The following is a 57,671-nucleotide window of genomic DNA, read 5'->3' as shown; positions in this document are numbered from 1 at the left end:
CAAACAAGCCGACGTTGCTTTAGCGAAAGTGCGTTCATGGTACAAGCTAAAGAATCTAGATAATGCTCTTGCTCAAGCGAAACGTGCGAACAATATTGAGCCATCTTCTGAGGCGAAAGGTTGGATTAAATATCTGACTCAGCTTAGAACGGTAAGTGATAACGGAAACGTCTAACCACTCATAGCAAACAGAAGACAAGAAACAGTACATTAGAAACAAGAAAAGCAAAAGGGTGTCATTTGATCGTTCAAATGACACCCTTTTTTATATATTGAATAAAATTGAGCCTTAGTGTTTCATTAGGCCTTGGTGTTTGATCGAGGTATGAGCAAAGGCAAAGTTAAGGGCTACACATCTCGCCACTGTGCGATCCCGCGATGATCATTCCGTTTTGGTCAGCAACCCAGTTGATAGTGCAGTCACGATAGGGGTTTTTGAAAGCATGTTGTGTTTCGCCATTCTCGAGTGGGGTTTGAGTTTCTACCCAAGCAAACGTGCGCGACTCCCAAAATGAAACAGCTTGGGAGTGAGGCGTTAAATACAACTTTTGGGCGTCGGCAATATTGGAGCCGATATAACTCTCGATATGTTCGTCAGTGCCGATAATCTGGCTAGTACAAGCCGTTACCAACAGGTAAAAGCTAAAATAATAATACGCATTTCAAAATCCTTTTAAACATGTATCGCCATGCTCGTTTTATAGACAATAAGCTTAAACTACTCTTGAACAGATCGTGATGTTAATGATCTTGATAGTGATCTCAGTTCTAAATACTTCCAGTTTTCCTTTCTTAAATGCACGGTGTATCCACCTATTGCTTTCTATCGATGATCTTTGGGTTGAATCACATTGACGTTTGTCCCCTTGATTGACGTTTGAAACTGTTATTACCGCCAGCTCTAAACGTTAACAAGATTTACATGTTAACAGAGTAGATAAGCAGTTCGATTACTTCCCTTGTAATGTTACGTAAATTTGCTTACGCCGCTCGGCAAACGTAAACAATGTAAATTGAATGCCAATACGAATGATTATCAACTAAATTGACGCCATAAAATTTATAGGTATTGGTTTGTATGTCGTTAAAAAGTAGGGCGGTTCAATCATGGGCTCGTCGACTTCATGTTTATATTTCAATGGCGCTTCTGTTCGTTGTTCTTTTCTTCTCAGTGACAGGTATCACCCTTAATCGACCTGAGTTATTTGAATCAACCCAACCCAATATCCAACGGTCTACGTTAACGCTTCCTACAAGTTTATTTTCAATCCAAGACGGGCGATTAAAAGCCGACGAAACGGCCTTTGAAACATTTCTGTTTGAAGAAGCCAACCTATCTGGCGTTCCTTCAGGTTTAGACATCTACGCCGAGATTGAAGGCGGTGAGTTGCTGATCGGTGAAGTGTCTATGGACTTCAAAGGACCAGGCTACAACGCCTCTGTGTTCGTTGACGTGGCGTCTGAAATGGTGGAAGTCGAAACCACCAATTACGGCGTTATCGCACTTTTGAACGATCTACACAAAGGCCGTAACAGCGGTGAAGTTTGGAAGTGGTTCATCGATATCACAGCGCTACTGATGATCTTCTTTGTACTTACAGGCGTGTGCTTACTGTTACCTAAGAAAAAAACACTGAATACCTCCATTAAATGGACGGTATTTGGGTCTGCAATCTCGCTTGCTATCTATTTTGTCGCCGTACCTTAACTATTAGTTAGCGTGATAAATCAGGTTGATGAGTCTGCTTGATGAATCAGCCTGAAGAACGAACTAAAGGTTAAACGGATTTAAAAGGTTGTTAAACATGAAAAAAATGAACTGGAGCAAGGCGCTTCTTGCTTTATCTCTTTTGCCAAGCCTAGGGATGGCACAAGCGATCCCTGATACGGCAAAACTTGATGTGAACTTTAAGCTTCCAAAGATTGATACCTCTATGTACGCGCGTCCTTATGTGGCGGTGTGGGTAGAGAACAGCGAACGAAAGTCAGTGAAAACCATTGAGCTTTGGGTCGGTAAAGATGAATGGCTTAAAGACTTACGTAGCTGGTGGAGAAAAGTTGGGCGTTACGATCGTGAATTGGTTGATGCAGTGACTTCTGCAACGCGTCCTGCTGGCCAGTACCGTTTCGTTTGGGATGGTAAGAGCGATGATGGCCAAACTCTAGAGCAAGGCGAATACACGGTTCATATCGAGGTTGTGCGTGAACACGGCGGCCGTAATTACCTTCGTCAAAAAGTATCGCTAACGGATGTAAATGCTTCTTATGAGCTAAAGGCGACAGAAGAGACGGGTGAAATCACTCTGAACTACATCGCTAAATAGTAAGTGCGAATAGCAAAAGCAAACTCAACAGAATAGACAGTCGTCATCGTAGGCTCAGATAGAGCGACACGGCTAACAATTATAAATAATGGAATTGAACATGATGAAACAGACAAAAATCAAAGCACTCGCTCTAGCGGGCGTGATGGCATTCGGCCTAGCAGCGACGACAACAGCACAAGCTCACCCGCGTTGGATTTTGCCATCACACTTTACCGTATCGAAAGAAGGCGGTGATTGGCTAACGTTCGACGTGACTGCGTCTCACGGTACGTTTGTTTTTGATAAGCCTGCAGGCAGTGAAAATGCACATGTCATCATGCCTGATGGCCGTAGCGAACGTCCTAACTTTGTTGTTCGTGGCAAACGTCGTTCAATCTTCGATTTCTACTTTGAAGAAGAAGGTACACACAAAGTTGCGATCAACAACCAGCCATCTTACTACACACAGTACAAAGCGGGTCGTCGTGACACAGTGAAATGGATCAAAGCAAACAAAGCGGAACGTGATTCAGTTCTTCCTGAAAAGTCGCGTGACGTGGTAACACAAATCAGCTTCACTCGTGCAGAAAGCTACATCACAGTAGGTAAGCCATCGGATTCAGTCTTCAAAATTGAAGGCAAGCTACTTGAAATGAAGCCAGTAACGCACCCTTCGGACATCATTGAAGGCGAACCGGTGACATTCCAATTCTTCTACAACGGTGAAATCCAAAAAGACGTGAAAGCGGAGATCACTCGTGAAGGCACGCTTTACCGCAACCACCAAGAACAGATTGATGTAGTGAGTGATGAGAACGGTGAAATCACGTTCACTCCAGACGTAGCGGGTCGTTACGTAATGAAAGCGAACTACAAAGGTGAGTTGATTGACAACCCACTGGCAGACAAAGCAAGCGCGAACGTTCACCTAACGTTCGAAGCACTGCTTCAATAATTTGTGATGTCGGGGCTAGATCCCTGATTAAGCAACCAAAAACTTAAGGGCTCATTTGAGCCCTTTATCGCTCAGTTTACTTCTGAGAATTTGCACTGTGGCTAGGGTATGAACCATGACAATAAAAACAAAACTAAAATCGATAATCACTCCATGCTTGGCTCTGGGACTCGGTTTCGCTGCATTACCTGCGCAAGCACACTTTCCACTGATGAGCTGTTGGTTTGAAGGCAAAACCGTGGCGTGTGAAGCGGGTTATTCGGATGGCAGTAAAGCGATTGATTACGCAGTTGAGATGTACGACTACGAAGACAACTTGATTGCAAAACAGATGACAGATAAGCGCTCTATCGTTGAGTTTCTAAACCCTGACACTGAGTTCTACCTTGTATTCGATTCAGGCCATGAGTTTCCTGTTGAAGTCGACGTTGTTGAGATCAGCGAGAAATGATGATCCAAGGTGTACGTGCTGACACGGGCGGCAGAGAAGGCAAATGGGTAGGGCTGATCATTGTGTTCATTCTGAGCTTTGCTACGGTCGCGATCCCATTTCATCAAGCAGAAACCCACGTACAAGCGGTACTTGATCATCAAATTCTGGTGACCGATGTTGAACAAGAAAACTTGGCGATGTTATCAGAGCTGCGTTTAGCGCATGAAGAGATTCGTGACCTGCGTATGGACTCAGACGGCGAATGGCCAAGTGTCGTATCACTTAAAGATGAATGGGTCGCGCCATTTGTTGAAGATCAGAGTTGGAAGCGTAAAGGTTCTCATACTTGGGTATTGGATAAGCGTGGTTACTACTTTTCTACGCCAAGCGATCATGGCTTTGCTGATTCCTTTATTTTAAACGCCAACAGCGTTTCACCTGAAATCTGGATTTTCTTTGGTGGTGTAGCGAAACAGCCAGCTACTTTTGACCAACACACGCTTGAGTCTACTGGTTGGAAATTGGTGGTGAATGAGTCAGAAGTTGCTGATCAGCATGATGCTTCTTCTCATTAACCCCAGATTCTCGAAAAACAAAATGTTCAAAAATAATAAGAGATTTACTATGCGAATTATGACTCTGTTCATGTCGTTATTGGCGGTGTTAATGACACCCAATGCACTGGCAAAAGAATACAAGATCGATAGCGATAAGCTGACGATTGGTATCACGCTTCAACCTTACTACAGCTACGTAAAAGCGGTAGTGGGTGACAAAGTGAACATCCTTCCTTTGGTTGATGCTGGCTTTAATCCGCATAACTACTTACCACAACCGAATGATTTGAAGCGATTGAGCCAAATGGATGCAATCGTGGTAAACGGTATTGGTCACGATGACTTCGCGCTTAAAGTGATTTCAGCCGCGCAACGTGATGACTTAGTCGTGATCGAAGCAAACAAAGAAGTGCCTCTACTTCCCGCATTAGGCCAGTCTGTTGGTCAAGGTGCTGTGAACCCGCATACCTTTGTTGGGCTTTCGACAACGATTCAAAAGGTTTACACCATCGCGAGTGAAGTATCTAAGCTCGACCCAGACAACGCGGCGTTTTATCGCAAGAACGCACGTAAGTACGCCAAGCAATTTCGTTTTATGAAGCGTGATGCGATGTTGTCATTAGGTGAACTCGATACTTCAGGCATGAAAGTGGCGACCACGCACAATGCTTATGGGTACATTCTGCAAGAGTTTGGTGTTGATGTTGCGGCGGTGATTGAGCCTGCACACGGTGTTGAACCAAGTGCGAGCCAGCTGCAAGAGACGATCGAAAAGATCCGCGCATCGGGCATTGATGTTCTGTTCTACGAGCTAAACATGCCAAACCGTTTTGTTGACACGATTGAAGCGGAAACAGGTGTTCAGCTTTACCGTTTTTCTCACATGACGCATGGCGAATATCAAGACGACAAAGTTGAAGTTGAGATGAAGAAGAACCTCGAGACGTTGATCGAAGCAATGAAATTTGCGGCGGCTAACCAAGCTAAGAGCGGGAACGCATAATGCTAGGTCCATCGATTTCAATCAATCAACTCGGTCTGCAATACGACAACAACGTCATACTTGACGATATATCACTAGAACTTAAAGCGGGTCAGTGCCATGTGATCATGGGGCCAAACGGCGGTGGCAAAACCTCTTTGCTGCGCTCTGTTCTTGGTTTGACGCCTTTCTCTGGGCAAATCAATATTCATTGGCCAGAAAAGCCAAGTATTGGTTACGTTCCTCAAAAAGCGACCTTCGAATCGAGCTTACCCCTAACGGTTATGGATTTCGTGTTGCTTAACCAAACTCGAATTCCACTATTTTGGCGTCGTAAGTCTAAGCAGTTGGATCTTGCATTAGCGCAATTGGATCGTGTGGGTATGGCGACTCGTAGCGACCGCCGTATGGGCCAGTTATCGGGCGGTGAACAACAACGTGTATTGTTTGCTCAAGCCTTATTGGATAACCCAAGTTTATTAGTGTTGGATGAACCAACGACAGGCATGGATGAACAAGGCGTTCGTTATTTAGAATTGCTAGTTCGTGAATGCGTTGACGAAGGTCGCACGATTCTTGCCGTTCACCATGATGTAACCGCAGTGCGTCGCCTAGAGGCTAATGTACATGTTGTGAATCGATTCTTGGTGGATAGTGGTCCACATGAACAGGTACTGCACCCAAGTAAGATTGAAAGCTTGTTCCAGCACTACAGCAGTGGCGTAGCTATCGTTAAATCGAAGGAGGTTGCGTAATGGATTGGTTACGACAACTTGCCATAAGTGGCGTTGAAGCGGGTTGGTTATCAGACAGCTTCATGTACGCGTTCATGGTGAATGCCTTAGTTGCGGCGTTATTACTCGGCCCGTTGTTAGGTGGCCTTGGTACTTTGGTGATTGCAAAGCGTCTGGCTTTCTTCTCTGAAGCGGTAGGTCACGCCGCATTAACCGGTATTGCTATCGGTGTTTTGCTTGGTGAGCCACCAGAAAACCCAATTATTGGTCTGTTCAGTTTCTGTATGATCTTTGCTTTGCTTCTTCATTTTGTAAGAAACAGAACCAATGTGCCATATGATACTTTAGTCGGCGTTTTCCTTGCGCTCGCTTTAGCGGTCGGCGCGGCATTGCTGATGTACGTGGCACGTAAGATCAACATCCACATGCTTGAGAACGTGCTGTTTGGTTCGATTCTCACGGTAACAGATCAAGACTTAGCGATTCTCGCAGGCAGCTGCGCACTCATCATTTTGCTCTTGATACCGACGTTCAACCGTATTCTTCTCACTTGTATTAGCCCTGATATTGCCAAGGTTCGTGGCTATAACACCAGCTTTTATGACTACTTGTTTGTCATGATGATCACCTTAGTGACGATTGCAGCAGTGAAGATCGTGGGGGCGGTTCTTGTTGGGGCATTGTTGCTCATCCCTGGCGCGACGGCTCGATTGTTGACTAAACGCATGGGCAGCTTTGTTTTGCTTTCTGCGTTGCTGGCAACCATCGCGTGTTTGGTCGGAACGGTATTGCCTATGGAGCTAAAACTGCCAGTGCCATCGGGCGCTTCAATCATCATCGTTTCTGCTACCTTTTTCCTAGCGGCGACGCTATACCGAATTATAAGAAAGGCATAACCATGACTTCTTTGATGAATCGTATTTCAAGCTCAATAAAAACAGCGACTCAAGTGAGTGCACTTAGTAGTCTGTTGTTGGTTGGCTCAATGGTGTCTATCAGCGCTAATGCTGAAGATATCCTCACCAGTACGCCTGTGACTTATGCGCTAGCGACAGAGCTAACCAAAGGCACAGACATTACGACTGAATACCTACCACCAAAACGCTACGGTATTGATCGCTTGCCTAATTGGTTTGGCACTAAGGGCGCAAGTAAGGTGCTTAAGTCAGGAGAAAAAGCGACCGTTGCACTAACGCTGTCATCCATCTGGCAAGCTGATCCTACATTTGTATACGCAAGACAAGGCAACATCCGTTTGGTTGAGGTTGATGCTGCTCAAGCGATTACACCGCGTGCGCAAGGTGTCGCTGCGCTGACGTTATCAAATGGTGAAGTGTCTAAATACGCGTGGTTAAACCCAACCAATCTAACGCGTATGGCGGCAATTGTGGCTGATGACTTTAAGTTGTTGTGGCCGGCGCAAGCTGAGACCATTGATAGCAACCTACAGCGTGTAATGCTTGATGTGCGTGAACTGATTAACAAGCAACAAGCGGTGTTATTGGATAACGACGTAGATTCAGTCTTGTTGCTTTCAGAAAGCTTGGAAGATTTCGCTTCAGGTAGCCAACTGTTTGTTGAAGAGCGCATGTTCAAAGCAGAACTGGAATGGACAGAGCAAGACAAAGCGAAACTCAAAGCCATGTTTTCAGAAGACGATGCACTCTGGTTAGTCACAGCGAAAAAGCCAACGACGTTGATTAAGTCACTGGTACCTAATGAACGAATTCTTGTTGTTGATTCGGTAGACCGTTGGGGAAGAGCAGGGATTAATGCAAAAGCGCCGCTCGCACGCTGGGAAATTGAACCTTTTAGAGGTTAATTAAATAGCCGAGTCGCTAGATTAAAACGGTAGGATCAAAAAAGCAGCCCAAATAGAGGCTGCTTTTTTTGTTCATGTCCGTTGGCTTTGGTCAGAGTGCTGGGCAAGAGTACTGCGAGTTTAAAACTTACTCTGCAGCTTTTGTCTCTTTAGTTTCGATACCAGCTTCTTCCGATTCAACAGAAGCTTCAACTGTGCCTTCAGCTTGCTCTTGAGCGGCTTTCGCTTGCTCTTCAGCTTCCATTTTTGCGCGGTCAGCTTTAGAAATATAGCGAGGCTTGTTGCTACCATGCAGTTTAGACGTCGCCTGTTTCTGTCTTTTCTTTAGAATTTGATTGATTTTTTTCTTACGGTTCATTGCTGCATAGCCTTGTATTTAGTTTATGCGGTGGAGGATAATCATTTTAGATCTAGAACTCAATATTTACATGCTATCCAGCAAGGAAAATATCACTATGCAGGCAGTCGAAACCGCACGCTTACGATTAAGAATGATGGCAGCTCAAGATGCGGCGTTTATTCAGCGATTATACAGCTCAGAAGATTTCTTACGTTATATCGGAGACAAGGAAATTACAGATACTGGCAAGGCTGTTGAATACATCGAAAACAACATTCTTAAGATGTATAGAGAGAAGGGTGTGTGTTTACTGATGGTCGAGATTAAAGAGTCTTCAACGCCAATCGGTGTCTGTGGTTTGATTAAAAGAGACACACTAGAGGCGCATGATATTGGTTATGGCTTTGTACCTGCAGTATATGGGCAAGGTTTTGCAAAGGAAGCGGCACAAGCGATAATTGAACAAGCTCAACATAATGCTGATATCGATCATTTAGTTGCCATCACGACCTCTGATAATATTCGTAGCATCGCACTACTAACTAAGTTGGGTTTTGTGTTTGAGCGAGTTGAAGAGGCGATCAATGAAAGCGTCAATCTCAACCTGTACGGTCTATCACTGAGTAATTAATCATGTTTCAACATAACAACATTCTGCAAGGCGAACTCGCAACCGAGTACAAAACTGTTATTGCTATGGTGCACATCTATTGCAAAGACCATCACGGTGCTGTTCGTTTGGACAACGCGTTATGTGAAGAGTGCGAGCAACTGTTGCGTTATGCTGAAACACGACTTGATCGCTGTCCTTATGGCGAGGCGAAGCCAACCTGCAATAAGTGTCCGATTCATTGCTATAAGCCTGACCCTAAAGAGCTGATGCGTTTAGTGATGCGCTATGCAGGGCCAAGAATGCTACTTAAGCATCCGATTTTAGCAATACGACATTTGATTCATGAGAAACGTAAAGTGCCAGAGAAGCCACTGCCGAACGTGTCTAATCGCCATATTCGAATGAACAAGAAGTAACTGACGCTTTAAAGTGGTCGCAGAAGAAACGAAAAAGGTCTGATAGCTCAGACCTTTTGTGTTTCTGCTAACTGCATTATCAGAAGGCAGTCTTGTAGAAAGAATACTTTATGTATAAAGCTACACCGCTTGAGGCTCGTCGTAGGTCACTGTGAGGTTGTTGATCCAGCGTCGGCTCAAGTATCGGTGCGAGCATATAGCTAACTTCACCACTTCTTCTACCAACATCAAACCATAGATGTATTTGAAATCCCATCCAGCGACAAACGCACCGTAAACACATACTGGAATACCCACCATCCACATCGCGATGAAATCCATTCGCAGGCAAAACGCATTATCACCACCAGCACGAATAATACCGTTAATGATCACCATGTTGAGCATACGAATGACTACTGCAAAACACATAATAGTCATTGCAGGTGCAGCGAGTGGGTACAATGCATCGGTAGAAAGGTTTAGCCATGATAGAACATGTTCTTTACCCATAAACAGTAGCAACCCAACGACCGCGCCAAAACCAACGACGGCTTTAATGAATGTTAGACCCATGCTCATCGCGTCATCAAATTCATCACGGCCTAATGAATGCCCTAACAAAACAGAACACGCTACTGAGATACCAAAGAAGATCGAGTAACACAGCGATTCAAATGGTGCGAGCATCGAAAACACCGCAAGCTCAGTCGTGCCCATGTGACCGAAAATCATTTGATATGCCATGGTGCCCATTGCCCACAACACAGCATTCATCGTCAACGGCAAAGCAATGCGACGGTAAGACAACCACAATGACGGGCGATGTGGTGAGCTCGGTGTCGTTAATAGCCAATGTTTACGCATACGCATGTAGCTATACATTAAGCCCACTTGAATCAATCGCGCTAAGGTTGTCGCCAATGCCGCACCTGCTACGCCCATTGCTGGAATGCCGAAAGCACCTTTAATAAGAACGAAGTTAAGCGCAATGTTGAGTGCGATGGTAACGCCACCTAATAACAGCGGAGTTACGGTGTCACCTGACGAGCGCATGCTTGCTTCTACCACGACAACAATGTGAGTCAGAAGTAGGACAGGGAAGCCATACCATAGGTAAGTCGCGCCAAGTTCAATCACGGTTTGATCGCTGGTTTGCAACATCATTAAAAACTGAGAACCAAGAGTGATGATTGCAGTAACAGGCAACAGAACTTTTAAGCCAAATATCATCGCAATCGATGATACTGTTCGTGCGCTTTTTCGGTCATTCTTTCCCCAGTATTGAGCGACTAATGTACCGTTTGCTGAGGCCAACCCTGCCATAATCATAATAGCAACGAAGTGCCATTTTGACGCAATTCCCACAGCTGCAGCTGCTTCCATACCATAATCACTGACCATTAATACGTCAGCAAGGGCAAGAATAGCGACAAGCGCACTTTGCAAAGCAACAGGTAAACCAAGTTTAACGATACGAGGTAAGATGCTCTCTGGCTTGTTATTCATAGATGAGTTAGGGTTGATGTTAGTTGTCATAAGCTCTCCGATTTATGGCAGAACTATAGTGTTTTGAGCGAAGTAACAACATGTTTAAAAAACAACAAAACCTGTGCAAATCCGTCATTGAATCAATGAAGCCAAAATCCACTTGGCACGATGACGTTTTTCTTGCCGAACAGTGCAAAGAACGTTTTTTGACCGTTGAAGATATCCCAGAGATGAAAAGCTTTGGTGTCTATATGGGCGGTATGGCAAAGCTATACGATGGTTATTGGGTTGAGCGAGAATCCGTCAATGTTCATACGTTGATTTTTACTCAAGAAGGGGGTGGAATTCTAACCACTTCAACCTCGGTACAAGCGATTACGCCTTATACGCTGGTGGTTCTTCCTGCCGAAACCCCATTTCGTTTTGAACTCGATCCTCAATATAATTATTGGAAAATGGCGTGGATGCTGACGCCTGATACGCAGCAATGGCAGCACATAGCAAGTTTAGGTCAGGGGATAGTGCCGTTCGGAGAGTGTGAACAGATCTGGTCATTAATGAACTTGGTTTACTTTGAGATAGGAGGGCGAGCCAGTTACCGTAAGTTGCTCTTGAGTGAAATCATCCGAACGTTGACGGGGTTTGAACCCAAATCGACCAGCACCACCGCACGTGTTCAAGCGCTCTATAACGAGATTGAAAGCAGTCTGCACCAGCCATGGACAGTGGCAGGGATGGCCGAAAGGGTATTCATCAGTGAAGAGCAGTTAAATAGAGTCACCAAGACGCTATTCAACCTCTCACCACGCAGTAAATTGATTCAATTACGCATGGATAAAGCCACCAGTTTGCTGAAATATCAAGACTGGTCAGTCTCTATGATTGCTAATCGGTTGGGCTACAAAGATCCTTATAACTTTTCACATCGTTTCAAAAAACATTTTGGTTTGTCACCCAGCCAATATCGAAAAAGCCATCGACTTCTTGGTTAGCCTTGCTTATTTCCTCGATCAATTACGCAAGATCAAGCTTTGCAGTAATATTACTGTATTGAGCTATCTATCAATTTAGTATTTTTGCTCTATTCGATAGTATTGGAAATATCTCAGAGACGACTGCTTATGCAACACGAGGAATTAATGCACCAAGTTATCAGTGAGACGGATGATTTAGCTCTTCCGTCGAAGCTCATTTTAAACAATAAAGAGTTTCAATCAGGCACTAAAATCGTACGCAAGCAGGGTTGTGGTTCAATAATAGGAACGCTTGCTGAGCCTCATCGTAAAGTACTTTTCTATCTTTACCTGAACAGAGGCCAAGTGGTGAGCAAGCAAATTTTGAAGCGTGTAGGCTGGGCAGGTAAAGCGGTGACATCTGCATCTGTGTTGGTTGCTATTTACGAGATAAGGAGGATTCTTGACTGCCGTTGTATACAAACCGTTTCCAACGAAGGGTATGTCATGGAGCAATAAATAATCTTCTATTGATATCCTGTTAATATATTAATAATAAAAATTTAATCTCTTTACCGTACGAATTCCATTGATTATCGTCAAATCTAAAACGTCCACTTATAAGCGACGTTATATAAATACGACTGAATCTGACTTTGTCGCTGGCTATATAGTAAGGGAATGATATAAAAATGGACTCTTATCCTGCAATAGAAACGAACCACTCTGAAAACAACGTAGTACTTGAACTAAACGGTAAAATTGTTGAACTCAACACCAAACTCATTCGCAATGTTGAAAATGGTTACGTACTGGCTACCATGCCTTTGGCGTACCGAAAGATCATTTTATTTATGAATCGACATCGAGGTGAATTGTTCAGTGTTGGCCAATTAAAGAAGATTGGCTGGGAAAGTGAGAAAGTGACCAACTCATCTGTGATTGTTGCGATATCTGAAATAAGATCATTATTTGGAGACGGATTAATCATCACGATTACTGGTGAAGGTTACGTATTTCAACCTTAACCATTTGAAATAATAGATTTTATTGCTATTTGTTATTGCTATTTGCTATTTGTTATTGGTTTTTTGTCGCTCTTTCCTCCAGACGACATAAAACAAAAAGGGCTCTTAATTTAGACGGGAAGTCATAACTAAGAGCCCTAGTGATACCGTTCTTGTGCCTGCCTATTTGATTTACTCGCCTGCAATCTGTAGAGGAGAACGCTTTAGGCTAGCAATTAGCATGTAGATGGTTGTAGCGAGTAGAGACGCGAACAGGTAAGTGAATAATCCTGCTTGTGAATCCATAAAGCTATCCGCAACCAATGGCCCTGCTACAGAGCCGATGCTGTAACACAACAACATAACTTGAGTCACTGAAACTAAGTAGCTCGGGTCTAAATTGCGACAACCCAAGTTAATCGCAATTGGGTAAAGCGCAAAGGTCGCCATACCTAACACAAACAAGCTCATACCAAGAACGTAAAAATCATGGTTGATAGTGAGCACACCAATGCTTGCAACCCCTAGCAGGCAGAACAGAGCCATTAATAACACTTGTCCTATGTGATGAGATAACCACGTCACCATCGGTTGAACGGCCATACCACCCATAATCACTAACGCCATCAAACCGCCAATGTCTTGGTGTGCGATGTTGCGCTGAGCGAGTTCTACAGGCATCAAGCCATAAATAGACCCAAGTGTTAACCCAGATACAATACAGCCAATCAAAGCGCTGTGGCTTAGCTTGCTGATTTGTTTCAGTGATAAAGACTGCGCATCGTGAATTTGTGGTGCTGTTGCTTGTCCGTACATCAATACAATGATTGCTCCAAACAGCAAGGTGAACATTGCAATGAAAGGCACGCCGCCCGTAATACCAAGATATCCGATGCCAAGTTGACCAACGGCAGAACCGCCATACAACGAGCACATGTAAACCCCTAAACGTTTCGCACGTTGAGATTCTTCACCGCTCATTAGCCAAGATTCCACAATCACAAAGATCCCAGCGACTGAGACACCCGCGACGAAACGAGCCAACAACCAAACTGATTGATGTGGCGCCAACGGTAATACAAGAATCGTGGCGATAAATACGCTAAGTGCAATGACGAACGCGTCTTTGTGACCAACGCGAGCGATCGCACGCTCAATCAATAACGTACCCGCTAAAAGACCTGCATAAAAGGCACTCGCCAACCAACTCGATAGATTACTGTCTAAGCCATACTCAGACAGCATTAATGGTAATGAACTCATTAAGTAGCCTGAAGCGATCGCGTAAAAAGACAATGCAATAACAGGAACAGTTATGCGAGTTGTTGGTTGGATGTTGTCCAATGCAGGAGCCTCTAAATAGTAAAAGAAACGATGAATTTTCCGCGACTATGGGGGAGAAACTGAATTGGGTAAAACGAATAAAAATGGTCGTTAAGATAAAAGAAATTTATCGTGTTTGTTGGCTAAAATACCGTTGTGATTTTTCATGTTTTCGCGATATTTTCTGCGGTTAAATAGCCGATAAAGCGTTGTTCAAACGACTATTTAATTTGAAAGAGGGAGAGAGATTCGTTGTATTCATCAGATTTTAATTTAGGGCGTTTAATCGTGTTAGACCACTTCTTTTCGGTATTGTCTGGGCGAGCTTCCGCTCCACTTACGAAAGGCGTGCCGAAAGTTCGCACTGTCTGAAAATCCTACTCTATCGGAGATCTCTTCAATACTCATATGCGTCGATGAAAGATAGTGCCTAGAGAGGTGAAATCGCACGTGATCCAATATTTTCTGATAGCTCGTGTCTGCGGCTTTGAGGTGTCTACGTAGTGTTCTAGAAGACATTCCCAATTCTGTGGATAGCGCTTCAATGGAAGGGTAACAGCCAGGCCTTTCAATAAACATTTGTGAGATCTTCTCTTTAAGGCTGGTGGGCGCGCTCACTCTAGCCAACATGTCGTCACAAGATTTCAAACACATTTGTAACGTGATTGGGTTAGCCGTTGGTAAAGGTGCATATAGGCTTGTTGCATCGAACTGCCACTCAAGCTGCTCGCAATCAAACTCTACACGGCAACGGAAAATCTCCTGATAGAGATCGCCATAAGTAGGTTTAGGGTAAGGGAAGCGGATCACAAGAGAGGGAAAGGGCTGTTGTAGCACTTCTTCACATAAACTTTGAATAGCGGAAAACCAATACTCACAACAGAAAGGCAACAAAGAGTCGAGCTCGATAAGTTGCTCAGCGCGAAAGTATCCGGTTTGATGTTCAACGGACATGGTCTTCTTGAGAACAGGGCCCGCAAGACGCAAATATTTGAAGCCCATTAAAAGAGCGTCTAACAGTGTCTCACTGCTGAACACTGCATAACCCAACACACCAAAATCACTGAATCGGGCTTCCTGTCCAACTTTTAGTCCTAACCCCTCTGCGTTGGAACTCTCAAGTGCGTTACTGAACACCGCTAATTTTTGTGCGAGCGTGATGTGGGTATCTGGCGTATTGAGCTGGAACTCATCGATGTTACTGCCTTTTAATAACGTATCGACCGTCAAGGATGATGAAAAATATCGAGACAATAGTTGAAGATCAAGAATACCAAATGCCTGCATATCCGGTTCGTAAACTGCGGTGTATTCCATAATATGCCTCTTGTTGAGTGTCCTTATTCTATCTTAACCACGAACATCTTTTCGTCGGCTGTGTTGCAATTATGTCCGAATATCACCGTTTTTTGTCTTTTTGCAACCTTTGCAGAATGTTATCAAAATGTTGTAATTTAATAAGCCGTACACGGACACGTGTGCATAGGGTTGAAATAACAATAGATTAGAAACGAAAGCAAAGAGCAAATGAACATAGGTTAAACACATATTCGAAACAAAATACAACAACGTCTACGGTGACCGTGACTAACAGGTCTAAGCCGAATAAGGAGATCATGGATGCACAATCTTGCTGTTAACTTGGAGCGCAGCGCTTCGCTTTTCCCAAATAAAGTCGCTCTGCGAATGGGGACGGATGAAGTCAGCTTTTCTCAGTTGGAACAACTTTCTGGAAACGTCGCCGCTAATTTAAGAAAGCTAGGACTCAAGAAAGGAGATAAGGTCGCGTTGTCGTGTCCGAATGTCACGTATTTCCCGATTGCCTATTATGGGATTCTAAAAGCAGGCTGCGTCGTGGTGCCTTTGAACGTGTTATTTAAAGCAAGAGAGATCGCTTATCACCTTAATGACTCTGACGCGAAAGCCTATTTATGCTTTGAGGGCAGTGAAGAGCTGCCCATCGGTCGCTATGGCTTACAAGGTTTCGAACAGGCAAACCATTGTGAACACTTTGTCGAGATGCCCGTCCCAGCCGGCGTAGACACTACTTCAGAAAGAAACGAGCAGCATGAATCAATCGCTGACTGGTTAGCACAACCTTTGATTCCTTTTGAGTCTGTGGCTTGCCATGGTGATGATACCGCTGTGATTCTTTATACTTCAGGTACGACAGGTCAGCCAAAAGGAGCTGAGCTTTCCCACACCAACATGCAAACCAATGCGATGTCGTCACAGTATCTAATGCGATTGGAGTACAGCGACACCACAATGGCCACACTGCCTTTATTCCATAGCTTCGGCCAGACGGTGATGATGAACGCGAGTGTGCTAACAGGGTCGACCATGGTGTTGATTCCGCGTTTCGAACCGTCACTGGTGATCGAACAGATCATTAACCATAAAGTAAGCGTGTTTGCGGGCGTTCCAACCATGTATATCGCGCTATTAAAGGCGGGAGAAGAGTCCTCTAGTAGTTTAGAAATAAGCAAACGCTCTGAACAGGTTAAACACAGCTTAAGGCTTGGCGTATCAGGCGGGGCTTCTATGCCTCTTGAGGTTATCCGACAATTTGAATCCCGATTCGAACTTCCGGTATTGGAAGGTTATGGGTTGTCTGAAACTGCGCCGGTTGCCACGTTTAATCATATTGATGGTGACCGATTGTCTGGCAGTGTGGGTCAACCTTTGTGTGGTCACCTTATCAAGATCACTGATATACAAGGCAACTCTGTTGCAATGGGTGAATTGGGCGAAGTCTGCATCAAAAGTCCAAGTGTCATGAAAGGCTACTATCAAAGGCCAGAGGCGACAGCAGAAGCGATAAGAGACGGTTGGTTCCTAACTGGAGATATTGGACGCACCGATGAGCACGGCAACTTGTTCATTGTTGACCGCGTTAAAGACATGATCATCCGTGGGGGTTACAACGTGTATCCGCGCGAAATCGAAGAAGTATTGATGTGTCATCCTGATGTCGAAATGGTCGCGGTTGTGGGTGAACATCATGATCGCCTAGGCGAGGAGATTCACGCTCATGTGGTGCTTCACGAACATACGCAATGTGATAGTGCAGCTCTGATTACATGGTGTCGTGAGCAATTGGCCGATTACAAATATCCGCGTAAGGTCTTCATTCGCAAAGCCTTACCCATGACAGCAACCGGCAAAATATTGAAGCGCGAGTTGCACCCACTAGAAATAGCGGAGATGACTAATGGATAGTTATGATTTTATTGTTGTTGGCGGTGGCTCAGCGGGGTGTGTCATGGCTTCTCGGTTGTCGGAAGATCCTAATGTCACTGTTTGCTTGTTAGAAGCGGGCGGTAAAGACACGAGCCCATTCATTCATACACCCGTTGGCGTGGTGGCTATGATGCCAACCAAACTCAATAATTGGGCTTTCGAAACCGTTGAACAGCCGGGTTTAAATGGTCGTAGAGGCTATCAGCCGAGAGGTAAGACACTTGGCGGGTCTAGTTCTATCAATGCCATGATGTACGCTCGTGGGCACCGTTCCGACTACGATACATGGGCAAGCATGGGTAATGCGGGATGGAGCTATGATTCGTGTCTGCCTTACTTTAAGAAAGCCGAAAACAACGAAGTTCATCAAGATGAGTTTCATGGTCAAGGTGGTCCTCTTAATGTGGCAAACCTTAGATCGCCAAGCCCAATGCTTGAACGCTACTTAACGGCCTGTGAATCGATAGGCGTACCTCGCAATGAAGATATTAACGGTGCGGCTCAGTTTGGGGCGATGCCGACCCAGGTCACTCAGTTAAATGGTGAACGATGCAGCGCTGCCAAGGCTTACTTAACGCCAAACCTTTCACGATCGAATCTCACGGTCGTTACTAAAGCCACCACACATAAGGTCTTGTTTGAAGATAAGGAAGCGGTTGGCGTTGAATATGGCTCGGACGGACAGCGTTATCAGGTCAGGTCCAACAAAGAGGTGATTCTATCTGCTGGTGCATTTGGTTCTCCCCAGTTGTTATTACTGTCTGGTGTCGGTGCTAAACACGATTTGGAGGCGCATGACATCGAACAGGTTCATGAGTTGCCTGGAGTGGGCAAGAACCTGCAAGACCATATCGACTTAGTGCATTCGTACAAATGCAGCGAAAAGCGCGAAACCTTCGGCATCTCGTTGCAAATGGCCTCTGAAATGACCAAAGCTCTGCCGCTATGGCACAAAGAACGCCGTGGCAAGATGAGTAGCAACTTCGCTGAAGGGATTGGTTTTCTTTGTTCCGAAGAGCATATCGCCGTGCCGGATTTAGAGTTTGTATTTGTGGTCGCTGTGGTTGATGACCATGCAAGAAAAATCCATACCAGTCATGGGTTTACCTCTCATGTCACCTTGTTGCGACCGAAGAGCCATGGCAGCGTAACGCTCAATAGTAATGATCCTTATGATCCGCCTAAGATCGATCCTGCGTTTTTCAGTCATCCTGAAGATATGGAGATCATGATTAAGGGCTGGAAGAAGCAGTATCAAATGTTAGAGAGTTCGGCGTTTGATGACATCCGTGGCAATGCTTTCTACCCAGTGGACGCCAGTGATGACGAGGCCATCGAGCAAGATATTCGCAACCGTGCAGACACTCAGTATCACCCGGTCGGGACCTGTAAAATGGGCCCTAGTAGTGATTCATTAGCCGTGGTAGATAACGATCTTAAAGTTTATGGATTGGATAACTTAAGAGTCATTGATGCTTCTGTGATGCCGACATTGATTGGGGCAAACACCAACGCGCCAACCATTATGATTGCTGAAAAAGTTGCAGATCAAATCAAAGAGCAATATGGGTTAGGTAAGCAAGCATCTAGTATTCAAGCGAAAGGCGAAGCTGTGGTTTAATTCAAGAAGTTAAATGATAACCATAAATAAAACAGTAGGTTAGATAGTCTTGATTTGGTAAGACTCTCTAACCTATTTTTGTGTGCTTACTTAGAATAAAGCCAAAGCTAATTCAATAGCTTAACCAATAGCTTAAATAATAGTGTTACTTGGTTAGAGCTTGATTAAGCCACTGATCAAATTGACCTTTTGGTAATGCTCCGTTAATTGTATCGACACGTTTACCGTCTTTAAACACCATCACGGTCGGAATGCTTCTGATTTGATACATTGCTGCAAGCTGCTGCTGAGCTTCAGTATCAATCTTAACGAATCGAACATCTCCCGAACGCTCTTTAGCAACGTCACTGAATACTGGCGCAAAACCCACGCATGGGTTACACCATGTCGCCCAGAAATCGACAACCACAGGCTGTGAACTGTTCAAGATAGATTGGAAATTAAGTGACGTTCCCTCGATGGGAGCGCCATCGAGCAATGCTGTTTTGCATTTACCACAAGTTGGGCTTTCTGAAATTCTTTCTGAAGGAACTCGGTTTACGCCATTACAAGAAGGGCATCGTGTGTTGAATGTAGACATAACTTTCTCTTTTTATTGTAACTCCGTTGCTAACGCGATTTACGAATCACGCACGGAGCGCTTATACTGTTTAAAACTAGAATACGATACTTAAATAAAAACAAACAATAAACAGGTAAATGATGACAAAATTTTACGCCGAAATTACTGGCTGGGGAAAGTGTCTACCACCAGCCGTGCTGTCCAATGATGATCTAAGCACTTTCATTGATACGTCTGACGAGTGGATTCGAACTCGAACTGGTATCGAAAACCGTCGTATCAGTCATGTAAATACCTCTGAGCTAGCGACTGTTGCAGCGAAACATGCCATGGCGTGTGCTGGCCTAACAGCCGAAGATATCGATCTCGTGATCATCGCAACATGCAGCCCAGACTCCCTTATTCCAAATACCGCATCTAAGGTTCAACAGAACTTAGGCATTAAGAGTGCTGCGGCTTTCGACCTTAACGCAGCGTGTACTGGCTTCATCTACGGTGTTGAAACGGCAACTCGACTGATTCAGGCGGGTAATTACCGCAACGCCATCGTTGTGGGTGCTGAGCGTCTGTCATTCTTCATTGATTGGACCAAGCGTGATACCGCGGTTCTTTTCGGTGATGGAGCCGGCGCTGTGGTTTTATCTCGCACTGAAGAACAAGTCGGCTTACAAGAAGCTCAAATCGGTTGTGACGCCGAAGGCCGCGATATTCTAGCGGTACCAAAATTCGGTACATCTATGGACCGCTTTGCGGCTGATAACGGTTATTGGGACTTCGATTTCGTTGGTAAAGAGATCTTTAAGCGTGCTGTCAAAGGCATGGGCGCAGCGGCACACACAGTATTGAGTCGCACAGGTATCTCAACCGACAATATCGACGTTGTGATTCCGCACCAAGCGAACATCCGAATCATCCAAACTCTGTGTGATATGGCGGGTATCGATCGCGAAAAAGCGTTTGTTAACATCCAAAACTACGGCAACACATCGGCTGCTACTGTGCCAATTGCATTATGTGAGTCGCTAGAGCAAGGTTTCGTTAAGCCTAACGACAATATTCTTGTTGCAGCGTTTGGTGCGGGTTTAACGTGGGGTGCTGGCCATATTAAATGGGGTAGCCGTGTTGAACCGCTAGGTCAATCAGATGCTAAGCTTCCAGAAGCCGACAAATCTGCTTTAGAGCTTCTAGAAAGAGCCATTTTACACTGTAAAACGCACCCAAACTCAGCGACTGAATAACGCTAATGAGCGACGTGTTATGGATAAAGTGTTTTGAGTAAAGTGCGTCTTATGAAGAAAGCCGACCTCGATGGGGCGGCTTTGGTTCATCAAGCAGCCTTTGTTCGACAGCAACATTCGCGAGAGTGGTTACAATGTAACTTAAGCGCTTCACCACGCTTTCTTAACTTTGTTGCTGAAAGCGAAGGTGAAATTGTTTGGCTACATTATTTGGGTTCAGAAAAGTGGCTTTAGACCGGAAGCTGTTTTAGAACTAGAACAACTTGCTGTATTGCCAAGCGCTCAAGGTCAAGGATTGGGTAGAAAGCTGATTCTTGACTCTCTGCCGCAAGTGAAGCAGCAGCTAGCGCAGCAAGGTTCGGCACTAAAGCATGTTCTGGTTACCACTAGAGCAGACAATTTTGCACAAAAACTGTATCAGTCGACATTAGGCGCTGAAGTCGAAACCACGATTTCAAACCTGTATTCTGCTGATGAAGTGCTTATGATAGCTCGCAATGTAGGTGAGCGAATCTGATCGCTGAGTTCTTAGAACCCATTATAATCAGTGATATAAATCGATTAACGTTTAATTAGGGGGCTTCTATCGCCCCTTTTGTTATTTCTTAGGAAGTGTTTTGAAGAAAGTTTTAGCAATTGGCTACGTTTGGCCAGAACCGAATTCATCGGCGGCTGGCAGCCACATGATGTCTCTTTTACGTCTATTTAAGAGGCAAGGTTGGTCCGTTGAATTTGCAACGCCAGCTCAAGAAACTGAGCACATGATTGATCTCTCTGAAGAGGGCATCACGAGCCAATCTATACAGTTGAATTGCGATAGCTTTGACCAGTACATTGAAGAGCTGCAACCCGATGTCGTGATGTTCGACCGTTTTATGATGGAAGAGCAGTTTGGCTGGCGTGTGGAGAAGGTATGTCCGAGTGCATTTAAGTTATTGGATACCGAAGACTTGCAGTTTCTACGTAATGCACGCCACGAAGCCGTTAAGAAAGAGACTGAACTAACCAAAGCGCATTTGTACAGTGACTTGGCTAAACGTGAAATTGCCGCGATTCTACGCTGTGATCTTTCGTTGATCATTTCTAGCCATGAGATGGTTCTGCTTCAATCAGAGTTCAATATCGATCCAAAACTGCTTCATCACTTGCCGTTCATGGTTGATCTCAACACTCTACCTGAAAGCACGAAAAGCTTTGAAGAACGTAAGCATTTCATGACGATAGGCAACTTTAGACATGCCCCGAACTGGGATGCAGTGCTTCAGTTACAGAAGATTTGGCCGAAGATCCGCAAGCAGCTGCCTCACACTGAACTTCATATTTATGGATCGTATCCGCCACCGAAAGCCACGGCTTTGCATAACCCTAAAACCGGTTTCCATATCAAAGGTTGGGCTAAAGACGCTCAAGAAGTGATGGAGCAAGCACGTGTGTGTGTTGCACCTCTACGATTTGGCGCGGGCATTAAAGGCAAGTTGCTTGATGCGATGAAGTTACAAACTCCGAATGTGACGAGCGAAATTGGTAGTGAAGGCATGTTACCGCAAGGTGAGTTGCAATGGCCTGGCGCAGTTGCAGACGATATCGACGAGTTTGTTGAACAAGCTGTTGCTCTTTATAAAGATGAAGAGAAGTGGCTTAAGGCTCAAAGCCAATGTCATTCGATCCTTGAAGCGCACTACGAGCAGAATCAACTGGGCGACACATTGATTGAGCGATTAACGGCGTTAGAGTCTGATCTTGAATCTCATCGACTGGATAACTTCTTTGGTTCGATGCTTAAGCACCACAGCATGGCGAGCACCAAGTATATGTCGCAGTGGATAGCTGAAAAAAACAAGACTAAGTAACAGACACAATAAACTGAATCAAATAATAAGCCCTTAGGTTAACGCCTAGGGGCTTTTTTCATGTAGGACGCTTATTAATTCGAGACTTACAAACCGAAACATACTAGCAATACATTAGCATTGACTAATTTATATTTATTAGTAAACTCTAACTTAAATTTATTAGTAAAGTCTAATTTAAAGCTGCGACGAGTTAAATTTAAGCAGTAACAGTTAGATTCGAGTTGTTAGATGGGAGAGGTCAGTGATGAGTTTAATACCTTGGGATGCATTTTTCGGTGGCATGTTGTTAGGAGTGTCGGCCATTGTTTTAATGTTGGGGATCGGGCGAGTTGCGGGGATCAGCGGAATCGTTAGCCGATTATTGCCGTCTAGAAACAACAAAAGATTAGAATCAGGATCTGAATCCAGATCGGACACCAACACAGAGAAAACCGAAAAACATTGGCGACTTGCTTTTGTTGTCGGAATGGTCGCGAGCGGTTGGTTATTGATTCCAACGGGCTACCAACTTCCGCAATTAGAAGAGATCAACTTCGCAGTGGTTATCATAGCCGGACTATTGGTTGGCTTCGGTACCAAGATGGCGAACGGTTGTACTAGCGGTCATGGCATTGTCGGAATGGCTCGTTTGTCTAAACGTTCAATTGTCGCAACCTGTGTATTTATGGGTGTCGCGATGGCAACAGTGCTGGTTAAAAACCTGATTGGCTTGGGGGCATAATGAAAAACTCTTCATTGACTATCGTTATCGGCTTGCTCGCAGGTATTCTGTTTGGGTCAGGAATGATCATTTCAGGTATGGTTGATCCTAACAAGGTACTCGGCTTCTTAGACATTACCGGTAACTGGGACATTAGTTTGGCATTCGTGATGGGTGGCGCGTTATTGGTCTTCGCACCGTTTTACCACTTAGTCATAAAAAAGCGCGTTCAAGCCATCAATGGCGAGTCGTTAGACAGCTGTAACAACCCGATAATCGACAGAAAGCTGATTCTAGGTTCAACTGCCTTTGGTTTAGGCTGGGGGATTGCAGGCTTTTGCCCGGGCCCAGCAGTAACTAGCCTTAGTGGCGGTAACCCTACGGTATGGCTGTTCGTCTTAAGTATGCTGGTGGGGATGTGGCTGGCGGGTCGAACCAATAAAAGCTGCTAGCAGTGCGCCTACCATTTATTGCATAGCTGAGAGGATTCGATCTTATCTGACCAAACAGAGAGGCTGACCCGCTTTCAGTAAAAGCCAGTCAGCCTCTTTCTATATCTACTGTTTCTATTATTTGCACTTATCTACAATCTGCAGTTATTTATAACTTACTGTTTGAGCGTTGTTGAAACTGGGCAGTGGTCGCTGAGTTTGTAGTCCAGCACATCTTGCGTTTCAAACACCTTTTGCTTTGCAGGAGAGGCATCTAAGGACTTGCTCACAACAATATGATCAATCACCGAACGAAATTGATGCGTGCGATGGTTATTGCGGTTTGAGCGCACTTTACAATCTGCTCGAGTTTTTCTTGTTGCCAACTGAGCATCGGTATTTTGCGCCATATCTTTCCACATCCAATCTCGTGAATAGGAGAGGTTATGGTTAAAGTCGCCCAGAATCGCGTAGTCTTCGCCTTTACGTTCTCTTTGCTGTATCCACTTATTCAATTGCTTAGCTTGGTCTTTAAGTCTTGAACAGTCACGGTTCGACTTGTAAGCGCCGCTGCATCCGGCCTTTAAGTGCACTGACAACATGTGAATTGAATTTGAATCCGTTTCCACAACCATATAACTGGCAAATCTGAGCTTGCCGTTAGCACTCGTTTCCAGAGGAAAGTCAGCGTAGTCGGTGAGTGTGATTCCTTTACGAACCGCGAAGCCCGTATATTGGTTCACTTCTTTGAATTGTCGGTTACTGTTTTTGGGCAATGCGCGGTCAGACATCAAGATTTTGTATTGATCGCCAGCGATGCGTTGAATGGCATTGACGTCATCGACTTCTTGAAAGGCGACCACATCCGCATTTAAGGATTGGAAATACTGTTCGAGTTTATCGAAATCTGCTTGGTTTCGTTTGGAAGAAAACTTATTCACAGCCTCGTTGGTTGATAACCATTCGATATTCCAACTGGATATGGTCAAAGGTTCAGCAAATGTCTGGCTACTGAGTAAGCAAGCTAACATTATCCACTTTTGAAGTCGTTTCATCCCAAATATCCCTAATTTTGGTGTCCAATATAGTTGAGCCGTTATCCTACAACACTTACCAAAAATTCAACTCTTTTTAGCAGTTTTTTTATTGTTACATTGTTTCTTTTCGACTTGAGAACTCACGTAATAATATTGGATTTATCTTGTTCAGCGAGCGCGTTTTATTGATCCAAATCAATACTCAAAGTTGGTGGTTCTCGTTAAATACGCCACAATATCTAGTGTTAGTTAAACGATAAATCGCTCTATATAGTGTGTTTGTGGATAAGTCTGTGAATACCTCAAGAGTAAGGAGAAGTGGTGAAATCAATCGTAATCAAGCGTGATGGCTCAAGAGCTCCATTCAGTAGAGATCGTATCCAAGCTGCAGTGGAAGCAGCATCAGACAAAGCCGATAAGGAAATTGCTATTTATGCTCTGAATGTGGCATTAGCAGTTGAGTTGAAGCTCGAAGACTACGATGAAGTTCATATTTCTGAAATTCAGACTTTGGTCGAGAACGAGCTAATGCAGGGACCTTATAAGTCTCTGGCTCGTGCCTACATTGAATATCGTCATGACCGAGACATCGCACGTGAAAAGCAAAGTGCTTTAACTCGTGAGATCGAAGGCTTGATCGAAGAAAGTAATGTTGATCTGATCAATGAGAATGCCAACAAAGACGGTAAAGTTATTCCAACTCAGCGTGACTTACTGGCGGGTATCGTGGCTAAACACTATGCAAAAACTCACATTTTGCCGCGTGACATCGTACAAGCTCACGAGTGTGGTGACATTCATTACCACGATCTAGACTACGCACCGTTCTTCCCAATGTTTAACTGTATGCTTATCGACTTGAAAGGCATGTTAACGCATGGCTTCAAGATGGGTAACGCGGAAATCGACACACCTAAATCGATTTCTACAGCAACAGCGGTAACGGCACAGATCATCGCGCAAGTCGCGAGCCACATCTATGGCGGTACTACGATTAACCGTATCGACGAGGTTCTAGAACCTTACGTGATGGCGAGTTACGAAAAGCACTTATCGCTAGCGAAAGAGTGGGACATTCATAGCCCAGAAGCTTTTGCTATCTCTCGTACAGAGAAAGAGTGTTACGACGCGTTCCAATCTTTGGAATACGAAGTAAACACGCTACACACGGCTAATGGCCAAACTCCATTCGTTACGTTTGGTTTTGGTCTAGGCGAAAGCTGGGGTTCGAAACTTATCCAGCAATCTATCTTGAAAAACCGCATTGCAGGTTTGGGTAAGAACCGAAAAACAGCGGTATTCCCTAAACTGGTATTTGCAATCAAAGATGGCTTGAACCACCAGAAGCAAGATCCAAACTACGACATCAAGCAATTAGCGCTTGAGTGTGCGTCTAAGCGTATGTACCCAGACATTCTTAACTACGACAAAGTGGTAGAAGTGACAGGGTCATTCAAAACGCCTATGGGTTGCCGTAGCTTCTTGAATACTTACGAAGAAAATGGTGAGTTGATTCACGAAGGCCGTAACAACTTAGGTGTTGTTAGCTTGAACTTGCCACGTATTGCGATTAACGCAAAACAAGATATGACTAAGTTCTACGAGCTGCTTGATGAAAAACTGAAGCTAGCTCGTCGTGCTCTAGAAACTCGTATTTCTCGTCTAGAAAACGTGAAAGCGCGTGTTGCTCCAATCCTATACATGGAAGGCGCGTGTGGCGTTCGCTTGAAAGCAGACGACTCTATTGCAGATATCTTCAAGAATGGCCGTGCGTCTGTTTCTCTTGGTTACATTGGTATCCACGAAGCAATGACTGCGCTTTACGGCACTGACGTTCACTTGTACGACGATGGCGAAATGCGTGCTAAAGCGCTTGAGCTGGTGGAGTACATGAAGCGTGAAGTGGAATCTTGGACGAAAGAAACAGGTTACGCGTTCAGCCTATACGGCACACCGAGTGAAAACCTATGTAGCCGCTTCTGCAGCATCGACACCAAAGAGTTTGGTGTGATTGATGGTGTAACAGACCGTGGTTACTACACCAACAGCTTCCACTTAGACGTACAAAAGAAAGTGAACCCATACGACAAGATCGATTTCGAGATGCCTTATCCAGAAATCTCTAGCGGTGGTTTCATCTGTTACGGTGAATTCCCGAACATGCAGAAGAACATCGAAGCGCTAGAAAACGTATGGGACTACAGCTACACACGTGTTCCTTACTACGGCACTAACACGCCAATTGATGAGTGCTACGAATGTGGTTACAACGGTGAGTTCGACTGTACGAGTAAAGGCTTTACGTGTCCTAAGTGTGGCAACCATGACTCAACCAAAGTGTCGGTAACACGTCGTGTTTGTGGTTACCTAGGTAGCCCAGATGCACGCCCATTTAACTTCGGTAAGCAAGAAGAAGTTAAACGCCGCGTGAAGCATCTTTGATCTAACGAAGGATCTTAGTAAGGTCTGCGATCTTTAGCGAGTTCACTCAGAAGAGCTACGTTTCAAGAAATAAGATTGGTATCGGCGCTATGTCGATACCAGTTCTTTTGTTTCAGTTGTTACAGCATTTCGCTTCAAACTATTAAGCAATAACGAGTTTTCAATACTGCCTTATGAATTATCATCAATATCACCCTATCGACGTTGTAAACGGCCCAGGAACACGCTGCACTTTGTTTGTGTCGGGTTGTGTGCACCAGTGTCGCGGGTGTTATAACCAGTCGACGCAACGATTGGACTCTGGGCATTTGTTCACTCAAGAACTGCAAGACCAAATTATTGCTGATCTGAACGATCCGCGGATCAAGCGTCGTGGCTTATCGCTTTCTGGTGGCGATCCTCTGCATCCCGCAAACGTGTCTGAAGTGCTTAAGCTTGTTCAGCGTGTGAAAGCAGAGTGTGAAGGTAAAGACATCTGGATGTGGACTGGCTACGAACTCGACGAACTCGATGATAAACAGAAGCAAGTGCTTGAATACGTAGATACTTTGATTGATGGTCGCTTCGAGCAAGATAAAGCGGACCCAATGTTAGATTGGCGTGGTAGCTCAAACCAAATCATTCATCGGTTCCAGCTTTAGTGGACTAACGTAAATTTACGACATACTACATTAGTACAAATAGTTAGCCTCAGCCCCTCTGCTGAGGCTTTTTTATTTTATGACGTAGTTAAATTTGTAAATTGATGGAATATTGAACTATCTGGAGTAGGGATTGCTAGGATGCACTGGATTCAACTAGAGTTATCTCCTAAAAATCAAAACTTTGATGAATTTCTGTTTCTTAAATTGTAAATAAAATGATAACTTGGAGGCCATTACTTGAATTTCAAAGGGTTGTGACTTTCATGTTTTCACATCTACCAAAACCAACTTTAGATCCAATTTTATCTCTTTCTGTCGCCTACCGTGGCGATCCTCGTACTGACAAAGTCGATTTAGGCATTGGCGTTTACAAAAACGACCAAGGCGAAACACCGATCATGAAAGCCGTTTCTATGGCTCAAGACATTGTTGTCGATACTCAGAAAACCAAAGCTTACGTTGGCCTAGCAGGCTGTGAAGAGTTTAACCAGAGCATGGTTGATCTGCTGCTTAAAGGGACTTCTGCAATGGATCGCGTTGCTGCGATTCAAACACCGGGTGCAAGTGGTGCACTTCGTATGTTGGGCGACTTAATGAAAGTCTCTCAACCAGACACCACAGTTTGGATCTCAAACCCAAGCTACGTTAACCATAAACCGGTGATGGAAGCCGCGGGCTTAAAAGTTCGGTACTACAACTACTTCAGTCCTGAAACGAAGCAAGTTGATACTGCAAGAATGTTGGATGATCTTTCAAAAGCGGGTCCATCAGACGTGGTACTACTGCACGGTTGCTGTCATAACCCAACGGGTGCGGATATCAACTTTGAAGCGTGGCAGGAAATCACTAAGTTATCTCAGAAGAATGGTTTCTTACCGTTCGTTGATATTGCCTACCAAGGCTTTGGCGATGGCCTAGAAGAAGACGCGAAAGGTCTTCAACATATGGCTAACAACGTAGAAGAGATGCTGATTACAACGTCTTGCTCGAAGAACTTCGGTTTGTACCGTGAAAGAACGGGTGCAGCGATTGTGATTGGTAAGAACAGCGAACACGTTGGTAACGCGAAAGGTAAGCTTCTAACGCTTGCTCGTTCAACTTACACGATGCCGCCTGATCACGGTGCCGCTTTGGTTAAAACAATTCTTCAGAATCAAGAGCTAACATCGATTTGGAAGCAAGAATTGAGTGAAATGCAGCAACGTTTGTTAAATCTGCGCCAAAGTTTATGTGATGAATTGCGAAATACTTACAACACGTCACACTTTGACTTCATTGAAAGCCATAAAGGTATGTTTAGTGTACTAGGCTTTAAAGAAACTCAAATGAATCAATTACGTGAAGAATATGGAGTCTATGGTGTTGGTGACGGACGCATCAATATCGCAGGCCTTTCTGAATCCCATATTCCTTATGTAGCTAAAGCGATAGCTAACGTTTCGAAATAAAAGGTGACTGAATGTATAATTGGAAAGCGATTGTAGTTTTAATGCTAAGTGGTGGCCTGTTTGCTTGTTCGACGACGACTCAAGTTCCTGTCGAGCCAGAGCAAAAGCCTCAAGTAGAACAACCTGTTGTGGATGACTCTTCAAAGACTGACGCAACTGAAGGCGAGAAAGTAACGGAACCTACAGAGAAGCCTGAAGAAGTAAAACCAACTGAGCCAGAAGTTAAACCTGAGCCAGTTGAAAAGCCACCAGCAAAACCGTTAAAAACGGATGATGGAAAACTGATTCTTGGTGAAGAAGAGTGGGTGTTTGTTCCTGGTTTGAAAGAAGCATTTAAAGCTCGAATTGATACAGGCGCAACAACATCTTCGATCAGTGCTGTAGATATCGTTGATTTTGAGCGTGACGGAAAAGACTGGGTTAAGTTTAAAATTGAACATGACGGTATCACAACCAAAGAGATCAGTTTACCGGTAGAGCGTTGGGTTAAGATCAAGCAGTCGAGCGCGGAAGGCACACAACGACGTGCTGTTGTCGTAGCTTCAATTCAAATCGGCGAGCTGAAAGACAAAACTGAGTTTACGTTAGCAGACCGAACGCATCTTTCTTTCCCTATTCTATTGGGTAGAAGTTTCTTTAGAGATGTTGCGGTAGTGGATGTAAGCCAAAAGTACGTTCAAAAGAAAATTACTAAATAACGGTACATCTCTTCCTCAAGCCTTTTAGTCTTGAAGAGAGATAGCTTTAAAAGCGATCAGATTAGAACATTTTTAGTATCGATAAATTGAATCCCTGTCAGTTCAACTGGTGGGGATTTTTCTATTTACACGTTAATAACGTATGAAAAGCATCTAAATGGTCTATGTTTACGATTCGTTTACGGTTTGGCCTCGACAACGTGATCGAGATCTCTATATAATCCGCGCTTCGATTTTTGTTTAATCCATACTTTCGTACTTCTTATTTAGGTTCTTGAAATAGCCTAATAATTATCTGTCAGTACACGCTTAGGAATTAGTTCTTTGATATCTACCGCGAACATCACAATGCAATTTGGCGCAGAGCCGCTGTTTGAAAACATCTCTGCTAAATTTGGTAACGGCAACCGCTATGGTTTGATCGGCGCCAATGGTTGCGGCAAGTCAACGTTCATGAAAATCCTAAGTGGTGCATTAACGCCAAGCTCGGGCAACGTTTCTATCACTCCAGGAGAAAAACTGGGTGTGCTAAGCCAAGATCAGTTCGCTTTTGAACAATACAGCGTTATCGACGTTGTGATCATGGGTGACAGAAAACTGTGGGAAGTAAAACAAGAACGTGACCGTATTTACTCTTTGCCAGAAATGAGCGAAGACGATGGTATGAAAGTCGCTGAACTTGAAAGTGAATTCGCTGAAATGGATGGCTACACAGCTGAAAGCCGTGCAGGTGATATCCTAATTCAAGCGGGCATCGAAGAAGAGTTCCATTTCGGCCTGATGCAGCAAGTTGCACCAGGTTGGAAACTGCGTGTGCTTCTGGCGCAAGCTCTATTTGCAAACCCAGATATTCTGCTTCTTGATGAACCAACCAACAACTTGGATATTCACACGATCAATTGGCTTGCTGAAGAGCTAAACCAGCGTAAATGTACAATGATCATCATTTCGCATGATAGACACTTCCTGAACTCTGTGTGTACGCACATGGCTGATATCGACTACGGTGAGCTACGTGTTTACCCTGGTAACTACGAGTACTTCCTAGAAGCTTCTGGTTTGATTCGTGAACAACTTCTAGCAAACAATGCTAAGAAGGCGGCTGAAATTAGCGAACTTCAAGATTTCGTTAACCGTTTTGGTGCAAACGCATCTAAAGCGAAGCAAGCAAGTTCACGTGCTAAGAAAATGGACAAAATCACGCTTGATGAAGTGAAATCATCGAGCCGTATGAGCCCATCAATTGATTTTGGTGAAGGCAAGAAATTACACCGTCAAGCGCTTGAACTTAAAGAACTTAGTCACGGCTTCGATGGCGAAACACTGTTTGCTGGTGGTAACTTGCTGCTTGAAGCGGGCACACGTCTTGCTGTTATCGGTGAGAACGGTGTGGGTAAAACCACGCTGCTACGTTGCTTAGTTCAAGAACTAGAGCAAAACGAAGGTATCGTTAAATGGTCTGAAAACGCATCGGTAGGCTACTGCCCACAAGATAGCACGACTGACTTTGACAACGACCTGAGCATCTTCGATTGGATCTCTCAATGGCGCACAGTGAAGCACGATGACCTTATGGTACGTGGCATTCTAGGTCGTCTATTGTTTACTGCTGATGACGCGAACAAGAAAGCACGTAACTGTTCAGGTGGTGAGAAGAACCGTCTGTTATTCGGCAAGCTAATGATGCAAGACATCAACGTGCTTGTAATGGACGAACCAACTAACCACATGGACATGGAAGCAATTCAAGCGCTTAACGATGCGTTGAAGGTTTACACTGGCACACTTATCTTCGTAAGCCATGACCGTGAGTTCGTTTCTTCTTTGGCGACACACGTTATTGATGTAAAAGACAAGCAATTGGTTAGTTTCCAAGGTACTTATGAAGAGTACTTAGATCATCAGAAAAAGATGCTGATGGTTGCTCTATAGAGGCACAAATTGCTCGTTCACCCTCAAGATGGCTAAGAACGAGCGATAACAGCTAGCAATAAAAAGCCCCGAGCATGATTATGCTTGGGGCTTTTTAAATTCGGATCTCTATATCACTACTTATAAATGGAATTTAGCTAAGAAACAGAGTTTAACTAAGGGACCGAATCTAGTTTAGAAGCCGAATCGAGCCGACATTAAGATTTGGTGGCCGTAAGTGCCATTATTTCGCATATCAACACCAACAGATAGCTGGTCGGTTGAATGAAATCGAGCGCCGAAACCAACAATAGAATTACTACCATCGTTGTCAATTAGTTGACCAAATCGAGCGTTCACTTCAACGTTAGCAATGATCCATGCCTTTACGCCAATATTCACTTCGGTCTTGATATTATTCTCGTCATTGCGTTCGATATTGTGTAACAACATTTGACCATACATATCAGCAAACTGACTAATAGGACCGTTAAAACCTACACCTGCCGCAGCATCCCAATCATTCTCGAAGCCACTATCAAATCGACCTATTAGGTGGGCATTTTGAGTAAATAGTGTTGTGAACTCACCACCAAATGTACTAGGGCTAGCCCCCATGCGTAGCTCGAATGTGTTGTAGTTAAAGTTGTTTGCAGACGCAGAGAATGAACACAGTGCAGCTAGTCCTAAAAGGACAGTCTTATTCGTGCAACCTAGCATGGTGACTCCATATAAATTGTATTTTTCGGCAGTATAATACAAAAAAGCCTGCAATATGCAGGCCAATTATTTGAAGTCAGTATGTTTTGTATTTATCGCTTATAGAACTTGGATATGATCCACTTCGATTTCCGGTGTCTTGCCGCCTTCGTATTCGCCAAAGATACGTACTTTAGTATCAGCAGTTAGCGGTTGTGCTAGGCGGATATCATCATCCAATTCGATTTGAATTTCACTCTGTCCATCAGAGAAGACAAATGTATCATTCTTTAGCTGACGAACAATTTTGCCATCTACAATCGCTTCTTGCTCTGCGAACATGCTTGTGTCTGCAAGTAGTGTCGCAACAGAAACGGTTTCAATCGGCCCTGTGTAAGCGATAGCGCTCTCATGCTTGCTATTGCTATTGTTGCTATTGCTGCTGTGGTGGTCACTAGCCATTGCGAAAGTAGGGGCAAGGATAATAGTAGATGCGATAGCTAATACAGTTGTTTTCATGGTGAATCCCTTAATGTTGTTTTCAGTAGAAACGTTTCTCTGAATTTGAAACGTTTCTTTTCGTTAGTACGTTTTATTTGTTGATGCGCTGCTTATCGTTCATAAGCTTCGTTTCGATGGAGCTATTAAACAACACTGGGGTTGAATCCAGAGTGAGTAACACATTCATTTTCCATTCATTTTATTGAGCATCTACTCGGCAATGACGTTAAGATGGAGGCAGAGAAATATTGCCTACAGCTATAAATTGAAAATTAAGAAATTAAGAAATTAAGGATTTAAGTACAGATGCGATCACCGTTAAACGCCCTTATGGTTCAAGGGACAACGTCAGATGCCGGAAAAAGTGTTTTGGTGGCAGGTTTATGCCGTGTTTTGGCAAGGAAAGGAATCAAAGTGGCACCTTTTAAGCCACAAAACATGGCGTTAAACAGTGCGGTGACAAAAGATGGCGGCGAAATTGGTCGCGCTCAAGCCGTTCAGGCGCAAGCTTGTAACATTGAACCTACTGTTCACATGAATCCGGTATTGCTAAAACCCAATTCAGATACTGGCGCACAAGTGATTCTGCAAGGCCGAGCGATCAGTAATATGGAAGCTACGGGCTATCATGATTACAAGAAAGTGGCGATGGATACGGTTATTGATTCGTTTGACCGACTTTCTGAAGAATACGAAAGCGTGATGATTGAAGGTGCGGGTAGCCCAGCCGAAATCAATCTTCGCGAAAATGATATCGCTAACATGGGATTTGCCGAGAAAGCGGACATCCCAGTGATCATCGTTGCCGATATTGACCGTGGTGGCGTTTTTGCGCACCTCTACGGCACATTAGAGTTGTTATCTGAATCTGAACAAGCTCGCGTAAAAGGCTTTGTGATAAACCGCTTTAGAGGCGATATCGCGTTACTTCAATCTGGACTTGATTGGTTAGAAGAGAAAACCGGCAAGCCTGTGATTGGTGTATTGCCATATCTGCATGGTTTCAACCTAGAAGCGGAAGATGCCATTACCTCAGCCCAAGAGTCTGACGGAGAAGCTAAACTTAAAGTCGTGGTACCAGTGCTAACCCGAATCAGCAACCATACGGACTTCGACGCGTTAAGACTTAATCCTTCCATTGATTTACGTTATGTCGGTAAAGGTGAACGTGTAAACAGTGCAGATTTAATTATCTTGCCGGGTACAAAATCGGTAAGAGCAGATTTGGATTATCTAAAGCAACAAGGCTGGGATAAAGATATTCAACGCCACCTGCGTTTAGGCGGCAAAGTGATGGGTATCTGCGGCGGATACCAAATGTTAGGTAACATCATCCACGATCCTGATGGCGTTGAAGGTGAGCCCGGAAGCAGCGAAGGGTTAGGATATCTCGATACTGAAACGACGCTAACACAACAGAAAACCTTAACAAACGTGCGCGGCACCATGACACTTGATGGCAAAACAGCACAAGTAAAAGGGTATGAGATCCACGTAGGTAGGACTGATGTCAAAGAAATAGCATTACCGGTTCAGTTAGAATCAGGCAGCCTTGATGGCGCTGTGAATCAAGATAACTCGATTTTTGGTACTTACCTGCATGGCGTATTCGATAACAGCGATGCGTTGTCGCTTATTTGCGAATGGGCAGGAGCCAACGACGTAACAGCGATTGACCATGAACAGCTTAAAGAGCTGGGTATCAATCGAATCACTGATGCCATCGAAGAGCATTTAAATCTTGACTTGCTTTGGCCGGAATTAACCATTTAGGTCTGAATTTAAAAGCTTTAGCCTGAACTCAAAAGCTCATGTCTGACTTAATAGCTTCAGTCAGAGTTAAAAGCTTTAGCTTGCGTTAATAGCTTTAGCTTACGTTAAACCGTGAGTCTGACTTAAAAGCGATCTCAAGAACTGAAACGAACAATAGATAAGTGATCACAATGAAAAAGCGAGTCATCCTTTTAACCATCGCCTTAACTTCGGCATTGAGTTCTAGTCATCTTTTGGCTGCGGAAAAGCTACGAGTTTACGCTGCATCGTCGATGACGAATGCGGTTAACTTGTTGGTCGAAGAGTTTGAGAAAGATCATTCTGTCGATGTTATTCCAGTCTATGCGAGCACGTCATCTTTGGTACGCCAAATCGAAAGAGGCGCGCCAGCAGACATCTTTATCTCGGCAAACGAAAAATGGATGACGCATTTAGTCGATCGTCAATTGGTTTCTAGTGACAATGTCACAAATTTGTGCGAAAACGAACTGGTGCTGATTTCCCCGAAAGAGTCGCCAATATCTTTAGATCTCTCAAACGGTGACCAATGGGCTAAACTACTAACGAATGAAAGACTTGCGGTTGGCAACACCATGTCGGTTCCTGCGGGTATCTATGCGAAAGAAGCGCTAGAAACGTTAGGTGTCTGGGACGATGTGAAGACTCGATTGGCACCAAGTAACAATGTTCGTATGGCACTGGCTTTGGTAGAGCGTAGTGAAGCTAAGCTTGGCATTGTCTACAAAACAGATGCGTTGCTTTCTAAAGAAGTGAACCTCGTGTCGACGTTCCCATCAAATTTACATACGCCAATACGTTACCCTGTAGCGAAATTGAGCGATAAAGTCGTCGCAGAAGAGTTTTATACTTTCCTAAATAGCGAAAAAGCGAAGGACACCTTGAACAGTTTTGGATTTGAAGTGCGTTAAATGATGTATTTATCGGAATACGAATACCAAGCCTTAATGCTGAGCTTGAAAGTCGCTGGGTTTGCCATCTTGTGGCTTATTCCTATCGGCATCGGCTTGGCATGGTTGCTTGCTAAGAAACAATTTGTGGGCAAAAGCATTGTAGAAAGTATTGTCTATTTGCCTTTGGTGCTTCCACCTGTGGTCATCGGTTACTTGTTGCTAGTGATGATGGGCAGACAAGGCGTTATTGGCTCTTGGCTTAATGACGTGTTTGGTATCGTATTCAGTTTTAGCTGGAAGGGCGCGGCACTCGCGTGTGTTGTTGTCGCGCTGCCATTGATGGTTCGATCTATTCGTCTGAGCCTAGAAACCGTAGACAGTAAACTGGAAGAGGCCGCAGCCACATTGGGCGCTTCACCTCTTCGTGTGTTTTTCACCATCACTTTACCCTTGATGATCCCTGGGATCATTACCGGCACAATGCTTTCATTCGCAAGAAGCCTAGGTGAGTTTGGTGCGACCATCAGCTTCGTTTCAAATATTCCCGGTGAAACTCAAACCATTCCATTGGCCATGTATACCTTTATCGAAACCCCTGGCGCGGAGATGGAAGCGGCGCGTTTGTGTGTCATTTCAATTGTGATAGCGCTTGGTTCATTAATGCTATCTGAGTGGCTCAACAAAAAGTCAGCAAAACGCTTGGGAGGAAATGCATGAGTGCTTTGATCCTTCAATATCAGCAGCAGCTTGGTGAAACCTTTTTCGATATAGACTTAGAACTCCCTAGCAGCGGAATTACAGCGATTTTTGGTCGTTCTGGTGCGGGGAAAACCTCCCTCATCAATGCGATTAGTGGCCTTAAACAGCCAGACAAAGGCTTGATCAGCGTATCTGGAACCACTCTGTTTGATAGTCGTAATGGCATTAATTTGCCAACCCACAAACGCAACGTTGGTTATGTGTTCCAAGAATCGCGATTGTTCCCGCACATGAAAGTCGCGGCGAATCTTAAGTACGGCATGAAAGGTGCTGACAAAGCGCACTTTGAGCAAATAGTCTCGCTGTTGTCTTTGGACTCATTGCTTGATCGCTATCCAGCTCGCCTGTCTGGCGGTGAGAAGCAACGTGTGGCAATTGGACGTGCTTTGTTGTCTAAGCCGAGTATTTTGTTGATGGATGAGCCATTGGCCTCTCTCGACTTACCTCGTAAGCGTGAAGTGATGCCGTTTCTGGAAAACCTCTCTGAAACAGTGAATATTCCAATCATCTACGTGACGCACAGCCTTAATGAGATCCTACGCTTAGCGAATCACCTTGTGATCATAGAGCAAGGCAAAGTCATTTCGTCGGGTGTGACGGAAGAAGTGTGGGCTTCAAGAGCCATGCAGCCGTGGCAATCATTCTCAGAACAAAGTTCATTGTTTGAGGGGACGCTAGCTGAGCACAATGACGATTACGCGTTATCTCGACTGAAGCTTGGTAAATCGACATCGTTGTGGGTTCAGAAGGTGTCGAGCGACATTGGAGCTGCGGTAAGGTTACAAGTTAGGGCAAATGATGTCTCTATCACGCTAGAACAGCCACAAGGCACTTCTATACGTAATATCCTCCCTGTGACCATTAAAAGCGTAGAGACGCACCAGCAAGGCTCAAACAAGCAGAGTGTTGCAGTAGAACTGGAGCTAGAGCCTGGTTGTTACTTGTGGGCTACCATAACCTTGTGGGCTCTGGACGAGTTGAGTTTGGAAATCGGCCAGCAAGTCTACGCTCAAATTAAAGGTGTGAGTGTCGCCCAGCGAGATATTGCCGTCACGCACTGATTCAGGCACGACCTTTGAGGCAATGAGTGAGATAAGTTCGATCATTGTCTTTTCTATGTTTACTGCTTTTCAGCGATGCTTACTGTTTGTCTGCGAATTTAACGTTTGTCAGCGGTACTTACTGCTTGTCAGCGAGTGTAACGTTTGTCAGTGATGCTTGCTGCTTGCTGCTTGCTGCTTGCCAGCGAGTGTGATGCTTGTCTGCAATATGAATACTTGTCCGCGATATGAATATTGATCTTGATTCCATGAATGGATACATGCGTCATTTTTTTACGGTATAACTGCCAGTTTTGCGCCACACTGTATGAGTGTTAAGGCATATTGCTTATTTGTCGAATGTCAAAAGCGACACTGACAAGAGCTTCAGTGGCAAAAACACAAACATATTGTGAGCGAAGCTCTCAAGCAACGAACAGAAAAAGCGGCAGGTACAAAAAAGCCGCATGTTTTAAATAACATACGGCTTAATCATTAAGTTTTCGTTAAGCATTCAACCCAAATTTAGGTGTGATGAATAGCTTAGCGGATGAAAACTTCTTTGAAATCACGCTTCAAGATAGCATCACGGCGCGCTTTCTTGATTTGCTTAGCCATGTCTTTTACACAGTTATGTAAAATTTGGTCAAGCAGTTGAGCTCGGTACTCTTCTTTTTCTTCATCAGACATGCCTTCTGGAAGTTTAAGAGTAGGGAACTCCTCCATCATGTTTACACCAGCGAAAGCTTGGCTAACAGAGATTAGAGCGTGGAATTGCTCAAAGTTGTCCAAAACATTTTGTGCGCTTGCTGGAAGGCTGCTCCAAGTTTCACGCACTGCTTCTTCAGACACCTCATGAATAGAAGTAACCATGTTGTGCATCTCTTTAGGCACTTCATCAAATTCGATAACTTGGCGAAGCTCTGGTGAGATAGTGGTTAAATCGATTTCTTGTACTTCGTTGTTTGTAGCGTCTGACATAGTATTTCTCTTTAAAAAGAAACAATGCTAAAAAGATCTGTAAAAAAGTCAATATAATATAGAGATTAGGGCATGATTTAAGCCCAAATTTGAGCTACTTTGAATATTCAACACTAGATAAAGGTGATGTGATGATAGAAAAGGGATCTTCGATGCGCATATTGCTGGTTGATGACGTTCAACTAGACAGGATGCAACTCGCTATTCGACTCAAGCAATTGGGTCATGTTGTAGAAGCTGTTGGTAGCGGAAAAGAAGCCCTGAATGTTTATTCTGATTTTGACCCTGAACTCGTGTTACTTGATATTAGCATGCCAGACATGGATGGATTTGAAGTGGCTAATGAGGTTCGTGGCCAATTCCCAGAATGGGTTCCTATCATCTTTTTGAGTGGTCATGAAGAGCCGGAGATGATCGCGAAAGCGATTGATGCCGGTGGTGATGATTATCTAATCAAACCGGTAAACAAAGTTGTTTTGAACTCTAAGTTGATTGCGATGCAGCGTATTGCGCACATGAGACGAGAGTTAAAACAGAGTACCGCCAAGCTCGAAGAACTGAATATTCTCCTGCAGCAACAAGCCAATGAAGATGGCCTGACTAAATTGTATAACCGTCGATATATGGATACTAAGCTTGAAGAGAGCATTGCGTGGCACGGAAGACGTAATATCCCCATGACTGTCATACTTCTAGATGTAGACTTCTTTAAGCCTTACAACGATAATTACGGTCATATTCAAGGGGATAAGTGCTTGCAAGGGCTTGCCGGTACCTTGAAGCAGCTTTTTGTGCGTGCGGGAGAGTTTGTCGGTCGCTACGGCGGTGAAGAGTTTGTCCTTATCCTAAGTGACACAGACAGCGATGCTGCTATGTTGCAGGCGACACGTATAAAAGAAGCGTTGCATGAAATGAACTACGCTCATGAGCACTCAACGGTATCCGATAGAGTGACAGCGTCACAAGGTGTGCTCTCATTCGTGCCTGATGGGGGAGAATCTACCGCCTCTATTTACGAAAAGGTCGATCAAGCGCTTTACCAAGCGAAACAAAGTGGCAGAAATACCTTCATACAGCGCAACATTTTGGAGCTTGCTCGTTAGTTGGCGAGCTCTTTGAGATATTTGAATTTATACTTTACTGGCGTTTTAGCTAGGAAGTGCTTTAAGTGATAAGAGAAATGCCAGATTCAAAGTCATTTTATGTGACTAGCACATGTTGGACGCTTGCGGTTCCTCTATTTTTTACCGCGGCTCCTCTATTTTTAACTGTAGTGCCAACCACCGCTAATGCTAACTCCGTGTCTGATCTTTTCAGAAAGGAACTAGAGCAGCGCTTTGCCACCAGTGTATTACTTAACGATACCGATGTTTTTACTTTTGGTATTAATAACTTCGACCCGAACAAAGTGCTGAGTTTGGACAATGAAGACATTGGTTCGAACGATTCGGTGAGTCGTCGACAAAACATCACATCCCTCAGTCTTCCTTACACATTTGAACTGCCAAGTTACATTGAAGACAACCATCAAGAGGTAACGCTACGCCTGTCAGCGTTACGAATTGAGAATGATGTAGAATATGCGTCAACAATCAAAAGTGACTTTCAAAAAGAGTCAGTGATTTCTGGTTACGTGGCGTTTGCCAATGTGTCTCAACTCAACGAACACTGGAGTTTCAGCTCTGCAATTGGTAATCATATTTCTTATTACCGCAATGACTTCGAATATCGATCTCCATTACTTGAGCCTATTCAAGAACAGTTGGACGGGGTCTATTACAATACCGATGCATGGGCATACATAATTGAGCCCAAGATCAAGCTGACCTTTGAAGACAAAAATGATTGGGGAAGATACAAACTCAGTACCAGTTGGCATTACTTTAATGGCTTCGGATGGGGAGAAGCCAATAATGGCAATGTCGGCCACCCTGAAGGTTGGTATATCGCCAATGAAGCCAAGATTTTCTATGATCTGGTCCGTTGGGATAAAAACATCACATCGATGTACTCGAGTATAAGAAGAATTGATATAGGAGGTGACACCGTGGCTTCTATGGGCACAACATCTTACTACGAGGGCAGCGTAGGTTGGTTGCTTAACCCAAACCTGTTTAATGACTGGGTCGATAATGTGGGAATAGGGTTTACGATCAATTACGGAAGTAGTTTGAAAGGCGGGAGCTTAGTTATTTTCTTTAACCAAGATTAAGCTCCCTCTAGTCTAGTTATCGATACTTACGTTTAGCTATCGACACACAGCTTGTTTCGGCCGGTTTCTTTCGCTTTGTAGAGTGCCTTGTCAGCAAGCTTCAATACTTCTTCAGGATGCTTGGTGGTTGTGCTATCAGACAGCCCAATACTCACCGTCACATTCACCACTTCCGATGGTTTCCCGTTCTGACCACGATTTTTGATACCCACTTCATGGTCATCAGGACGCTCGTGGCTATTTCGAATGGTCATGTCGTAGTTTTGGATCTCTGAAATTAGAACTTGAAGGTGCTCTTTCACCTGTTCCGTGTATTTGCCTTTAAAAATAATCGTGAACTCTTCTCCACCATAGCGATACGCTTTCGCACCACCGGTGGTTTCTCTAAGAATACGAGCCACTAGTTTCAGCACATCGTCGCCAATGTCATGGCCATAGGTATCGTTAAATTTCTTGAAGTGATCGATATCAACCATCGCCATCGAATATTTACGGCCTAAGTGCTTCATATCGACTTCTAAGGCGTGTCGACCTGGAATGTTAGTCAGTTGGTCATTAAAAGCCATATCGTGGCTAGCAGACATCACATAGACGATGATCAACGTGCCTGATAAGGAAAACATAGTGCTAGAGATGTACTGCACGTCAAAGAAGATGAACGTACAAGAGGACAGCAAGATAGTGCTATAAACGACAACATCAATAGAACGGTTGTACACCAGCACTAGGATGGCTGTAAGGCCAAGCAAGCAAAGGCTATACAACACCAAAACAAAAGGCAGTTTGGAGAAGTCTCTAACAATGAACAGTAGGCCTTCACTCCATGATTCAAAACCGCCAGCGTGGAAATGAGAAACGATCAATTGTGCCCAAACCATAAACAGCACGAGAACGATGGCGTAGAGGAGCATCGACTTTGAATTGACACCGTTATCCGGGAAGGCATACACCAATAAGCAAGTGACCGGTACTAATGCCGCAAGTAACGACAGCTCTAATAAGGTGGTTCCAGTGTTCAAAGGGGTTTGCAAGCGAACTTGGATGATCAGGTAGGCTACTAGCATGGTTAATGACACCATGGCCATGCGTCCTTGTCTGAATGTATGGCATAGCAAAACAGCAACGCTCAATAAGATATATGGAAGGTTGCTAGCAAACCCTAGGTTTGAATCCGTCACGAGAATGACGTTGTTCATACCAGCGAATAAAATTGCCAATAAAAATAGAGGGAAGCAAAATCGAAACATGCTCGACGTTACAAAAGAAGATGCCATTTACGTGGTGAGCCTAATTATACTGATGATCTTGTAATTTAATTTTATACGTAGGATACGGTTAAACAAGCGAATGCCAAGCTTTTTACTTAAATCAGAGAAAAAACATAGTCATAGGTCGCTAATGGTGCAACCATTTTTATATGTATTTGAGTTGCTATTAACCATAGAACCAACTACACAGTATATATGAGAAATTAATTAGTCGTTATAGTTAGTTAACATGCAGTTAGTAAATCTGTAGTAATGAGTAGGGTATAGTAAGGTAACAATATGTAGGTCGTTGCCAATCAGGCTAGAACTCGATCTGTCGTTATAGCTACAAATGGAGGTGTGGTATGCAAATTAGTGTTGATGTTCACAACTATATGGAAACGCTGGTGGGTCAGGTCTTGGCTACCGAGGAATATGTGTCTAGTTATAACAACGAACAGTTGGCTGATCTGGCGTGTTTGGCTTTAGGTCAACTTAAGCCCATCTATATTCGTTTCGATATCGATTTTCTTTCGGCATTGCCAGAAGACAAATTGGTACTCTATAAACGAAATAGTGAGATCGCGGTCAAGAATGCTGAAAGTATGATTATTGACGATAGAAGACGCGAACGTGACGACAATGTGCCCGTTATATTTAGTCAACACAATTTTGATGATGATGTAGAATTGCAATGGTATGAAAAGCCATTGTTGAACCGTAAACAGTCGTGATAGTTTAGGGTTAATACGGTCATTTAAGGAGTAAAAAACGTGGGATTCTTTTCTAGATTATTTGGTGGCAAAGAAAAAACCGAACAAAAAGTAGAGATTGAGCCAGTGGAATATAAAGGTTTCAATATCTATCAAGATGCCATTGCAGAATCTGGTCAATACCGTGTTGCTGGGCGAATCGAGAAAGAATTCGACGGTGAAATCAAAACTCATCGTTTTATTCGTTCAGATGTTGTTTCAAACAAACAAGATGCCGATGAATTGATGCTAAAAAAATCGCAGATGTTCATCGACCAAATGGGCGACAATATATTTAGCTAACCAAATAGGGTTAGAATTGATGTTGGTCATAATTTAGAGAGCTTTCAGTGTATATGCTGAAAGCTCTTTTTAGTTTTAGGGACAAAGAACAGCTAGTAAGTTGTTATTTAAAGGATTATTTGCAAGTGGTTTGACCTCTTAGTTCGAGATGGTCGTCATTTCTTCAAATGAAGCGCTCAAATTCCATCCAAATCGTTATAAGTAATAACTTTTCCTGTTCTTTGAACAAAACGCTTGAAGTATTAGTTGTCGTTAGATACAAACGAATAAGTCATTCGTGCCAATAGTCAAGGAATAGCTATGCAAATTGGTGTACCAAGAGAAACACTCGCAGGTGAAACGCGAGTCGCTGCTTCGCCGAAATCGGTAGAACAGCTTCTAAAATTAGGGTTTGAAGTTTGTGTTGAATCACAAGCAGGTGCGTTAGCAAGTTTTGAAGATGCAGCTTATGAACAAGCTGGAGCAAAAGTTGTTACTGCAGATGAAGCTTGGAAATCCGATATTATCTTTAAAGTTAACGCTCCGATCGTTGACGAGTCTAAAAACGAAATCGATCTACTTAAAGATGGCGCAACATTGGTCAGCTTTATTTGGCCTGCTCAAAATCCAGAATTGATGGAACAATTGTCTACTCGCAACATCAACGTGATGGCGATGGATTCTGTACCACGAATTTCAAGAGCTCAGGCGTTAGATGCATTGAGTTCTATGGCAAACATCGCGGGTTATCGTGCTGTTGTTGAAGCGGCGCATGAATTTGGTCGATTCTTCACGGGTCAAATTACGGCGGCAGGTAAAGTTCCACCAGCAAAAGTACTGGTTGCAGGTGCGGGTGTTGCTGGCCTAGCGGCAATCGGCGCTGCGGGTAGCTTAGGTGCGATCGTTCGTTCATTCGATGTTCGTCCTGAAGTAAAAGAACAAGTTGAGTCGATGGGTGCTGAATTCTTGGAAGTGGATTTCAAGGAAGATACCAGCGCGGGTGATGGCTACGCAAAAGAGATGTCTGAAGCATTCAACAAGAAAGCGGAAGAGCTTTATGCAGCTCAAGCGAAAGACGTTGATATCATCATTACAACCGCTCTGATTCCAGGTCGCCCGGCTCCGAAGCTGATTACCAAAGAGATGGTAGACAGCATGAGTGCAGGTAGTGTGATTGTAGACCTTGCGGCAGCCAATGGCGGCAACTGTGAATACACGGTTGCAGACCAAGTGATCACAACCGCTAATGGCGTGAAAGTGGTAGGTTACACCGATATGGTTGGTCGACTGCCGACTCAATCATCTCAGCTATATGCGACTAACTTAGTTAACCTGCTGAAACTGCTTTGCAAAGAGAAAGATGGCAACATCAATATCGACTTTGAAGATGTCGTCTTACGTGGCGTAACGGTGGTTAAAGAGGGCGAAGTGACTTGGCCAGCTCCACCAATTCAAGTTTCTGCTCAACCACAACAACAAGCTAAGCCTAAAGCGGTTAGACCTGAACCAAAAGTTCAAGAACCTGTCTCTCCAATTAAGAAAGCGGCGGGTATGGCAGTTGCTGTAGGTGCTTTTGCTTGGATAGCTTCGGTTGCTCCTGCTGCGTTCTTATCTCACTTTACCGTTTTTGTTCTCGCTTGTGTGGTGGGTTATTACGTAGTTTGGAATGTAAGCCATTCACTGCATACACCTCTGATGTCCGTAACTAACGCGATTTCAGGGATAATTGTAGTAGGCGCACTGTTACAGATAGGACAAGGAAGTGGCGTCGTCACATTCTTATCATTTATTGCCGTATTAATTGCAAGTATCAATATCTTTGGTGGCTTTACCGTGACCAAACGTATGCTTGAAATGTTCCGTAAAGACTAAGGAGTAACAGATGTCTGAAGGATTAGTACAAGCAGCTTATATTGTTGCTGCTGTATTCTTTATAATGAGCTTGGCCGGGTTATCGAAACAGGAATCTGCACGTGCAGGTAACTATTACGGTATCACGGGTATGGCAATCGCGCTGATCGCGACGATCTTTGGCCCTCATTCTGCTGGAATTGTGTGGATCATCATTGCGATGGTGATCGGTGGTGGTATTGGTATCCACTTCGCGAAGAAAGTAGAAATGACCGAAATGCCAGAGCTGGTGGCAATTCTGCACAGCTTCGTAGGTATGGCGGCGGTACTTGTTGGTTACAACAGCTACATTGATGCACCAGAAGCGGCAACGCATGCAGAGCACGTTATCCACTTAGTGGAAGTGTTCCTAGGCGTGTTTATCGGTGCGGTAACCTTCACCGGTTCTATTGTTGCATTTGGTAAGCTTCGCGGCGTTATCTCTTCGTCGGCACTGAATATCCCTCATAAGCATAAGTGGAACCTAGCGGCTATCGTTGCTTCTACATTACTCATGATCATGTTCGTTAAAGCTGACGGCAGCATGTTCGCATTAATGGTGATGACTCTTATCGCATTCGCATTCGGTTACCACCTAGTGGCATCGATTGGCGGCGCAGATATGCCAGTGGTTGTTTCTATGCTGAACTCGTACTCTGGTTGGGCAGCAGCGGCCGCAGGTTTCATGCTTGCGAACGATCTGCTTATCGTAACCGGTGCGTTGGTAGGTTCATCAGGTGCGATTCTGTCTTACATCATGTGTAAGGCGATGAACCGTTCGTTCATTAGTGTTATCGCTGGTGGATTCGGCCAAGACGTGGTTGTATCTGATGGCGATGAAGAGCAGGGTGAACACCGCGAAACATCAGCTGAAGATGTGGCAGACATGTTGAAAAACTCAAAGTCAGTCATCATCACTCCAGGGTACGGCATGGCAGTAGCTCAAGCTCAATACCCAGTGCATGAAATCACTGACAAGCTAAGAGCGCAGGGCATCAAAGTTCGATTTGGTATCCACCCAGTTGCTGGTAGGTTACCGGGTCACATGAATGTACTACTTGCTGAAGCAAAAGTGCCTTACGATATCGTTCTTGAAATGGACGAAATCAATGATGACTTCGATGAGACAGATACTGTATTGGTTATTGGTGCAAATGACACCGTGAACCCTGCAGCACTTGAAGATCCAAACAGCCCAATTGCTGGTATGCCAGTACTTGAAGTTTGGAATGCTCAGAATGTTATCGTATTCAAGCGTTCGATGAACACAGGTTATGCCGGTGTGCAAAACCCACTGTTCTTCAAAGAGAATACGCAGATGCTGTTTGGTGATGCTAAACAGAGCTGCTTAGGCATTCTAGAACATCTATAGAAAGCACTTTCTAATCTCTTGTTAAGAAGTTTTTTAAGAAGATTTCCAAGAGCTTACTAAGAAGATTTCTAATAGTTTTCTAATGCTTTCTAAGCACCATGTAATAACCAGACTAGGAGCTCATTTGAGCTCCTTTTTTTGATCCTCAGAACTTAGCCTAAACCAAAAACAACCACGAACAGGGCAAGGAAACCCATTCGAATGTTGGCTGGATTCATCAATCAGCTAGCGAGTACGCCTGTGCAACACAATCCTAATATGATGGGATTTATCGCTATAACTCACCATTCCCACTGTTTTTCATGCGGTTAAAAATTTATCTTTGATAGCGAATGGTATATATTTGTTTGATCTATATGAATTTGCGTTGGTTTGTGATCATCAAAAGAACATTTACTCTTCTTATCGCTACGTTATCTGTGTCTGCAAACGCACTTGCTGACTCTTTACCTGAGCGTATCGATAATTTCACCAAACTCTTTGATCATGAAACCGCAATCGAATCTTATGATATTCGATTGTTGCAGGCTGATTATCCAACACGTTTGATCATGCCGTCTTCTATGCTGCCACAAACCGCAGAGTACCCATTAAAAGACATACAGCGTTTATACCAGTTATCAAAAACCTGTAGCGGGAAATTACCGTTAAGCCCGTTGATCACCGAGCCTTTGGTCTTTACTCGTGCAATGTGTAAAGGAACCAAGCTTTCTGATCGTTGGTTCAGCCGTAGTGGCCTAATTCACCCTGGCGGTGGTTCCTATGCGGCGCGATACGTAGAGAAGTATCCTGACAAGTTCGACTCTTTGAAACGCTTTATGCATATTCAGGAGCGTCCAAATACTGAACATGATGAACTGTTATCTCGTTTACAGAACATGGACAGTGAGGCCATCACGGCACTGTTAGCCGGTGCGAGCATGTTTGTCGAGCTTGACGAAATGTGGGTAAAACGCGGCGACAGATATTACCTGTACAAAGAATCAGACTGGAATGAAAACGCGACACTTTCTGGATTATCGTTCAGTTTATCTTCAGAAGGCAAAAGCTGTTTTGTTCAGCGCGGTAATGTATGTTGGGAAATAGAAGATCATTCAGAGCTTCTGCAAGTCGCCATGTTTATCTTGGTGCTCGCCAACATCATGCTTGTTTTGGGGTGGGCAGTTTACCGTTGGAACAGTAAGAAACAAGAGATGAAGAGCCGCATGCTGGTGCTTCAAATCCTAACGCACGAATTAAGAACGCCGATTGCAAGTTTGTCATTGACGGTTGAAGGGTTCAGACGCGAGTTCGAACACTTACCAGAATCAGTATATGATGAGTTTCGTAGGCTGTGTGAAGATACACGCCGTTTAAGACAGTTGGCAGAAGCAAGTAAAGACTATTTGCAATCAGACAACCAACCGCTCGCAACAGAGTGGGTACCAAGCGTTGAAGAGTGGCTTCAATACAAAGTTGAAGAAGAATTTGCACCGGGTATTGAACTCCGTGTAAACAAAGATATTGCTGCAAAAATAAACGTATATTGGTTAGGAACGTGCATCGACAACCTGATCAGAAACGCCGTTAAATACGGTGTCGCACCAGTGATACTAGAACTGAATACTTCTGACAAGAAGCTGACATTCAAAGTTATAGATAATGGAGACTTGTCCCGCAAAGATTGGGGGCAACTAAGAAAGCCATTCGTAAGTAAGAGTGGACTCGGTTTAGGTCTGACGATAGTGGAATCTATGGTCGGAAAAATGGGCGGTCACATGACGCTTATCGGCCCCCCAACAACATTTATTTTGGAGATACCTTGTGAAACAGACATTGCTTCTCGTTGAAGATGATAAAAATTTAGCTGACGGTTTATTAGTTAGCCTTGAGCAAGCTGGATATGAATGTTTGCATGCAGAACTGATCTCTGAAGTTGAAGGCTACTGGGAACAAGCGGACCTAGTGATTCTAGACCGTCAACTTCCTGATGGTGACTCAGTAGATTCACTTCCAGGTTGGAAGAAAAAGAAAGACATCCCAGTTATTTTGCTAACGGCTCTCGTCACAGTAAAAGACAAAGTTGCGGGCCTAGACTCAGGTGCAAACGACTATCTAACTAAGCCTTTCGCTGAAGCTGAATTGTTTGCTCGAATTCGCGCGCAGTTACGCCTGCCTGATGCTGAAGATCAAGATGCATCAAAAGTGATGGCTCAAAATCTAGTTATCGATAAAGCGACACGTGAAGTGTTTTTCAATGAACTGGAAGTCACCCTAACGCGTACTGAGTTTGACCTACTGCTATTTTTGGCAAGCAACCTTGGCCGTGTATTCACTCGTGATGAGCTGCTTGACCATGTATGGGGTTACAACCATTTCCCAACAACACGTACGGTAGACACGCACGTTCTGCAACTAAGACAGAAACTGCCGGGTCTAGAAATCGAAACGCTGCGTGGCGTTGGTTACAAGATGAAAGCGTAATGAAAAAAGCCTTACTTCCACTATTAATGTTGTCTTGCGTGGTGAATACCGCGCAAGCTGCAGATTGGTTTAAGAGTAGCGATACTCTAACTCAAGTTCATAAACACCTGTTGGATAATGACTTACCTCAGATGTTTGATTCACTAGTGGAAGTTTGGCAAATCAACTCTTCTCAATCACGAGAAGATCACCTCAATGAGCTGTTCGATCAAGCATTGAACAAAGATTGTGGTAAAACCCTCACCAGAAAAACACTCCCAGATTGGATCAGTTCAGTCGTCGTTAAAAGACACATCATTCAAAGCCCTGGCCGAGATACTTTTCGCGTATCGATTGATGTTGAATCCGAAAACAACATTCAAGATATTACCTTCGAGAAATGGGTCGATAAGATTGTTTCATCGGACAGTGAGCTAACCAAAGACAGTGAAGTGGTAAACAACGCATCGGTGAGCCTATACCGCAAGCGTTACAATTTAGCATCTCAACTTGAGTCAGGCCTGTATCGTTTAAGTGTGAAAGGTGATGGCGGTAATTCATGGAGTACTTGGATTATTCTTGGTGACGTTGCTTTTCGCCAGCAAGTTCGTTGGGCATCAAAAGACACGTGGCGCATCGATAAAAAAGAACTGCTGAATCCTTATTGTCCGCTTCCTAAGCTCGAAATTGGTTTGTACGATTACGTCGATGAACACTATGAGCAGGTGTGGGGCAAGAGCTATGAATCTGATTATCCAATGAACCTAACTGGCGAAGAACTTCCCAATGATCGCTACGTTTTGGCGGTTTCAATGGTGCATTCACGCTGGCAAGGTGACATAGCGATAGAACAAGCACAAACTATCAGTAAAACTTATGATATTTCTAGCGAAGAAGAGTTAAAGTAATTTAGAATTGAGCCGTTAACTATGTAAGGGATCTAACAAAGATAAACGGCATGAAAAATACGACTAAACTACTCGCAGCATCAATTGCATTCGCCAGTCTTCCTCTTTCAGCAGCAAACTACGCCATTGAAGCGCGTGGTGATGCGATGGGTGGTGTTGGTGTTGTTTCAGCAAACTTCCTAACCGCTCCATTCTATAACCCAGCACTTGTTGCCATTTATCGTCGTAACGATGATATGGGAATGATCACGCCAAGTTTTGGTGGTAGCTATAACGACCCCAACGACATGAAATCGAACATCGATAGTGTTGTTGATGCATCAAACACCGCAGAACTCGATGCGGCGCTGAACAAATTGGATGGCAACCAAGCCAATGTTGAACTGGGTGGTGTAGTCGCCTTTGCTCTTCCTAATCAGTTTATCGCGGCAAACCTTTTCGCTAAAGCCTACACAGAATCATTTGCAACACCTAACGTTTACACAACAGGTTCAGATGCAGATAAAGTGGAACTGTCTACCGTTGAAGCGGTTTCAATCGGTGTCGCAGAAGTCGGCCTTTCTTTAGCAAAATACCAAACCTTTATGGGTCAACACATCTCATTTGGTATCACACCTAAAATCCAACGTATTTACACGTACAACTATGTTGCATCGGTTGATGATTACGACTTATCTGATGTAAGAGAAAACAGTGACGGCGAAACTGCATTTAACATGGATGCTGGTGCGCTTTGGTTCTTCGGCCCGTTCCGAGTGGGTGTTGCAGCAACTAATTTAATTTCTCGAGATATCGAAACCAAAGATACGACGAGAACGTTAAACAGCAGCACAAGTAGTGCGACACACCAAGTTGGCGGTAAATACACTTACCAACTTGAACCGGTATACACAGTGGGTGCTGGCATTGTATCGGATTACTTTTCTTTCAGTGTTGATTACGACCTAAACGAGACTGAGAAGTTTACTTCGTTTGCTGATAACGAACAGATGATTCGTGTTGGTACCGAAGTCGATCTTCTACGTCAGCTTAAGTTAAGGGGAGGGTACTACAAGAACCTGGCTTACTCTGATTCGGAAGGAACAGTCACAGCCGGTATTGGTATCTCGCCACTCAACTTGTTCCAGTTAGATCTAAGTGCAAACTACACAAACGAAAATGCAATGGGTGCTTCAATCAATTTCCTTGCTAGTTACTAACAGTCCTTATATAGTTCTGCTCCTAAATAAAGGAGCAGAGCATGCTAAACGACTTACCAACCCTTTCTCACGAAGAACAACAGAAAGCTGTTGAACGAATTCAAGAAATGATGACTCAGGGCATCAGCACAGCACAAGCTATCAAAATCGTTGCTGAGCAAATTCGTGAAGAAATGAGTAATAAAGAAGAGTAGGGCATCAGCCCTTCTTTTTTAACCCCCTAATGCACCATAACTAAATATATTACCCTCTAGTATATTATCTCGTACATCCCAACTCTTTAGTTACCCTAAATCCCGTTCTACCAAAAACCATTAAATACCGCATATTCAGCAAGTTACGTCGGAGTAATCCACTTTTCAGGCTTTCCTTGGCTTTGGTTTGTAATTAAATTACAGCAAGATCTGAAAGTAAAACAATCGCCACTTTAGGTGTCAGCATTTATGCCACCACGTCTAAGTGGTTAAATATATGGCGTTTTTTAAGGCTAGTGACGTTGTGACTTCTATTTTTAGTAGGTACGAGTGCATGAATTGTTCAGAAGCAGACAAATGAGGATTTCATCTAAGAACAGTGCGAGATAAGTGACGACGGTAATGTTCAAAACCGATACCGCGAGTGACTAACCACTGGTTAGAGCGTGCTTTACTAGCCAAATATGTGGACTTTTAAAACAAGTGGTTAGAAGCTTAGAGGTGTACGGAAGAGCTGTTTATAGAGCGATTCAGGAACGATACGTATCAACCTGAGAATGATATTGATGGCGTTATTACGATGGTGTTATAGCAGATGGCGAGAGCGCGCTTATAGGCATACGAATCGATTAGAATGCTGATGAGACACCAAAGCTTATGAGCTTATTTAGTCTGCGGTTAAAAATTTAACGGGTGCTTAGGTGGAGAGTAGATATCGACAAGGTATTAATTGCGTGTTGATTGAGTAGTGGCTGAAAGTTGGATGTGTAGCTGCAGTCCAGTCTAGCGAGCCTTAATAAAACGTAACGACTTGGTTTCGTCCGTTGTCTTTCGCTTGGTAGAGCGCTTTGTCTGCACGTTTGATGGCAGTACGTATCGATTCATGCTGTTTAAGCTGTGTTACTCCGGTCGAAGTCGTTACTTGAAGCGCTTTAGGCCAAGGGCTTTGGTCCATTGCTAGGTAAAAATTATCGATAGATTCGTTACACTGTAGCGCAGTTTGTTCCAGGCAAACTAAAAGAAACTCCTCACCACCCCAGCGATAAAGTAAATACTGCTCACCAAGGCTCTCGTTCGCAGTTGCGACAAACTGAATAAGTACTTTGTCACCCACTTCATGGCCATGTTGATCATTGATCTGCTTAAAATGGTCTAAATCAAACAACGCGATGTGAATCGTTTTTCCTTGTTGCGCCAGCCATTCGAAATCATAGAAGGTATCTAACGCTTCGGTTCGGTTTCTACATCCGGTCAACGGATCGGTTGTTGCCTTTACCTTTAGATCTTCAATTTCTTGGGTTAAATAGCGTTGTTGCTCTGCTGCGCGCGTTTTGCTTCGCTGTGCGATGTGTAATGCACAGCCTACATAACAGATGGCATAGGTCACCCATAATCCAATTAAGAGTTCACCTAACAAAGCTTTGCTGATGACTTTACCGTGGAAAACAATGCTCGAGATCTTAAGTGAATGGTGTCCATCTAGCGTGCTCGCTCCAAGCCCGAGCTCGACAGACACCGCGTTTGTAATGTCTACCGCGCTACTAGTAATAGGTTGGTTGTAATGATCAATCCACCAAAAAGGAACGTTGAAGTAGTTTAAGTCGTGTGGTTTTTATCTGGTAACGAGAAGTCTAAGCGATTGAACTTATTCGACATAGCATCGCCTTTCACGCTGTAATTCTTGTCGTAATTACGAATGTAGAAGCGAAACCTTGGGTCTTCTTGGCCTTGGTAATCCATATTAATGGTGACCGAATCGTACGTAGAGAGATCGAGCCCTTTACCTTGTATCGATATAACGAATTCAATTTCACAGAAGGGTAAGCTATAGGTCCGTTCAAAGTCACACTGTAACTCAATTCCATCTTCTGACTTATGTAATGAGCCTACGGTGCCACCATCGTGGTCTCTGTCTGTGTTAACGCGTGTAGGGTATTTGTCGGGTGTAATAACGTAGCTCTTATTCATGAGCGTATTAAAAGAGATCAACGACACTAGCGTGATTGCTAGGCAAAAAATCGAAAGGAATATGTTGAGTTTTCGGAATGCTTTGTCGCTCATGATACTAACCCGTACATGTGATTCGAATGTAATGCGCAATGCCTTAGAGTTGGCGCAATCGAATATTCTATTTGAGTATCGCCTTAGGTGGAATCGGTATACCTAGAACTAACGCAGAGCTGAGGTTATACAGGAAAGAGATTCATTTAACCAAATGGAAGTTTAAAATTCGAACGCAGAGCCTTGATACTGAATGTTATTTGCTCAATAAGTGCGGTTTTTACGGGGGTAGCAATATAACTGTATATTTATACAGTTATATTTGAAGTGGCTCGGTTCGTTGTAATCAGAGTAGTGTGTGCGAGTTTTATGGCTTGCTGTGACAACGAGTTATGAGGCCACTGTTACTGTTCATCAATTAAAGTGGAGGGCTGTTATGTTGCAGTGTCACTTTTTGGAACTCGTTTTATCGAAACACTTTGTTGTCTATGAGAGCCTTTCATTCCCAATTACACGCCATATGTCGAACAAGGCTTCAATGCTCTACAGAACATCCCTAACCCTTATTGGTTTGTAGTCGGTGGAGTATCAAGCCTTGGCACGATTACGGGTTTGAAAACGGACATCAATTGGATAAAGCGAGTGCAACAAGACCAAGAGCAACGGATACGAAAACTGGAGGATCCGAATGGTTAAGAAAGGTTATAAGTGAAAAGGCCGCAAGCAAAATGGCCAGTTAAAGAAGGGATACACGCTTAGAAATGGGCGAGTGCTAAAGGCTAACACGACCTGAAAGCGTTATAAGAAACGCCGATAAAGATCATTAATCCAAGGAGTTACTTTCTTATAAAAGTGGCTCTTTTTACATTTTATTCATAAGAGACTCTAACATTAGCATCTAGTTTGATATCCAATGATTTAAATCACTGTTATAAATAAGGTTTATGATTATAATGTTTTCTCCTTAGCTCAGGATAGATAGAGAGCTATGTGGTAACACTTCTTTAAGGTTCGCAGTGATAATAGGAGGCTATATGCCAGTAATTCCTGCTTTTTGTGATAGTTGTGGAACTCCATTTCCGTCAGGCTTTTATTTTGAAAACTGCTCGGGGATATCTATGAAGGGGTGTAAATCAGGCCCATGTCCTAAATGTGGGAATCAAGGAAGTATTCCTGATGGTGTATTTAATGTTATAGGGAATGTGATTGAAATTCTCGATGCACCGAGAAAAACTTTGGAGCAATTTGCAAAATACACAAAAGTTCTTCATGACGCTCGGGAGCAGAAGTTAAGTCGTGAGGAAGTAAAAACCAAAATAGAACAGGAGGTACCTGAGTTATCCGGTATCTCATCATATTTGCCTAAAACACGTACAGAATTGTATGCATTTATTACCTTACTGTTAACGTTTTTTACGATGGTTGCTCCGCTATTACAGGGCAAGTCTTCAGATCAAGACATAAATATCATTATTAACAACACCGTAGAGCAAATTTACAATCAGCAACTTAATGAGAAAGATGAGCCGGTAACGAAGTTTCTTACACCTTCTAGAAACGAGTATTGCCCTTGCGGTAGTAAGGACAAATATAAGTACTGTTGCGGCCAAATAATATAGCATTTAGTTTTTGATTGATTTGTAATGCGTTATAACATGTCGAACAGTGATGTATGTGCTCATAGGGTGTTATCGAATATCCTCCATCAACTTAGATTCTCAATCTTGGATCGCTTTATAATTTCTGATGGTAATAAGCACGGTTCTATCAAGAAGTACTGCAACGGGGTCTCTCGGGAAAACTAGTTAACTTAATGATTTCATTGGCTAACTTGAATGTAAAAAATATAGAGAGCTTAAAATCTGTCTTCTTTGAATGTGACTTCCATTAAGTGGTAATTGACATATTGGATTAATATCAGCGTGGAAAGTATGGCTTTATTACAAAATGATTGGTTTTCAACTGGGGCAGCAATAGCCGTTTTAGTTGGTCTGTTACCGTTCTTGAAATTCTTTCATGAGCTTGTTTCGTCTCATAAGCAGTTCAAGGTGAAAAACTTAGAGCTGTTGTTCCATAGTTTTGAGAAAGCAGTTAACCCTGCAACGAAATTGGTTGTCGAACAACAGTTTCGGTTACTTTTTAAATATGAAGCCAACTATGATGAAATCTGTGTTTTGCTATCAAGTCAAAAGCCAACTAGTACCGTCGAATTGTACAAAGATGGTGGTCAGTACTTGGTTTGTGAAGAAGGAAAGTTTCGCTTCAAAGATCAATATGTTGATGAAACAAAGCGGTTGCGAGAGTACTTTTATAGACCACTAAAAAACTTCACCTTGTATATGGTGTCAGCCTTGCCCGCAGCTTTTTTATGTGTGGCGCTCATCTCACTAGTTACGACGACAGAACTCTTTGAATTAACGATTGGCCTTCCTAATTTGGCTTGGTATTTAATATTAGTTGCTTTCGCTGGACTGTTTATGAGAGTGGCTTACCATAGGATCACAGATACACACAGCATCAAGTACGCGGATGAACTTTTACTGAATTATGAAAGCGATCACGTTAAAAGGGTCGAGCTAACATTCTGGAAGAATATAAGCAAAATGATTGAGTATGATGTAATCCGCGGTCTTTTTCTGCGCTAAACTTTTCAGATGGAAAGTGATACAATAGTGTCACTTAGTTGATTTTTTTTGGAGTCATTCTCATGAAAGTCGAGCTCGTTACCTCCCTTAAGCGTCAAGCGACCAAAATCCTCGCCGACCTGCACGACACCAAAGAGCCCGTGTTGATCACCGAGCATGGCAAACCTTCTGCGTATTTGGTTGATGTGGACGACTATCAGTTTATGCAAAACCGCTTGGCTATCCTTGAAGGGATCGCGCGCGGTGAGCGTGCCATTTCTGAAGGCAAGGAACTGAGTCATGACGAAGCTAAAGACAAGATGTCAAAATGGCTGAAGTGATTTGGAGTGAGCCCGCGTTATCTGACCTTAACGATATCGCGGAATACATTGCTCTTGAAAATTTGGTCGCAGCCAAACAACTCGTTCAAAACGTCTTCGACAAAGTTGAACGCCTCGTCGATTTTCCTGAGTCAGGGCGTCTGCCTCCTGAGCTCGACCACCTCAATTATCGCGAAGTCGTAGTGAATCCATGCCGGGTTTTCTACAAGCAAGAAGGTGACAAAGTGTACATCTTGTTTGTCATGCGCGCTGAGCGAGATTTACGTCGATTTTTGCTGAGTAAACAGTAAAGCGTTTTTGCCACCTCTGGTAGGCTGATGGTCTACGAAGACGAGGGTTCGACATGGTGAAAAAAGAAAAAGCACTTCATTCTCAACGTCCCACCAAACCAGTGCCTTCATGGACTGAGGCCAAATTGGTCACCATTCGACGACACCGTATTGAGGGTGAATTGAGCTTCGGCGTATCGACTATCTTTCGGCAGCAAGTCTTACCTAATTATGAGCGCGTTTGGAACAAACTCTTGTCGAAGAAGCGTACCAACAAGCGATTTCTGATCTGCTAGAGCAGGGCAACGTCGTGTTAAGAGTCGAAGACTAAATAGCCTTATAGATTATCAGTCAAAACTATTGAGGATTAGTTAGGTTAAGTTTGGTCGCAAATTCAGGCGTGATCAAGGTGGCACGGTCAAAGTGAACCCTAAATCCATTCCAGCGATGATCTAAGGGCAAATAACCGCGAGCGTGGATGTTTGTTAGTTCAGTAAAGTGACTTAGCCAATGTGAACATGTCTGTTCGTGACATTACGTAGATCTGAGCAACACACAGAGTAATCCAATAATCTAACCAACAAGCACAAACTTAGAGCAAGCTGTAAGTTTGGTTTAAAAACTCAGCATGAAAATTTACTGGTGAGTCTGCGAGATAAAACTTAACTGGCTTAGTAGATAACTCAAAACAGAATTCAACGTGTGCAGCGAACAAGAAACACGGTGGCGTGTGTGAAATCTGAAAAAGAAACGACAGCAATGCCCACAAGGTTTACACACAGCGCGGTGAATCATTAGTACAAGAAGTTGTAAGTTAGACAGACGGAACAATATCTTTTTCACTTATAGTAATAAGCATCCGGATAACTCCTAAGCAGACCAATATAGGTAAGCTTAGGAGGACATTTTTAAATGGGTCAAACCGGACATTACTAAATTGCTCTAACAAGCTCTGTCAATCCCATTTTAAAATGTCCTCATTTGCCCCAAATAGAAATGTCCCCTTGTTAGGTCTTTCGACTGGAAGATTTGAATGGTTCGATGAGGACAGGGTTGATGGCTCGAGGCGCTGTTTGAAGGGCTCTTTGTTGTGCACGGCGCTTGGGCGCTTTCTTACTGCGGGTTCGTTGCTGTTGTTGTTCGAATTCTTCTTGTTGTTGCTGAGCAAATTTTAAAACTTGGCCGAGGCGTTTGTTGTCGACGATTTGGGTTTGTTGAACGTGCTCGAGTTTGTCGAAGGTTTTGAATTCGAGTTTTCGATGCCCGTATTGGATGGCGATTTCACCGTTTGGGTAGTCGAGTATCTTGACGTTTTCGTGCGTTAATCGGCTGTTTTCTTCGGTAGGCTCAATGAGATAAATCACTTTATCGTATTGAAATGTCAGTGACTTTGAGAGCTTACGAGTTTCTTGCCAACTGAAAATATCGTCGAGTTCTTGCTTGGACTCTCGAACCGGACGATGCATGTCTTTTGGGTATTGAGCGGGCTTAGCAAAGCGATGGTTAAAATCGGCGATGAAGTAGGGAAGCCAGGC

At 43.8% G+C, this 57,671-nt stretch carries 55 protein-coding genes and 4 pseudogenes (1 of these 59 running past the window's edge); 46 read left to right on the top strand and 13 right to left on the bottom strand.

Features of this window, described 5'->3' with window-relative positions:
* A protein-coding gene (locus H5300_RS04100; protein WP_102560601.1) for a lipopolysaccharide assembly protein LapB crosses the window boundary here: on the top strand, positions 1-175 show its 3' portion. 1,004 nt of this gene lie to the left of the window's left edge; only the last 175 of its 1,179 coding nucleotides appear in the window; its start codon lies off the left edge, out of view; it ends in the stop codon at positions 173-175.
* Positions 176-341: 166 nt separating this feature from the next.
* On the opposite strand, the pseudogene H5300_RS04095 reads toward H5300_RS04100, so the two are convergent.
* Positions 342-661: pseudogene (locus tag H5300_RS04095) on the bottom strand (hypothetical protein).
* A gap of 417 nt (positions 662-1,078) precedes the next feature.
* Between H5300_RS04095 and H5300_RS04090 the strand changes: the two are divergent.
* The 9 genes from H5300_RS04090 (at position 1,079) to H5300_RS04050 (ending at position 7,789) form a co-directional block, all read left to right on the top strand.
* A complete protein-coding gene (locus tag H5300_RS04090) occupies positions 1,079-1,708 on the top strand; it encodes a PepSY-associated TM helix domain-containing protein (RefSeq protein ID WP_102450716.1) in 630 nt (209 codons plus the stop codon).
* A 97-nt stretch (positions 1,709-1,805) separates the two neighbouring features.
* A complete protein-coding gene (locus H5300_RS04085) occupies positions 1,806-2,324 on the top strand; it encodes a DUF2271 domain-containing protein (protein ID WP_017082148.1) in 519 nt (172 codons plus the stop codon).
* Between the two features lie 100 nt (positions 2,325-2,424).
* Positions 2,425-3,261 carry a DUF4198 domain-containing protein gene (locus H5300_RS04080; protein WP_076648466.1) on the top strand — a complete coding sequence of 279 codons (837 nt, stop codon included), beginning with the start codon at positions 2,425-2,427 and terminating at the stop codon, positions 3,259-3,261.
* A gap of 115 nt (positions 3,262-3,376) precedes the next feature.
* Positions 3,377-3,712: a hypothetical protein gene (locus H5300_RS04075; protein ID WP_182795478.1), complete on the top strand. Its 336-nt coding sequence runs from the start codon at positions 3,377-3,379 to the stop codon at positions 3,710-3,712.
* On the top strand, positions 3,709-4,269 hold the full coding sequence (locus tag H5300_RS04070; RefSeq protein ID WP_182795477.1) for a DUF6162 family protein: 561 nt from the start codon (positions 3,709-3,711) through the stop codon (positions 4,267-4,269). Before H5300_RS04075 ends, H5300_RS04070 begins: the two co-directional genes overlap by 4 nt.
* Before the next feature lie 49 nt (positions 4,270-4,318).
* Complete coding sequence (locus tag H5300_RS04065; protein WP_182795476.1) at positions 4,319-5,254, top strand: metal ABC transporter solute-binding protein, Zn/Mn family; 936 nt, start codon at positions 4,319-4,321, stop codon at positions 5,252-5,254.
* The gene (locus H5300_RS04060; protein ID WP_182795475.1) at positions 5,254-5,988 is read left to right on the top strand and encodes a metal ABC transporter ATP-binding protein; all 735 of its coding nucleotides are present in this window, start codon (positions 5,254-5,256) and stop codon (positions 5,986-5,988) included. Before H5300_RS04065 ends, H5300_RS04060 begins: the two co-directional genes overlap by 1 nt.
* On the top strand, positions 5,988-6,863 hold the full coding sequence (locus tag H5300_RS04055) for a metal ABC transporter permease (protein WP_004731167.1): 876 nt from the start codon (positions 5,988-5,990) through the stop codon (positions 6,861-6,863). Before H5300_RS04060 ends, H5300_RS04055 begins: the two co-directional genes overlap by 1 nt.
* Positions 6,864-6,865: 2 nt before the next feature.
* The gene (locus H5300_RS04050) at positions 6,866-7,789 is read left to right on the top strand and encodes an ABC transporter substrate-binding protein (RefSeq protein WP_182795474.1); all 924 of its coding nucleotides are present in this window, start codon (positions 6,866-6,868) and stop codon (positions 7,787-7,789) included.
* 127 nt (positions 7,790-7,916) lie between these two features.
* Here the strand turns inward: H5300_RS04050 and H5300_RS04045 are convergent, their stop codons facing one another.
* Complete coding sequence (locus H5300_RS04045) at positions 7,917-8,147, bottom strand: DUF2986 domain-containing protein (RefSeq protein ID WP_004731171.1); 231 nt, start codon at positions 8,145-8,147, stop codon at positions 7,917-7,919.
* Positions 8,148-8,244: 97 nt separating this feature from the next.
* On the opposite strand from H5300_RS04045, the gene H5300_RS04040 reads away from it, so the two are divergent.
* Both H5300_RS04040 and H5300_RS04035 read left to right on the top strand, forming a co-directional pair.
* Positions 8,245-8,760: a GNAT family N-acetyltransferase gene (locus tag H5300_RS04040; protein ID WP_182795473.1), complete on the top strand. Its 516-nt coding sequence runs from the start codon at positions 8,245-8,247 to the stop codon at positions 8,758-8,760.
* A 2-nt stretch (positions 8,761-8,762) separates the two neighbouring features.
* The gene (locus H5300_RS04035; protein ID WP_004731174.1) at positions 8,763-9,158 is read left to right on the top strand and encodes a nitrous oxide-stimulated promoter family protein; all 396 of its coding nucleotides are present in this window, start codon (positions 8,763-8,765) and stop codon (positions 9,156-9,158) included.
* Between the two features lie 120 nt (positions 9,159-9,278).
* On the opposite strand, the gene H5300_RS04030 is transcribed toward H5300_RS04035, so the two are convergent.
* A complete protein-coding gene (locus H5300_RS04030) occupies positions 9,279-10,676 on the bottom strand; it encodes an MATE family efflux transporter (RefSeq protein WP_182795472.1) in 1,398 nt (465 codons plus the stop codon).
* A 50-nt stretch (positions 10,677-10,726) separates the two neighbouring features.
* Here H5300_RS04030 and H5300_RS04025 point away from each other — a divergent pair, with 50 nt between their 5' ends.
* The 3 genes from H5300_RS04025 (at position 10,727) to H5300_RS04015 (ending at position 12,609) form a co-directional block, all read left to right on the top strand.
* Positions 10,727-11,620, top strand: a complete 894-nt coding sequence (locus H5300_RS04025; RefSeq protein ID WP_019351042.1) for a helix-turn-helix transcriptional regulator — start codon at positions 10,727-10,729, stop codon at positions 11,618-11,620.
* 129 nt (positions 11,621-11,749) lie between these two features.
* A complete protein-coding gene (locus H5300_RS04020) occupies positions 11,750-12,100 on the top strand; it encodes a winged helix-turn-helix domain-containing protein (protein ID WP_026012408.1) in 351 nt (116 codons plus the stop codon).
* A gap of 173 nt (positions 12,101-12,273) precedes the next feature.
* Positions 12,274-12,609 carry a winged helix-turn-helix domain-containing protein gene (locus H5300_RS04015; RefSeq protein ID WP_017079269.1) on the top strand — a complete coding sequence of 112 codons (336 nt, stop codon included), beginning with the start codon at positions 12,274-12,276 and terminating at the stop codon, positions 12,607-12,609.
* Positions 12,610-12,780: 171 nt separating this feature from the next.
* On the opposite strand, the gene H5300_RS04010 is transcribed toward H5300_RS04015, so the two are convergent.
* On the bottom strand, positions 12,781-13,932 hold the full coding sequence (locus tag H5300_RS04010; protein WP_017079268.1) for an MFS transporter: 1,152 nt from the start codon (positions 13,930-13,932) through the stop codon (positions 12,781-12,783).
* A gap of 270 nt (positions 13,933-14,202) precedes the next feature.
* Positions 14,203-15,228, bottom strand: a complete 1,026-nt coding sequence (locus H5300_RS04005) for an AraC family transcriptional regulator (protein WP_182795471.1) — start codon at positions 15,226-15,228, stop codon at positions 14,203-14,205.
* Between the two features lie 303 nt (positions 15,229-15,531).
* Here H5300_RS04005 and H5300_RS04000 point away from each other — a divergent pair, with 303 nt between their 5' ends.
* Both H5300_RS04000 and H5300_RS03995 read left to right on the top strand, forming a co-directional pair.
* A complete protein-coding gene (locus H5300_RS04000; protein WP_182795470.1) occupies positions 15,532-17,133 on the top strand; it encodes a long-chain fatty acid--CoA ligase in 1,602 nt (533 codons plus the stop codon).
* Positions 17,126-18,775 (top strand): GMC family oxidoreductase, encoded by a 1,650-nt coding sequence (locus H5300_RS03995; RefSeq protein WP_182795469.1) that lies wholly within the window; start codon positions 17,126-17,128, stop codon positions 18,773-18,775. Before H5300_RS04000 ends, H5300_RS03995 begins: the two co-directional genes overlap by 8 nt.
* Positions 18,776-18,920: 145 nt before the next feature.
* Here H5300_RS03995 and trxC read toward each other — a convergent pair whose 3' ends face one another.
* Entirely contained in the window at positions 18,921-19,355 is a 435-nt protein-coding gene (gene trxC / locus H5300_RS03990) for a thioredoxin TrxC (protein ID WP_004731082.1), read from the bottom strand.
* Between the two features lie 122 nt (positions 19,356-19,477).
* On the opposite strand from trxC, the gene H5300_RS03985 reads away from it, so the two are divergent.
* The 5 genes and pseudogenes from H5300_RS03985 (at position 19,478) to H5300_RS03965 (ending at position 23,580) form a co-directional block, all read left to right on the top strand.
* A complete protein-coding gene (locus H5300_RS03985; protein WP_004731084.1) occupies positions 19,478-20,575 on the top strand; it encodes a ketoacyl-ACP synthase III in 1,098 nt (365 codons plus the stop codon).
* Positions 20,576-20,626: 51 nt separating this feature from the next.
* A pseudogene (locus H5300_RS03980) lies at positions 20,627-21,092 on the top strand (GNAT family N-acetyltransferase).
* A 100-nt stretch (positions 21,093-21,192) separates the two neighbouring features.
* The gene (locus tag H5300_RS03975) at positions 21,193-22,425 is read left to right on the top strand and encodes a glycosyltransferase (protein WP_182795468.1); all 1,233 of its coding nucleotides are present in this window, start codon (positions 21,193-21,195) and stop codon (positions 22,423-22,425) included.
* Between the two features lie 247 nt (positions 22,426-22,672).
* Positions 22,673-23,149, top strand: coding sequence for a YeeE/YedE family protein (locus H5300_RS03970; RefSeq protein WP_017081066.1), 477 nt, complete (start codon positions 22,673-22,675; stop codon positions 23,147-23,149).
* The gene (locus H5300_RS03965; protein ID WP_065607061.1) at positions 23,149-23,580 is read left to right on the top strand and encodes a DUF6691 family protein; all 432 of its coding nucleotides are present in this window, start codon (positions 23,149-23,151) and stop codon (positions 23,578-23,580) included. Before H5300_RS03970 ends, H5300_RS03965 begins: the two co-directional genes overlap by 1 nt.
* 155 nt (positions 23,581-23,735) lie before the next feature.
* On the opposite strand, the gene H5300_RS03960 is transcribed toward H5300_RS03965, so the two are convergent.
* Positions 23,736-24,614, bottom strand: a complete 879-nt coding sequence (locus H5300_RS03960; RefSeq protein ID WP_182795467.1) for an endonuclease/exonuclease/phosphatase family protein — start codon at positions 24,612-24,614, stop codon at positions 23,736-23,738.
* Positions 24,615-24,917: 303 nt separating this feature from the next.
* Here H5300_RS03960 and nrdD point away from each other — a divergent pair, with 303 nt between their 5' ends.
* From nrdD to H5300_RS03935, 5 genes are all read left to right on the top strand, one after another.
* Positions 24,918-27,038: an anaerobic ribonucleoside-triphosphate reductase gene (nrdD, locus tag H5300_RS03955; RefSeq protein WP_102268154.1), complete on the top strand. Its 2,121-nt coding sequence runs from the start codon at positions 24,918-24,920 to the stop codon at positions 27,036-27,038.
* Between the two features lie 173 nt (positions 27,039-27,211).
* Entirely contained in the window at positions 27,212-27,679 is a 468-nt protein-coding gene (nrdG, locus tag H5300_RS03950; protein WP_102445858.1) for an anaerobic ribonucleoside-triphosphate reductase-activating protein, read from the top strand.
* 266 nt (positions 27,680-27,945) lie between these two features.
* Entirely contained in the window at positions 27,946-29,130 is a 1,185-nt protein-coding gene (locus tag H5300_RS03945; RefSeq protein ID WP_004731055.1) for an amino acid aminotransferase, read from the top strand.
* An 11-nt stretch (positions 29,131-29,141) separates the two neighbouring features.
* Positions 29,142-29,828 carry a RimK/LysX family protein gene (locus H5300_RS03940; protein WP_017079253.1) on the top strand — a complete coding sequence of 229 codons (687 nt, stop codon included), beginning with the start codon at positions 29,142-29,144 and terminating at the stop codon, positions 29,826-29,828.
* Between the two features lie 324 nt (positions 29,829-30,152).
* Positions 30,153-31,760, top strand: a complete 1,608-nt coding sequence (locus H5300_RS03935) for an ABC-F family ATPase (protein ID WP_108209197.1) — start codon at positions 30,153-30,155, stop codon at positions 31,758-31,760.
* Between the two features lie 174 nt (positions 31,761-31,934).
* On the opposite strand, the gene H5300_RS03930 is transcribed toward H5300_RS03935, so the two are convergent.
* Positions 31,935-32,459 carry a hypothetical protein gene (locus H5300_RS03930; protein WP_182795466.1) on the bottom strand — a complete coding sequence of 175 codons (525 nt, stop codon included), beginning with the start codon at positions 32,457-32,459 and terminating at the stop codon, positions 31,935-31,937.
* A gap of 99 nt (positions 32,460-32,558) precedes the next feature.
* Positions 32,559-32,957, bottom strand: a complete 399-nt coding sequence (locus H5300_RS03925) for a YgiW/YdeI family stress tolerance OB fold protein (protein WP_102496871.1) — start codon at positions 32,955-32,957, stop codon at positions 32,559-32,561.
* A 288-nt stretch (positions 32,958-33,245) separates the two neighbouring features.
* On the opposite strand from H5300_RS03925, the gene H5300_RS03920 reads away from it, so the two are divergent.
* The 4 genes from H5300_RS03920 (at position 33,246) to modC (ending at position 37,443) form a co-directional block, all read left to right on the top strand.
* Positions 33,246-34,712, top strand: coding sequence for a cobyric acid synthase (locus H5300_RS03920; RefSeq protein ID WP_182795465.1), 1,467 nt, complete (start codon positions 33,246-33,248; stop codon positions 34,710-34,712).
* A gap of 170 nt (positions 34,713-34,882) precedes the next feature.
* A complete protein-coding gene (modA, locus tag H5300_RS03915; RefSeq protein ID WP_054543074.1) occupies positions 34,883-35,641 on the top strand; it encodes a molybdate ABC transporter substrate-binding protein in 759 nt (252 codons plus the stop codon).
* Positions 35,642-36,340 carry a molybdate ABC transporter permease subunit gene (modB, locus tag H5300_RS03910; protein WP_182795464.1) on the top strand — a complete coding sequence of 233 codons (699 nt, stop codon included), beginning with the start codon at positions 35,642-35,644 and terminating at the stop codon, positions 36,338-36,340.
* On the top strand, positions 36,337-37,443 hold the full coding sequence (gene modC / locus H5300_RS03905; RefSeq protein ID WP_004731038.1) for a molybdenum ABC transporter ATP-binding protein ModC: 1,107 nt from the start codon (positions 36,337-36,339) through the stop codon (positions 37,441-37,443). Before modB ends, modC begins: the two co-directional genes overlap by 4 nt.
* 522 nt (positions 37,444-37,965) lie before the next feature.
* Here modC and H5300_RS03900 read toward each other — a convergent pair.
* On the bottom strand, positions 37,966-38,403 hold the full coding sequence (locus H5300_RS03900; RefSeq protein WP_004731036.1) for a DUF3069 domain-containing protein: 438 nt from the start codon (positions 38,401-38,403) through the stop codon (positions 37,966-37,968).
* A gap of 131 nt (positions 38,404-38,534) precedes the next feature.
* On the opposite strand from H5300_RS03900, the gene H5300_RS03895 reads away from it, so the two are divergent.
* Together H5300_RS03895 and H5300_RS03890 are read left to right on the top strand one after the other, a co-directional pair.
* A complete protein-coding gene (locus H5300_RS03895; protein ID WP_017079249.1) occupies positions 38,535-39,506 on the top strand; it encodes a diguanylate cyclase in 972 nt (323 codons plus the stop codon).
* A gap of 77 nt (positions 39,507-39,583) precedes the next feature.
* Positions 39,584-40,615 (top strand): Solitary outer membrane autotransporter beta-barrel domain, encoded by a 1,032-nt coding sequence (locus H5300_RS03890; protein ID WP_182795463.1) that lies wholly within the window; start codon positions 39,584-39,586, stop codon positions 40,613-40,615.
* 32 nt (positions 40,616-40,647) lie between these two features.
* On the opposite strand, the gene H5300_RS03885 is transcribed toward H5300_RS03890, so the two are convergent.
* Positions 40,648-41,889: a GGDEF domain-containing protein gene (locus H5300_RS03885; protein ID WP_017079247.1), complete on the bottom strand. Its 1,242-nt coding sequence runs from the start codon at positions 41,887-41,889 to the stop codon at positions 40,648-40,650.
* 338 nt (positions 41,890-42,227) lie between these two features.
* On the opposite strand from H5300_RS03885, the gene H5300_RS03880 reads away from it, so the two are divergent.
* From H5300_RS03880 to H5300_RS03840, 9 genes are all read left to right on the top strand, one after another.
* Positions 42,228-42,596 (top strand): late competence development ComFB family protein, encoded by a 369-nt coding sequence (locus H5300_RS03880; protein WP_004731025.1) that lies wholly within the window; start codon positions 42,228-42,230, stop codon positions 42,594-42,596.
* 39 nt (positions 42,597-42,635) lie between these two features.
* Complete coding sequence (locus H5300_RS03875) at positions 42,636-42,917, top strand: HlyU family transcriptional regulator (RefSeq protein ID WP_004731023.1); 282 nt, start codon at positions 42,636-42,638, stop codon at positions 42,915-42,917.
* 300 nt (positions 42,918-43,217) lie between these two features.
* Entirely contained in the window at positions 43,218-44,768 is a 1,551-nt protein-coding gene (gene pntA, locus H5300_RS03870; protein WP_102542195.1) for a Re/Si-specific NAD(P)(+) transhydrogenase subunit alpha, read from the top strand.
* 10 nt (positions 44,769-44,778) lie between these two features.
* Positions 44,779-46,158, top strand: a complete 1,380-nt coding sequence (pntB, locus tag H5300_RS03865) for a Re/Si-specific NAD(P)(+) transhydrogenase subunit beta (protein WP_017079246.1) — start codon at positions 44,779-44,781, stop codon at positions 46,156-46,158.
* 356 nt (positions 46,159-46,514) lie between these two features.
* Positions 46,515-47,987 carry a sensor histidine kinase VxrA gene (gene vxrA / locus H5300_RS03860; RefSeq protein WP_017081079.1) on the top strand — a complete coding sequence of 491 codons (1,473 nt, stop codon included), beginning with the start codon at positions 46,515-46,517 and terminating at the stop codon, positions 47,985-47,987.
* The gene (gene vxrB / locus H5300_RS03855) at positions 47,962-48,621 is read left to right on the top strand and encodes a response regulator transcription factor VxrB (protein WP_009845363.1); all 660 of its coding nucleotides are present in this window, start codon (positions 47,962-47,964) and stop codon (positions 48,619-48,621) included. Before vxrA ends, vxrB begins: the two co-directional genes overlap by 26 nt.
* Positions 48,621-49,508, top strand: a complete 888-nt coding sequence (locus tag H5300_RS03850) for a DUF2861 family protein (RefSeq protein WP_017082176.1) — start codon at positions 48,621-48,623, stop codon at positions 49,506-49,508. Before vxrB ends, H5300_RS03850 begins: the two co-directional genes overlap by 1 nt.
* A 50-nt stretch (positions 49,509-49,558) precedes the next feature.
* A complete protein-coding gene (locus H5300_RS03845) occupies positions 49,559-50,707 on the top strand; it encodes a conjugal transfer protein TraF (RefSeq protein WP_017079243.1) in 1,149 nt (382 codons plus the stop codon).
* Positions 50,708-50,748: 41 nt separating this feature from the next.
* A complete protein-coding gene (locus H5300_RS03840; RefSeq protein ID WP_004731009.1) occupies positions 50,749-50,901 on the top strand; it encodes a YoaH family protein in 153 nt (50 codons plus the stop codon).
* A 793-nt stretch (positions 50,902-51,694) separates the two neighbouring features.
* On the opposite strand, the pseudogene H5300_RS03835 reads toward H5300_RS03840, so the two are convergent.
* Positions 51,695-53,001: pseudogene (locus H5300_RS03835) on the bottom strand (GGDEF domain-containing protein).
* Between the two features lie 935 nt (positions 53,002-53,936).
* On the opposite strand from H5300_RS03835, the gene H5300_RS03830 reads away from it, so the two are divergent.
* The 4 genes from H5300_RS03830 to H5300_RS03815 all read left to right on the top strand — a co-directional run bounded on the left by H5300_RS03830 (position 53,937) and on the right by H5300_RS03815 (position 56,157).
* Positions 53,937-54,521, top strand: coding sequence for an SEC-C metal-binding domain-containing protein (locus tag H5300_RS03830; protein ID WP_182795462.1), 585 nt, complete (start codon positions 53,937-53,939; stop codon positions 54,519-54,521).
* A gap of 312 nt (positions 54,522-54,833) precedes the next feature.
* The gene (locus H5300_RS03825; protein ID WP_017093595.1) at positions 54,834-55,547 is read left to right on the top strand and encodes a hypothetical protein; all 714 of its coding nucleotides are present in this window, start codon (positions 54,834-54,836) and stop codon (positions 55,545-55,547) included.
* Positions 55,548-55,609: 62 nt separating this feature from the next.
* Positions 55,610-55,867: a type II toxin-antitoxin system Phd/YefM family antitoxin gene (locus H5300_RS03820; protein ID WP_017093596.1), complete on the top strand. Its 258-nt coding sequence runs from the start codon at positions 55,610-55,612 to the stop codon at positions 55,865-55,867.
* On the top strand, positions 55,855-56,157 hold the full coding sequence (locus H5300_RS03815; protein ID WP_017093597.1) for a type II toxin-antitoxin system RelE/ParE family toxin: 303 nt from the start codon (positions 55,855-55,857) through the stop codon (positions 56,155-56,157). The genes H5300_RS03820 and H5300_RS03815 overlap by 13 nt, the downstream gene beginning before the upstream one ends.
* Positions 56,158-57,143: 986 nt before the next feature.
* Here the strand turns inward: H5300_RS03815 and H5300_RS03805 are convergent.
* A pseudogene (locus H5300_RS03805) lies at positions 57,144-57,671 on the bottom strand (transposase); the annotation flags it as partial.

Source organism: Vibrio sp. SG41-7 (genome assembly GCF_014164465.1).
Lineage (GTDB): Bacteria > Pseudomonadota > Gammaproteobacteria > Enterobacterales > Vibrionaceae > Vibrio > Vibrio splendidus.
Note: the sequence above shows the minus strand (reverse complement) of the source record. Positions and strands in the feature narration are given on the sequence as shown.

Excerpts from the sequence above, each read along its gene's own strand:
- H5300_RS04030 (WP_182795472.1), bottom strand. The coding sequence starts at position 10,676 with ATGACAACTAACATCAACCCTAACTCATCTATGAATAACAAGCCAGAG.
- H5300_RS03845 (WP_017079243.1), top strand. The coding sequence starts at position 49,559 with ATGAAAAATACGACTAAACTACTCGCAGCATCAATTGCATTCGCCAGT.
- H5300_RS03895 (WP_017079249.1), top strand. The coding sequence starts at position 38,535 with ATGATAGAAAAGGGATCTTCGATGCGCATATTGCTGGTTGATGACGTT.
- H5300_RS04055 (WP_004731167.1), top strand. The coding sequence starts at position 5,988 with ATGGATTGGTTACGACAACTTGCCATAAGTGGCGTTGAAGCGGGTTGG.
- H5300_RS03825 (WP_017093595.1), top strand. The coding sequence starts at position 54,834 with ATGGCTTTATTACAAAATGATTGGTTTTCAACTGGGGCAGCAATAGCC.
- H5300_RS03820 (WP_017093596.1), top strand. The coding sequence starts at position 55,610 with ATGAAAGTCGAGCTCGTTACCTCCCTTAAGCGTCAAGCGACCAAAATC.
- H5300_RS03925 (WP_102496871.1), bottom strand. The coding sequence starts at position 32,957 with ATGAAAACAACTGTATTAGCTATCGCATCTACTATTATCCTTGCCCCT.
- H5300_RS03890 (WP_182795463.1), top strand. The coding sequence starts at position 39,584 with ATGCCAGATTCAAAGTCATTTTATGTGACTAGCACATGTTGGACGCTT.
- H5300_RS04070 (WP_182795477.1), top strand. The coding sequence starts at position 3,709 with ATGATGATCCAAGGTGTACGTGCTGACACGGGCGGCAGAGAAGGCAAA.
- H5300_RS04040 (WP_182795473.1), top strand. The coding sequence starts at position 8,245 with ATGCAGGCAGTCGAAACCGCACGCTTACGATTAAGAATGATGGCAGCT.
- H5300_RS04060 (WP_182795475.1), top strand. The coding sequence starts at position 5,254 with ATGCTAGGTCCATCGATTTCAATCAATCAACTCGGTCTGCAATACGAC.
- H5300_RS03940 (WP_017079253.1), top strand. The coding sequence starts at position 29,142 with ATGTATAATTGGAAAGCGATTGTAGTTTTAATGCTAAGTGGTGGCCTG.
- nrdG (WP_102445858.1), top strand. The coding sequence starts at position 27,212 with ATGAATTATCATCAATATCACCCTATCGACGTTGTAAACGGCCCAGGA.
- modB (WP_182795464.1), top strand. The coding sequence starts at position 35,642 with ATGATGTATTTATCGGAATACGAATACCAAGCCTTAATGCTGAGCTTG.
- H5300_RS04075 (WP_182795478.1), top strand. The coding sequence starts at position 3,377 with ATGACAATAAAAACAAAACTAAAATCGATAATCACTCCATGCTTGGCT.
- H5300_RS03850 (WP_017082176.1), top strand. The coding sequence starts at position 48,621 with ATGAAAAAAGCCTTACTTCCACTATTAATGTTGTCTTGCGTGGTGAAT.
- trxC (WP_004731082.1), bottom strand. The coding sequence starts at position 19,355 with ATGTCTACATTCAACACACGATGCCCTTCTTGTAATGGCGTAAACCGA.
- H5300_RS03945 (WP_004731055.1), top strand. The coding sequence starts at position 27,946 with ATGTTTTCACATCTACCAAAACCAACTTTAGATCCAATTTTATCTCTT.
- H5300_RS03920 (WP_182795465.1), top strand. The coding sequence starts at position 33,246 with ATGCGATCACCGTTAAACGCCCTTATGGTTCAAGGGACAACGTCAGAT.
- H5300_RS03960 (WP_182795467.1), bottom strand. The coding sequence starts at position 24,614 with ATGAAACGACTTCAAAAGTGGATAATGTTAGCTTGCTTACTCAGTAGC.
- H5300_RS03930 (WP_182795466.1), bottom strand. The coding sequence starts at position 32,459 with ATGCTAGGTTGCACGAATAAGACTGTCCTTTTAGGACTAGCTGCACTG.
- H5300_RS03900 (WP_004731036.1), bottom strand. The coding sequence starts at position 38,403 with ATGTCAGACGCTACAAACAACGAAGTACAAGAAATCGATTTAACCACT.
- modC (WP_004731038.1), top strand. The coding sequence starts at position 36,337 with ATGAGTGCTTTGATCCTTCAATATCAGCAGCAGCTTGGTGAAACCTTT.
- H5300_RS03885 (WP_017079247.1), bottom strand. The coding sequence starts at position 41,889 with ATGGCATCTTCTTTTGTAACGTCGAGCATGTTTCGATTTTGCTTCCCT.
- pntB (WP_017079246.1), top strand. The coding sequence starts at position 44,779 with ATGTCTGAAGGATTAGTACAAGCAGCTTATATTGTTGCTGCTGTATTC.
- modA (WP_054543074.1), top strand. The coding sequence starts at position 34,883 with ATGAAAAAGCGAGTCATCCTTTTAACCATCGCCTTAACTTCGGCATTG.
- H5300_RS04015 (WP_017079269.1), top strand. The coding sequence starts at position 12,274 with ATGGACTCTTATCCTGCAATAGAAACGAACCACTCTGAAAACAACGTA.
- H5300_RS04085 (WP_017082148.1), top strand. The coding sequence starts at position 1,806 with ATGAAAAAAATGAACTGGAGCAAGGCGCTTCTTGCTTTATCTCTTTTG.
- H5300_RS03985 (WP_004731084.1), top strand. The coding sequence starts at position 19,478 with ATGACAAAATTTTACGCCGAAATTACTGGCTGGGGAAAGTGTCTACCA.
- H5300_RS04080 (WP_076648466.1), top strand. The coding sequence starts at position 2,425 with ATGATGAAACAGACAAAAATCAAAGCACTCGCTCTAGCGGGCGTGATG.
- H5300_RS04090 (WP_102450716.1), top strand. The coding sequence starts at position 1,079 with ATGTCGTTAAAAAGTAGGGCGGTTCAATCATGGGCTCGTCGACTTCAT.
- pntA (WP_102542195.1), top strand. The coding sequence starts at position 43,218 with ATGCAAATTGGTGTACCAAGAGAAACACTCGCAGGTGAAACGCGAGTC.
- H5300_RS04045 (WP_004731171.1), bottom strand. The coding sequence starts at position 8,147 with ATGAACCGTAAGAAAAAAATCAATCAAATTCTAAAGAAAAGACAGAAA.
- H5300_RS04000 (WP_182795470.1), top strand. The coding sequence starts at position 15,532 with ATGCACAATCTTGCTGTTAACTTGGAGCGCAGCGCTTCGCTTTTCCCA.
- H5300_RS04035 (WP_004731174.1), top strand. The coding sequence starts at position 8,763 with ATGTTTCAACATAACAACATTCTGCAAGGCGAACTCGCAACCGAGTAC.
- H5300_RS03830 (WP_182795462.1), top strand. The coding sequence starts at position 53,937 with ATGCCAGTAATTCCTGCTTTTTGTGATAGTTGTGGAACTCCATTTCCG.
- H5300_RS04025 (WP_019351042.1), top strand. The coding sequence starts at position 10,727 with ATGTTTAAAAAACAACAAAACCTGTGCAAATCCGTCATTGAATCAATG.
- H5300_RS04065 (WP_182795476.1), top strand. The coding sequence starts at position 4,319 with ATGCGAATTATGACTCTGTTCATGTCGTTATTGGCGGTGTTAATGACA.
- vxrA (WP_017081079.1), top strand. The coding sequence starts at position 46,515 with ATGAATTTGCGTTGGTTTGTGATCATCAAAAGAACATTTACTCTTCTT.
- H5300_RS04020 (WP_026012408.1), top strand. The coding sequence starts at position 11,750 with ATGCAACACGAGGAATTAATGCACCAAGTTATCAGTGAGACGGATGAT.
- H5300_RS04005 (WP_182795471.1), bottom strand. The coding sequence starts at position 15,228 with ATGGAATACACCGCAGTTTACGAACCGGATATGCAGGCATTTGGTATT.
- H5300_RS03840 (WP_004731009.1), top strand. The coding sequence starts at position 50,749 with ATGCTAAACGACTTACCAACCCTTTCTCACGAAGAACAACAGAAAGCT.
- H5300_RS03965 (WP_065607061.1), top strand. The coding sequence starts at position 23,149 with ATGAAAAACTCTTCATTGACTATCGTTATCGGCTTGCTCGCAGGTATT.
- H5300_RS03815 (WP_017093597.1), top strand. The coding sequence starts at position 55,855 with ATGGCTGAAGTGATTTGGAGTGAGCCCGCGTTATCTGACCTTAACGAT.
- H5300_RS03880 (WP_004731025.1), top strand. The coding sequence starts at position 42,228 with ATGCAAATTAGTGTTGATGTTCACAACTATATGGAAACGCTGGTGGGT.
- H5300_RS04050 (WP_182795474.1), top strand. The coding sequence starts at position 6,866 with ATGACTTCTTTGATGAATCGTATTTCAAGCTCAATAAAAACAGCGACT.
- H5300_RS03970 (WP_017081066.1), top strand. The coding sequence starts at position 22,673 with ATGAGTTTAATACCTTGGGATGCATTTTTCGGTGGCATGTTGTTAGGA.
- H5300_RS03995 (WP_182795469.1), top strand. The coding sequence starts at position 17,126 with ATGGATAGTTATGATTTTATTGTTGTTGGCGGTGGCTCAGCGGGGTGT.